This window comes from Paludisphaera rhizosphaerae (assembly GCF_011065895.1).
In the GTDB taxonomy this organism is placed as follows: domain Bacteria; phylum Planctomycetota; class Planctomycetia; order Isosphaerales; family Isosphaeraceae; genus Paludisphaera; species Paludisphaera rhizosphaerae.
The window spans coordinates 1-57,470 of record NZ_JAALCR010000004.1 but is presented as its reverse complement, the minus strand read 5'-3'; the positions used below and the strand labels follow the sequence as shown (position 1 = coordinate 57,470).

Below are 57,470 nucleotides of genomic sequence, written 5' to 3'. Positions count from 1 at the left end.
ACCCCCTTCGGCGTGACTCGGTAAATGCGGCCCGTATTCTGATCGGCGAAGGCGTGGCCGCCCACCCCAGCGTCGTACCAATCGGCGACGAAGATGGAGCCGTCGGGCGCCACCGTCACGTCGGAGGGCCGGAACCAGGGGTCGGCGCTGGCGAGTAGAACCTTGTACTCGGTCCGGTACGTCGAGCCGTGGCGAGTCAGCGGGAAGTAGTTGATCTGGCGGGTGCCGGCCTCAGCTTCCAGCAGCGAGCCGAAGAAGGCCGCGGGGAGGAGTTGGCCCTCGTACACGGCGACGCCGCAGGGGCTGCCGTTGCCGGTGCCGACGAGCTTGGGGACCATCCCCGGCACGTCCTCGCCCCAGTGTCGGGGGCTGCCGGGAGTCTTGTAGCCGAACCGACCGCCGTCCATCGTGTGGATGATCCGGCAGCCTCGGTTGCCGTCGTCGTCGTTGTCGCTGGTGAAGCCCTCGCCGAAGGCGTTGCGGCAGGTCTCATAGTTGTTGCGCTGGCCGTCGCAGACGACCTCGAACTGGGTGCCGTCGCGATTGACCCGCAGCGTGTTGGCGTAGTTGTCGGCCCGGACGCGACGGTGCGAGGCGTCCACGACGTCGAAGTTCTGATAGCGCTCGGAACGGTCTTCCTGCACCGAGCAGCAGCCGTCGCCGTGGGTGAAGTAGAGCTTGCCGTCCAGGCCCAGCGTCATGCCGTGGATGCCGTGGTCGGAGTCGATCCCGCCGAAGCCCGTCAGCAGGTTGAACCGCTTGTCGGCCTTGTCGTCGCCGTTGGTGTCTTCCAGAACCAGCAGGTTCGGGCTGTTGCCGATATAGACCCGGCACCCCGCGTACTTGCCGCTCGCGTCGTATCGTTCCTCGACGGCGAGGCCCATCGGGACGGGGAAGATTCGGTCGGCGAAGACTGTGACCTTATCGGCCTTGCCGTCGCCGTCGGTGTCTTCCAGAATCTTGATCTTGTCCGAGTCGTCGACCTTATCGAACCGTTGATTGCCGCGACGGGTGAGGCGGTAGTTGAGCCCCTCGGCGATCCAGACACGGCCCCGCGAGTCGACGTCCATGCTCGTCGGGTTGAAGAGCATGGGCTCGGCCGCCCACAGGGTCGCCTCCAGCCCCTCGGCCGGCTTGACCTTCTGCGCGGACTCCTCCGGGGACGATTGAGCCCGGAGGGCGACCGGCGCGACCGCGAGGGACGCGAGCGCGAGGGCGACCGCCGGTATGGCCCGGCGGCGGGGCGACGTTCGGTGAAGGTCCATCGGCGGCTCCGAGAGGTCGGGGGAGAGGCACGCTCGGTCGAATCGCGACGCTCCTCATTCTGGCCGAGCGGCCGGCGACGGTCCAGCCGCCGCCGGAGTCTCTCGGCGAGCCGACCGGGCCTGCGGTCACTTCTTCTCGGTCGCCTCCTTCGGCTTCTGCGGTCCGTAGAAGTCCATGAAGACGTTCTCCCGTTCCAGCGGAAGCTGGAAGCCGTCCGAGACGCGGGTCATGTAGAGTCCCCGGCAGAGCCACCAGAAGACGCCCATGGCCCCGTCCGGACCGAGGTCTTTCTCAAGCCGCTGGTAGTCGGCGGGGGTGACGGTCCACGGGGCCTTGGTCAGCTTGCGGGCGTAGGCGTAGGCTCGCTGTTCCTCGGGAGGGAAGGCCGACCAGTCGTCGGACGCGAGCTTCCGCGTCCGTTCGGCGATCTCCCCCTTGTCGAGCCCGGCGACCTCCATCAGCATTTCGCAGTGGCCCATGCAGTAGTTGCAGCGGATCGCCCGGGTCTGGACCCAGAAGAGGCTCTCCTCGAAGACGCGGTCGGCCTGGACTTCCGACCACATCGTCCGGGTGGCGCGGCTCCAGGGGACGGCCAGCTCGGGGACGTAGCCCATGCCGACGAGGTTCCAGACGATCCGCGTCGGCCGTGCGGCGAACTCCGGAGGCACGCCTTTCTTGACGTCTTCCCACTTCGGGACCGGCAGCCGAGGCGTACGCGACCGCTGCCCCTCCAGCCGCGACTGGAGGGCGTCATACGAGAGCGACGACCACTCCACGTCGCCGTCGACGACGGTCTCGCCGTCTTCCCGCAGGGGCTTGAGCGCGTGCTGAGCCGGGAGCACGGGCTGTGACTGGAACGCGCCGGGGGCGAAGACCACGTCGATCGGCGGCAGCGGGCCGGTCGGCTCCATCGGCAGATTGAGGCCCAGGACGACGCGGTCCTGGAAGTTGCCGTAAGCGCCCAGGAGGACCATCGCCGCCGCCTGCTTCTCGCCGTATTTCGCGACGAGCCGGGCGAACAACTCGTCGGGGATCGTGGGGGCGTCGACCGTGTGGAGCCGGGCGAACTCCAGGGCGTCGCGATAGTCCGCCGGCCAGGCCGAGGGATCGCCGGTCAGCGCCTTGATGGTCTCTTCATCCATCCCGGCGCGTCGGGCGTCGGCCAACGCGTAGGCTTCGGAGTACGCGCAGTGGTTGTTATGCGCGACGACCCAGCGCATGGCGGCGCGGAGCTTGGGGTCGAGCGGGCTTCGCGTGCGCTGGGCGAGGTCCACGTCGAGCATCGCGGCGGCCGTGCGGGGGAGCCGAACGGCCACGGCCCTGGTCCAGCTCGGCAGGGGGCCGCCGGCTCCCTGAGTCGTCGCCGGCATCTTGGCCCAGCAGGCCTGGTCGTCCAGCATCGGCACGGCCGTGGCTTTCTCGTCGGCCCGAGCCGAACGGCCTGATACGGCGGCCAGAGTCAGCAGGCCGATGCAGCAGAGCAGGTCCAGTCGATCAATCATCATGGTCGGGTTCCTCGGTTGCGGATGCGTTTGGTTTCAGTAGCTGTCGGCGCTGACGACTTCGCCGCCGGCCATCGTGCCGAGGGCCCGCCAGACGCTTCGCGAGATCGAGTCCTTCACAAAGCGGACGGTGCCGTCGCAGAGAAGCAGGTTGACGCCCCCCGAATGGGTGCTGGAGGCCGTGTTGAGGATCCGGCCCGGGGGGAACATGCACGAGCGGGTGTTGGGGGTGTCGCCGTGTCCTGCAACGCAGGACGTGCTCCCCGCCAGCCACGGCGAACCCTGGCTGGAGACGCCCTGTGAGCCCAGATTGGTCACGTCGACCGACCGGCAGTCGGCGATGGCTGCGTCGGCCGTGGACGGGAACGTCTTGGGTAGGAAGAGATCGGTCGCCGGCGTGGAGACGGCGTTGTTGAAGTCCCCTTTGCGCCGTTCGACCATCGCCGAGGTGTTGCTGGTTCCGTCGGTGATCGAGGCGATGCTGGTCCGGCTGACGCTGAAGAAGACGCCGTCCGGCGCGGGCATGCTGGCGTTGGCGCCGCTGCTGGCGTCGCTCGCGCCGTAGGTGAAGAGGATGCCGCTCCCCTCATTGAAGCGATAGCTGATGGGAGCCTCGCCGGCCGGCACGGTCTGCTGCGGGTCGGTCGGGCAGGAGAACGAGGCGACCGACGTCCCCTGCGAGGTCGTGTTCTCCGCCGCGTTGGGGAGAAGGATGAAATTGATGGTGTTGAAGATTTGCGTCTGCTCCATGTACGGCAGCAGTCGCGCGAAGCCGGAGAACGTCGCGGTCGCCGGGTAGTTCGGCGCAGGGGTGCTCAACCCCCGGCTGTGGGGGAAGCATCCCTGGACGTCGTGGTAATTGTGCAGGGCGATCCCGAACTGCTTGAGGTTGTTGACGCACTGGATCCGGCGAGCGGCCTCTCGGGCCGCCTGCACGGCGGGCAGCAGCAGGGCGATGAGCACGGCGATGATGGCGATGACCACCAGCAGCTCGATCAAGGTGAAACCCCGTCGACTCTTCATGGCTTGGATGTCCCGGAGATGATGACGAAGACCAAAGCGCAATGACGGACGCGCGGCGCGAAGCCGCATACGGTGTGCGTGGCGACCGCCGGCCGCGGCGCGCAGGGGCGTCGGGCCGGTCGAGTTTGCGACGAAAACAGGAGATCCCGTGATCGTCCGTCAGCGCGGAGGGTGGAACGGCGCCGGCCCACCGTGCACCGGGGATGCAACGGCGGCTGCGGGAGGCGTGAAGGCCTGCGGAGGCGATTGGAGAAGGAGATGAGCCGTCAGGCAGCCCCAACGCTCAAGACGCGAGGGGTCCATGAGATTCGGCGCCGGTGCTGGCGAAGGGTCGCTTGAGCACTTCAGGCCGTCGCACGGGGAAGGCCGAGGCGTCGGCGCGGCTGGCTCTTCAAGCTCGGCCAGAAGGTCCAGGCCCACGGCTTCAGGACGCGAGGGACGAGGGTGCAAGCATCCGGCCCGAGCGTCCGCGGTCCATACCGCGACAATCGCCAGGAGCGTCAGCAACGCTCCCACGTGCGACCGTGGCGGGATGAAGGTCGGCGTCGTCATGGCCGTGTTGCGGGCGTCGGCTGAAGGGACGTGTTTGGAAGTCGGAACACGCCGTCACCGGCGTTTGCAGACTTGTGAATGGTGCGAATCTAACGCCGGTCCGTTGGGGGAGCAAGGCCCGGCCGGCCTTTTCATCCCCCGGCTGCAACTTACAATAGGTTGAGGGATGTGGACTTCCGGTGGATTCCGAGGAGGGACTCGATGATGAGCGAAGGCAGGGCTTCGACGGCGACGACGGTACTCGGCCACCTGGTCACGGCCGGGCTGACGCTGGCCCTTGCGGTGCTGCTGCTGGGACGGCCCCATCCTCAGGGAAAGATCGCCGCCCAGCGCCCGCCCGCGCCTCCCCGACCCTCTTTTGAACTCGTCCAGGAGCCGACCGCTCCGGGGGGGGCGACCAGTGCTCCCACCGCGGCCGAGGCCCCGCCCGCTCCCGCCCTGGACGTCGAGGCCCTGAAGGATCTCGACCCCGAGGAGCGGAACAACGTCGTCGTCTACGCGTCGGTGAACAAGAGCGTGGTGAACATCACCACCGAATCCGAGGCCCAGGGCTTCTTCGGCGACGAGTCCTCCACCGGGACGGGGTCGGGCTTCGTCATCGACAAGAAGGGGAACCTGCTGACCAACTTCCACGTCGTCCAGGGGGCCGACGTGGTCCGCGTCACGCTCTTCGATGGAGCCTCCCACGAGGCGAAAGTCATCGGCGTCGACGCCTCCAACGACGTCGCCGTGCTGAAGGTCGACGCCGATCCCGCGAAGCTCTTCCCCGTGGTCATGGGAGACTCCTCGCGGGTGCTTGTGGGTCAGAAGATCATGGCGATCGGCAACCCCTTCGGCCTGGAACGCACCCTTACGACGGGGATCGTCAGCAGCCTGGACCGGTCGCTGAAGGCCAAGAACGGGCGGATGATCCGGGGGATCATCCAGACCGACGCCGCCATCAACCCGGGCAACTCCGGCGGCCCGTTGCTGAATTCGCACGGTCAGGTGATCGGCATGAACACGGCCATCGTCAGCAGCGTCGGCCAGTCCGCCGGGGTGAGCTTCGCGGTGCCGATCAATTCGATCTCCCGCATTCTCCGTCAACTCATCGAGGACGGCCGCGTGATTCGCGCTGACCTGGGCGTGGCTCGGGTCTACACGACGGAGGAGGGCCTGTTGGTCCTGGCGATCGCCGAGGGGGGCCCGGCTGAACGGGCCGGCATCCGGCCGATCCAGATGAAGCTCGAACGCCTTGGCCCGGGCTTCGTCCGGCGCTCGATCGATCCCGACTCGGCCGACCTGATCGTCGCCGTCGAGCACAAGCGGGTGAAGACGGTCGACGAACTGTTGACCGAGGTTGAGAAGCACCAGCCGGGAGACACGATCCGGATCACCGTCGTCCGCGACGGCAAGCCGACTGACGTCCCCGTGGAACTTGGCCGGTCGTCCTGAGCGTCAACCCTTCGCGGGGTTCGACTCGGCGGCCAGCCACCAGAGCAATCCCGCGACCACCAGCGCGTGGTCAATCTCGCCGCGACGGATCAATCCGAGGATCTCGCCGATCGGCACGCGCTCGACGGTGAGTTCCTCGGTGTGGTCGAGCTTCGGCTCGGCCACCTTGCGGGCGTTGCGGATCACGATCGTCGTGGTCCGCGACGTGACCAGCGACGGGTTCGACCAAAGCGTCCCGACCAGTTCGGGCGGGTCGCCGGCGTACCCGGTTTCCTCAAGCAACTCGCGAGGCCCGGCGACGAGCGGATCTTCCCCCGGATCGACGAGTCCACCGGGGATCTCCAGGCTGTCCCGCGCCGAGGCCGCCCGGAACTGGCGCACGAAGAGGACTTCGCCTTCGGTCGTGATCGCCACCGCGTGGACCGCGTCGGGCAGGTGGATCACGAAGAAGTCATGCGTCAGCCCCGACATCCGCGAAGTGAACCGCTCCTTCCGCAGCCTGAACAGCCAGTTCTCCTCGATCGTCCGATCGTGCTTTCCGTCGTCGACGCGGTTCCAGGAGGCGAGGGGGTGTTCCGGGCTCAAGGCGGCTGACTCCGTCGGGAGGGATCGAGCATCTCGGAGGACTGCGACCTTCGACCGACGTCCCTTCTCCCACGAGGGGATAAGGGACGTCGTCAACAGCGTTCGTCTATGTGAAACCAGTATAGATCGATGCCGGAGTTGTGGGATACCCGAACCGAAGTCACTTCGAATCCAACAACTCCAGCACCACCAGCAGGGGCCGGTGATCGGAGGCGACGGGCTCGTCGAGGACCTTCGTTTCGATCACCCTCCAGCGGGCTTTGGGGCGGACGAGGACGTAGTCGATCTGGCGGTCGGGCTTGTCGGCGGGGAAGGTGAGGAGGGGGGAGGAGTCGGTGCGGGCCCAGTTTTCCTCGAAGGCCTTGATGACGCGGCTGTCGGGCGTTGAGTTGAGGTCGCCGACGAGGATGGTGGGCATGTCGGGCTGCTCGCGGGCGACCTCTTCGAGCTTGCGGACGGAGTCCATCCGCTCGGCGTCGTCGGGGCGGTAATCGATGTGGGTGGCCATGAACCGGAACGGCGTTTTGGCGGCGTCGGGACCGGTCAGTTCGAGGACCAACGCCCCGCGCTGTTCGCCGACGTAGTGCGACGGGACGTGGACGTTCCGCCAGGTCGTGATTGGGAGTCGGCTCAGGACGGCGTTGCCGTAGTCGCCCCCCTGAAAAACGATGTTCCGCACGAAGACGGGCGTCATGCCGGTGAGCCGGCCAAGCTCGCCGGGTTCGTCCACGCCCTTGGTGCGCGATACTCCCTTATCGACCTCCTGCAAGGCAACGACGTCCGGATTCACGGACTTGATGACGCCGGCGAGCCGCTCGAGGTCGAGCTTGCCGTCCATCCCCTCGCCGTGGTGGATGTTGTAGCTCAGGATGCGGAGTCGGACAGGTTCGGCGGCGGTCGCGGAGGAGGGCAGAGTGAGGAGGCAGGCGGCGAGGACGAGGCGGCGGTTCATGGGGAGGGTTCCGGCGTGGGGCGGGCTGGGTCAGGACGAGGGCTTGGCCGGCGAGGCGGCCTTGAATTCGTCAGCGGTCATGGGGCGGATCGTGCGGTTGAGGAGCAGGACCGGCCCCCCCTTGGAAGGGACGTCCTTGCCATAGGCTAACACGTCCTCGTTCGGACTGCCGCCCGGTGCCTCGTTCGTGTCGGGAAGCGTCGCGTTGTAGTTGACGACGACCTCCCCGGAGGCGATCAGATCCGCCCCGCCGGACTCGCCGGGCGATGAAAGAAGGTCCTTCAACGACTTCGGCGCGCGCCCCTTGTTCAACTGGAAGTCGCGGAGCGTGGAGCCGACCTGTTGCAGCCGGATCTCATCGGCGCGGTCGGGCGTGGGGGCGCTGTTCTCCTGGCCGCAGCCGATCAACAGGGCGGGGGCGAGTACCACGAGGATCGTTCGAATGCGAGTCTTCATCGGCGGCCTCGAAACGAAGGCCCGCGCGGGGGCGCCGCGCGGGCCGGGGCGTGCTGGGGATGGGTGGTGCGATCGATCAATACGCGTCGGAGCTGACCACCTCGCCGGCGCCCTTCGTGCCGAGGGCCCGCCAGGTCACGGCGTTGATCGAATCCTTGATGAATCGGACCGAGCCGTCCGCGAACGAGACGTTCACGCCCCCCGAGTGCTTGCTGCGAGCCGCGATGTGGCCGCAGATGAAATCGGTGCTGTTGGCGCAGTCGAAGAACGTGGTGTTGGGCGTCAGGGTGTGCGTGAAGAAGGCCATCGGCGCGATGCCGCGGTAGTACTGCTGGCCGCGGTACTTGACCCGGGTGCCGGTCCGGCAGGTCGCCGAGGGGGGCGCGATGCTCGTGGTGAACGAGGCCGCCGGAACGCTGTAGACGTTCAGCAGGCTGTCCACCGGAACCTCGGCGTCGACGTTGGCGCTGGCGACCGAGCGGAGGGTCTCCGAGAACATCGCCGTGTTGCTCGTGCCGTCGGTGACCGAGGCGATCGTCGTGGCGCCGGTCACCTTCTGGTAGTCGGGGTTATTGGCGCCGTTGATCTGGGCGGCCGCGCCGTAGTCCAGCCGGACGTTGAACATGCCGGCCTGGCTGGTGTCGGTTTCGGTCTTGCCGGCGGCGTATCCTGAAGGTGCAGGTCCCAACTCAGGGCAGGCGGTTCCGCCGATCGACCCGAAGTAGTTGTTATAGCCGATCTTCCCCTGGAGCCGAACGTTCGAGGGGTCCGACGGGCAGACATACGCCGAGATGAGCATGGTCCCGGCCGTGATGTTCGGGTCGTTCCCCGTCGCGATGTTGTTGTAGATGCCGTTCAGATTGAACGAGAAGTTGTACGCATTGAAGAGGTTCGCCCCTTCCAGGTAGCCGAGCATCGTGACCAGGGGCGTCGGACGGGGATAGAGCGGAACGTTCACGGTCGGCGTCAGCCCGAAGCCCGGCGGAAAGGTCCCGTTGCTGGACTCAAAGTTGTGGGCGGCCAGGCTCAACTGCTTGAGGTTGTTGACGCACTGGGCGCGGCGGGCGGCCTCGCGCGCCGATTGAACAGCGGGCAGCAGCAGGGCGATGAGGACCGCGATGATGGCGATGACGACCAGCAGCTCGATCAGCGTGAAGCCGCGGCGCGGGTTCCTGCACATGAGACGTCTCCCTGGGAAGGCGGGCGAGAAGGGGGGGGCGCTTGAGGAATTGCCACCCCGCCGAGCTCGCCAGGCGCCGTCGCCCGGCGAGTCGGTTGAAGGGTATGAGCGTCGGAAGTTTAGCTTTGGGCCTGCGCCGGTTTCAACACAAGAAATGAAGAAATGTCACCGAAGTTATTCGGAGGACGCGAGGTTCCTCTTCAACCGGTCTCGCCAACTTATGGAAGGCGTGCGGGGCTCTCCGCGCCCACTTTGGGAATCATTACGTCCGACGACTTGAAATCGGGGACGCGGCCGCTTCCGTTGTCGCTCGGATTTTGGTAAGAATTTCTAATCCGAATCTCGAATTCCAACCAAACCTTGCATCGGTCGTGCAATCAGGCTCACTCTCGTTTCGCGGTCATCTCTCGAGGTGATCGCGGCATGCGAGTGGCGGTCTCCGTCCGTCTATTGATGGAACGGAGACGCCTGTCAGGTAGGGATTAACCACACAGCGCGTAAGCGCATTGCTCGCTCAGGTCGAGGTTCCGTTCGAGGGACTTCTCCGGTTCGAAGGTCCGTTGACGACGTCCTTATATCAATCGACGACGGGCGGTTCGAAGGTCGGCCTCGTGCGTGCAGCACTCATCCTTAACGAAAGGAGTTTTCCATGTTTCCACGTCTTCGTCGTTCCGGCCGCGGCTTCACGCTGATCGAGCTGCTGGTCGTCATCGCCATCATCGCGGTCCTCATCGCCCTGCTGCTGCCCGCTGTACAGGCGGCCCGTGAGGCCGCTCGCCGCGCCCAGTGCGTCAACAACCTCAAGCAGATCGGCCTGGGGCTGCACAACTACGAAAGCAGCGTCTCAGGATTTCCGACCTCGGAGCTGGAGCGATATCCCAATCTCGGTAACGTGTCTCCCTCGGCCCTGGCGATGATGCTCCCTTATATCGAGCAGGGCGCGCTTTATAACGCCATGAATTTCGGCGCCGGTGCCAGCAGCATCTGGAACTCCACCAGCCCGGTGAACTCGACGGTGCAGTACACGGCCCTCAACGTCTTCGTTTGCCCGTCGGACCAATCCCGACTCACGGCCGCTTATGGCACGAACAACTATCACGCCTGCACGGGCGCCGACGGCAACAACTTCAACAGCACGACGACCATCCGGACGGTGACCAGCGTTGTGTCGCTGTCGGGCCCCTTCAACGGACTGAGCGTGTCCAACAAGATCGGCGCGATCGTGGACGGCACCTCGAACACGGTCGGCTTCAGCGAGGTCGTTAAGGGGATCGGTCAGGTCAACACCTGGGACCCCCTCAAGCCGGGCGCCTACACCTCCAAGGTTACGGCGGCCGTCGCGAACGATCCTTTCACGGACAACGCCAACTGCAAGGTCGTCGATCGTTCGGTGGGCAACATCTCCGGCGGCTGGCCGTTCGGCGCCGCCTGGTGGTGGGGTCGTTCGGGACAGACGCGCTACAGCCACGTCATGCCGCCGAACAGCGTGAGCTGCGCCTTCGGCAGCTCCAACAGCGATAGCAACACCGAGGCCATCACCGCGTCCAGCCGGCACTCCGGCGGCGTGAACGCCCTGATGATGGACGGCTCGGTTCGTTTTATCAAGGACAGCATCAGCCCGTCGACCTGGTGGGCGCTGGCGACCAAGGCCGGCGGCGAAGTCGTCTCGTCCGACTCGTTCTGATCCGGATCGACGACTCGCGAGGTTGCTGAAAACGACAAGGGGGATGCCGCGTTGGATCACGCGGCATCCCCCTGTCGACTTCGAAGCCTTCCGGCGTCGATCAGAGGTCGATGTCGACCTTGTTCGATTCGCCGGCCTTCAGCTCCACGAACTTGGAGTTCGCGGCAAGGCCGGTGTCCTTGTCGATCGCCTTGGAGTGGACGCTCACCGAGTTGCCGCCGACCAGGGCCTTGATCTCGTATCCGCCGGCCTTCACCCTGGCGGTCTTGAGCGCCCCCTCCTTACGCTTGATGTTGCTGCCGTCGAAGATGATCTCGCCGTCCTCGAGCGGCTGGCCCTTAAGCTTGACGATCCCCGTGACCGAGACTTCCTCGTTCCCGCTCTCCACGGGGGGCGTGCCGTCGTCGCATCCGGCCACGATTCCCAGCAGGGCCGCAGCGGCCACCGCGGACGTCAGCATCTGGCGCATCATTCGAGTCATCACGTCGTTCCCCTTGCTGTAGGCCGATCCAGGAGGCCGAACGAGGTCTACCTGACCCGCCGGCTCATCCCGATGCGTTCATCATAATCACCCTCGATCATCGACGCACACTTCCTTCCCGAGCGTCGCGTGGAGGCGGCTCGGCCCAGGGATTCGTCGGAGGTCGCCCCATTCCGGACCGGCTCAGGACAGGATCCGATCGACCAGATCGGCGACGCCGTCGTCGGAGGCGGGAAGGACGAGGTCGGCGGCCGCGCGGACGTCCTCCGGCGCGTGGGGCATGACCGCGCCCAGGCCGGCGCCCAGGATCATCGGCAGGTCGTTGACGTCGTCGCCCACCGCGCAGATCTCCTCCGGCGCGACGCCCCAGCGCTCGGCGACGTGGAGCACGGCCGACCACTTGCTGGCGTCGCTGCGGATCACCTCGCACATCGTGCCGACGTACCGAGGGCTGCGCTGGACGAAGGTCCGGACGTGGTCGCCCAGCGCTTGCAGAACGTGCCGCTCGAAGGCCCGCATCTCCTCGACCGACCCCACGGCGCAGATGTGGAAGAACGGCCCGGCGGACCAGTCGTCGGTGATCTCCGCGTGCGAGAGGTTCTGGCCGACGTAGTCGTCGAAGTGCAGTCGACCCGTCGGGTGGCGGGAGATCCGGAAGTCGGGCTGGTCGTGGGGGCGGTCGTTGAACGCGACCACGTCCTGCTCGTGCTCTCGGAAGATGTCGAGCAGCGTCGCGGCGACGTCCGCCGGCAGGTCGGCCCGCCAGAGCGTACCGTCGTCGGCGGGCTCCTTCACGATCGACCCGGAGTTGCAGACGATGGGGGCGTCCAGCTCCAGCATCTCGGCGATCGGCCAGGCGCGACGATAGCGCCTGCCCGTGCAGACGACCGGCCGGATCCCGGCCGCCGCCGCTCGTGCGACGGCCGCCTTGGTGCGAGGGGGCAATTCGCCGTGGCGATTCAGCAGCGTGCCGTCGACGTCCAGCGCCAGGATCCGGTACTTCGGCCGGCTCATAAGACGGCGGCCTTCTTCCGTGCAGCGCGACGGCCCTGGACGCTGTGCGGGAAGAGCCCGACCTGATCGAGCCGGCCCTCGCCGTCGATCGGCATCGGGAGGTATTCGGTCTCGCGGGTGAGCGCCGGATGGGCGACGACGTCCGCCTCCATGGGCTGCGAGACCCACAGTTCGTCGGTCTCCAGCGTGTTGGGGATGACGACGATGCGGGCCTCGGCCGGGTCGATCCGCCAGCAGGTGTCGAGGGCCTTCTCGATCACCGCGCGGTCGGTCGGCAGGGTGATCGGGATGCGGGCCCGCTCCAGGCAGCAGGAGGTGAGGACGTTGATGCGGAAGGCCTCCTCGTCGATGTTGGCGACGAGGCGGTCAGTGGTCAGGTCGGCAAAGCCGACGCCCACGATGTTGCCGTGGCTCTCCTCCGAGGAGTCGAGCACCACCAGCCGGGTGACGACGGGCCGGACGAAGTCGTTCTGGGTCTCGATCATGAGCCGGCCGATGACGTTCGGGTCCATGCCGGCGCCCGAGTAGTTCTTGCCCAGCTCGCCGACCACCAGCAGGTCGATCTGGTCGAACGGCAGCCGGCCCATCATGTTCCGGGCCTTTTCCAGCAGGCCGGGCTCAAGCTCGAAGAGGTTCTCCGGCTCGAGCGGGACGATCTCAGCCGTCTCGTCGCGGCCGTTCTCCAGGATCGCCAGGCCGAGCGCGAACTTGGTGTTGGCGACCAAAAAACGGCCGACGGCGGGGAGGACTTCCTTCAGCCCGCGAAGGCCCAGCTTGTGAACCTGGGTGGCGCCTTCGCGCTTGCCAAGGCCGATGGTCATCATCTTGACGATGCCCGACTCGTAGGTCGCGTGGAAGTCGGAGTGGGGCTTGACCCGGTTCAGCAGGACGATGCCGTCGGCCCCGTAGGCGTTCTTGTCGAAGTAGATCGGCAGGCCCACGGGATTGGTGCCGAGGACCAGGGCGTCCATGTCGGTCTTGACCGGGACGCCCATCTTCTCGGTGGTGACGTCATAGCCGGCGAGCAGCTCGCGCTGGCCTTCCGGGGTGGCGCCGCCGTGGCTCCCCATGGCGGCGACGATGAACGGCTGGTAGCCCATCTCCTTGAGCGTGTCGACCGTCGTCCGCGCCATCAGGGCGATGTTCTTGATCCCCCGGCTGCCGACGCCCACGGCGATGGTCCCGCCGGCCGGCACACGTTCGCGCAGGCGGCTTTCAACGATTAGACGGCGGACCGTCCCCGCGATGTCCTCAACGCGGGGCTGGACGATATTCTGGCGGACGCGGGCGAGGGGCGGCAGATTCATGGTCACGGGGCTCATGCGGGCGAAAGGGTCGTCACCGTCCGGCAAGACGGTCGCCGACCATCCAGAGGCCGGCTGAAGGGGTTGGAATGAAGAAGTAGTCCTCGCCGTCCTCGGTCCGGTTCCATCCTTCTTTCGATTCCGAAGGGCGGTAACGGGCGATGGCGTCGGCCAGGTCTGTGTATCCGAAGTTCACGCCCTCGATCTCCTCTCGGGTGAGATGGCCGGGGGCGTACGTGATCCGGAACCGTCCCTCCGAGGAGCCGTGGAGCAGGTGGGCGGTCGCGTGGGCCAGGTCCTGCATCTCCGGGTCGTTCGGGTACTGAGCCATGACGCGAGGCGTGCCGACGTAGCCGACGCGCCGGATCAGGGCGTCCACGTCGGGCTGCTCGCCGAACCGCACGAGGCCGGGGGCGAGGATGATCAGCTCGCCGTCGTCGGCCAGGGCCATGCGCGTGCGATAGACGGCCTTGTTCGCGACCCAGGTGCTGGCGAACTCGTCCTCTTGCATGACGCAGACGATCTTCGAGACAGGCTTGTCGAAGACGGTGATGTTCTGTTCGCGCGATTGACGCGCGGCCGCGAGGTAGGTCTCCAGGTCGTCGCCGACGTGGATGCCCGTCGTCGTCAACTCGCCGTCTTCGCCACGCGCCATGACGATCTGAACGTAGAGGTCGGGAAGCCGGCCGAGCAGTTCGTCCTCGGCCTTGTTGAAGCAGGCCCGCAGGGGCGTGATCAACTGGCCCAGGTTGTTCTCGATCCCGCAGCTCGCCGCCATCATGTGCGAGGCGCAGATGAGGTCTTTCCCACCCAGGCCGATGAAGTAGTTCTTGTTGTGGTTGGCAAAGCCGAGGACCTCATGCGGCACCACGTGGCCGACGTTGATGATGAGGTCCCAGGGCTCCTCAATGAGAGTTTTGTTGAGCGAGACGGGGATCGCCCAGTCGGCGGCCCCGCCGCTGACCTCGCGGACGAAGTCGGCGGGGACCTCGCCGATCACGACGCAGCCGTCGCGCCAGTCGTGGACGAGGATATGCTCCTCGGGGATCGAGCCGAACATGAAGCGGTTCTGCTCGGGGGTGTGGGGGACGTGCTGGCCGAGGGTCGGGATGACCCGAACCTCGGCCTCCGGAGCGAAAGCCCGGTAGAGGATCTCCGTGAGCTTCCCCGCCCCCGAGTGCGCCCGGGTGATGTCCGGTGGGAGCAGCAACACCCGGCGGGGCTTCTCGCAGATCCGGCGGCGCGCTTCCGCGACCGTCTCAGCCATCAGTCCGGCCAGGCGGGCGTCGTCGATTCGGGGGGCTCTCTCGGAGATCCAGGGCATGATTGACGTGCTCGGCTTCGTGACCGTCAGGATCAGTACCCGACCTTCTTGTCGACGACGTTGACCAGGGCCTCGCCGGCGGCGAAGCGGCGGAGATTCTCGCGGAAGATCGCCTGGCGACGACGCTCGCCGCCGGGGGACTGGCCGGCGGTATGAGGCGTGATGATGACGTTCTTGGACCAGAGCGGGTGGTTGTCAGGCAGGGGCTCAGGGTCGGTCACGTCAAGTCCCGCGGCGGCGACCTTGCCGGAGTCGAGGGCCGCCATCAGGGCCTCGGTGTCGACGACCTTGCCGCGCGACACGTTGATGAAGACGACGCCCTGCTTCATCAGGCCGAACTCCTTCGCGCCGACCATCTTGGTCGACTCCTTCGTCAGGGGCACGGCGCTGGCGACGATGTCGGCCCGGGGGAGCAGTTCGTGGAACTTGTCGGGCTTGTGCAGCTCCTCGACGAACAGGGGGCGTTCCCAGACCTTGGGGTCGGTGGCGAGAACGCGGACGCCGCAGCCGTAGACGCGGCGGGCGATCTCGGTCCCGATGCCCCCCATGCCGATGATCAGCATCGTCTTGCCGGCCAACTCGTCGAGCACCACGCCCTGAGGACGCTTGTTCCACCGCTGGGCGGCCTGAGCTTCCAGGAACTTCGGGATGCTGCGGTTGAAGGCGAGCAGGTAAGCGAGCGCCTGATCGGCGATCTCCGGCGCGTAGGCCCGGGCCATGTTGGTCAGGACGATGGAGCTGTCGATCAGCTCCGGGATGTTCATCAGGTGCTCAACGCCCGCGCTGCCGTTCTGGACCCACTTCAGCGACTTCGCCCCGGCGCGAATGACCCGAGGGGAGACGAGGCCGTAAAGCCCCTGGGCCTCGGCGGCCTTGGCGACGGCCTCATCCTCGCCGTCGCAGGGGATCAGCTCAACTTCGGGGGCGATGGCTTGAAGCTCGGAAAGCTCCTCGCGCTTCATCCGGGGGACGATGACCTTGAGCCGGCCCTCAGGCGCGGCGGCGGCTGCCGCGCCCGGGGCGGCGGCGAGAGCGGGGGCGGCGGCGGACGCAGCGGCAAGGAACGAGCGGCGGTTCATAGCGCAGGCTCCGAAGGAGTGGGTCTCGTGGGGGCTGCCGTCCGCCGGCTCGCGGGGTTCCCGATCAGGTCAGCCGGGGGACCAGTCGTTCAACGATCGTCTTACCGATGTTAAGCGAGGCCGTCGCCGCGGGCGAGGGGGCGTTGTTGACGTTCACGACCTGGTCGGCCTCCTGGATCAGGAAGTCGTCCACCATCGAGCCGTCCGGCAGGACCGCCTGGGCGCGGATGCCCGAGGGCGCGGGCTCCAGGTGTTCCTCGCGGATGTCGGGGACCAGCCGCGAGAGGGCCTTCACGAAGGCCTTCTTGCTGGCCGACCGCCACATCTCTCCCAGGCCCGTCTTCCAGTACTTGAAGGCCAGCTTGCGGAAGCCGGAGTAACCCAGCGTCTCGAAGAAGTCGGAGGCGTTGAAGTCGGTCTTGCGATAGGCCTCTCGGCCGAAGGCGAGGACCGCGTTCGGCCCGCACTCGACGCCCCCCTCGATCATCCGGGTGAAGTGGACCCCCAGGAACGGGAAGGCGGGATCCGGCACCGGGTAGATCAGGTTGTTGCAGAGCCGTTCGGCCTCGGGCTTGAGCTTGAAGTACTCGCCGCGGAAGGGGACGATCTTGGCGTCCGGCTTCACGCCGCCCATCGCCGTGACGCGGTCGCACTGGAGCCCCGCGCAGTTCACGATCTGACGGGCCTCGACCTCCTGGCCGGACTCGGTCGTCAGCACGGCCTTGCCGCCGGCCCGGACGATCTTCGAGACCTTGGCGCTGGTGAGGACCTCGCCGCCGGCTTCGCGGATCCGCTGGGCGAGGCGTCGGCAGACTTCCTTGTAGTCGACGATGCCGGCCTCGGGGACATGGATCGCCTGGATGCCGGAGGCGTAGGGCTCCAGCTCGGCGAGGCGGGCCTTGTCGATCCTCTCGCAGACGACGCCGTTGGCCACGCCGCGCTCGTAGATCCGCTCCAGGGCGGGGAGGTCGGACTCTCCCACTGCCACGATGACCTTGCCGCAGATCTCGAAGGGGATGTTCTCGGAGGCGCAGAAGTCCTCCATGAGCCTCTTGCCCTCGCGGCAGTTCGTGGCCTTCAGCGATCCCGGCTTGTAATAGATGCCGGAGTGCAGGACGCCGGAGTTATGCCCGGTCTGGTGCTGGCCGACGTGGTCTTCCTTTTCGAGAACCACCACGCGGCAGTTGGGGAGGGTGCGGTTGAGCTGGTAGGCGGTCGCCAGGCCGACGATCCCCCCGCCGACGACGGCCACATCGGATGAAATCAACGTCTTCCTCGGTCTTCGAGATCCCGGCGCGCTCGATCCTTCAGGCCGCCTGGGCCTGGTCGACGGGGCCGGTGCGTGGCCTCCATCATCCGGAACGACCACGAAACGCACAAGACCCCGGCTCGGCGGGGTCCTGTCCAGAAGGGTCGTATCCACCTTCGCTCACTCGCCGTACAGGCCGACTCCCGGGCCGTAAGCCGGGGCGTAGACGCCCATCGGAGGCGGCGGAGCGATCTGGGCGGGCGTCAAACCGGTGCCGGCCGTGACGGGGAACGTCCGGTATGAATCCCTGCCCGTCGGGGCTCCGTAGACGTACCCCGGCGCGACGAACCCCGGCCTCCACAGTCCCACGCCATAGCGGCCCGGCATGTATCCCGAGGTCGGGTAGTTGCCGTAATACGGCGACCAGGGAGCGGCGGAGAAGGTCGTATAAGTCCGCGGCACCCCGTAGCTGGCGTAACCGTAGCTGGTGCCGTACATCCCCGGCGCGGCCCAGAAGTCGCTCACGCGATACGACCCCACGGCCGGTCCTCCCGGCGTCACTTGCGCGAAGGCCGACGAGGAAGTCCACAGGGAGAGGGCCGAGACCAGCAGGGCGAGACGTCGCATGGTGCGGAGCATCCCCGGAAGTTGACGGGACCGATCGGCGAGGGCAGGGGACCCTCCTTGTCATTCTACCGCACGACGGCCGGTCATGACGGACGAATCGCCCGGATTCCTCCCAGAAGGCCGGCGATCTCGCTATGATGAAGTCCGTCCCACCCGCCTTGCCGACCCGCCCGCCGCCCCCTGCCCGAGAGCCGCCATGAGATCGACCCGCCTTATCCGTCGAATCGCCGTCTGGTCGCTCGCCGCTTGCCTGAGTGCAGCCACCGTCCAGGGACAGGCCCTTGATCCTCGGCGTTCCGAGGAGCGGACCTCGTTCCAGACCCACGCCCCCTGGGACGCGGGCCTGCAGCTCCCCGCGGACGTGGCGATGGTCTACGGGATCGGCAAGGACATGCCCGATCGCATCCGCCAGTGGAAGGAGCGGGGATACGTCGTCCACCTGATGACGGGCGTCTCCTGGGGCGAATACCAGGACTACCTCTACGGCCGGTTCGATGGTCAGAACCACGTCGACGAGGCTCAGACGGACCGCACCGGCAAGGTGATCTCCCACGGCGGCGACGTTTACTACATGTGCCCCGGCCCGAACTTCGGCAAGTACCTGGCCCAGAACGTCCTCCGGGCGATCGACGCCGGGGCCGAGGCCATCCACCTGGAAGAACCCGAGTTCTGGGCCCGCGCCGGCTACTCCGAGGGCTTCAAGCGCGCCTGGCGCGAGCACTACAAGGAGGAGTGGGCGCCGCCCCATGAATCGGCCGACGCTCAGTACAAGGCCAGCCGGCTCAAGTACGTCCTCTATCGCGACGCCCTCAAGCAGGTCTTCGACGCCGTCAAGGAGCACAACGCGAAGACCGGCAAGAACGTGAAGTGCTACGTGCCGACCCACAGCCTGGTCAACTACGCCCTCTGGTGCATCGTCAGCCCCGAGTCGAGCCTGCTGACGGTCGGCGCCGACGGCTACATCGCCCAGGTCTGGACGGGCACCGCCAGGTCGAAGAACGTCTACGAGGGGAAGGTCGCCGAGCGGACGTTCCAATCGGCCTTCTTCGAGTACGGCTCGATGACGGCGGCCACTCGCGGCAGCCGGGGCCGACTCTGGTTCCTCCACGACCCCGTCGAGGACGACCCCAACCACGACTGGGGCGACTACAAGACGAACTGGGAATGCACGGTGGTCGCCTCGCTGTTCTGGCCGGAGACCTCGCGGTACGAGATCGCGCCGTGGCCCGAGCGGATCTTCCACGGCAAGTATCCCGCCCCCGGAACTCCGCCGCCTCCCCCGGGCCGTCGCCGACGCCGCGACGACAGCTCACGCGTCGCCATCCCCGCCGACTACGCGACCGAGCTGATGTCCGTGATGAACGCCCTCAACGACATGGAGCAATCGGAGATCGCCTGGGAGTCCGGCACGCGGGGGATCGGCCTGGTCGTCTCCGACGCCCTCATGTTCCAGCGCGAGGGGTACAAACCCTCCGATCCGCACCTCGGCAACTTCTTCGGCCTGGCTCTCCCCACGATCCATCGCGGCATCCCCGCCGAGCCCGTCCAGTTGGAGAACCTCCGGACGACGGCCGACCTGTCGCGGTACAAGGTCCTCATGATGACATACGAGGGCATGAAGCCCATGACGCCCGACGCCGACCGCGTTCTGGCCGACTGGGTCAAGGCGGGGGGCGTCCTCCTGTTCGTGGACGACGACAAGGACCCGTACAACCAGATCAAGTCCTGGTGGAACGCCCCCGGCGCACCCGGTTACACGACCCCTCGCCAGGCTCTTTTCGACACCCTCGGCGTCGGCCCCGATGCGAAGCCTGGCCTGCATGCCGTCGGCTCGGGCGCCCTGATCTGGGACGAGTCCAGCCCTGCCCGGTTGAGCCACGAGGCCGAGGGAGGCGCGAAGGTCCGTCGCCTGATCGAACAGGCCTGCGAGGCGGCGAAGCTCCCCTATCGGGAGGCCAACCACCTCGTCCTCCGCCGGGGTCCCTACGTGATCGCCGCCGGGCTCGATTCGACCTCGGGGGAGGCGGTTCACGAACTCAAGGGCCGGTTCGTCGACCTCTTCGACGCCAGCCTGAAAATCGAGACGACCGTCGCCCTCGATTCCTCGCGCCGGGCGTTTCTCGTCGATCTGGACCGACTCCCGTCGCACGGCCCCCGCGTCGTGGCGGCGGCCTGTCGGACGACCGATGAAAAGATCAATGGCAACGGCCTGAGCTTCCTGGCGACCGGGCCGAAGGACATCACCGCATCGGTCCGCGTCCGTCTGCCGAAGGCGCCTCGGTCGGTCGCGGTCGACGGCCGGGCGCTCGCCGCCGAGGCTCAGATCTGGGACGAGGGCTCGAAAACGCTCCTCGTCCGTTTCCCGAACTCGGCCGACGGCGTTCGGGTGGTCGTGGAATGACCCTCGATCACGCGGTCTGATCGCCCTGAGTTCGTTATGACCGGGCCGAAGCGGGCCGGCGGTCGCGGTCGACGCCGGTCTTCTCGCGCCACTCGGGGTCGTATTCCAGCGAGAAGATGAGCTGGATGGTCTCGGCGCGGTCGGGCTCGGGGCGGCGGAGGGCGTCGAGGGCCTGGCGGATCTGGCCGAGGCGGGCGTCGGGCGGGTCGCCGTGGTGGTGGTGGGCCGGTGCGCGGTCGAGCCGGTCGAGGCCGGCCGCGATCTCCAGGATCTTGGCACGGATTTCGAGGAAGTCGCGTTCGAGGATCTGTTGAACGTCTCGCGAGGCGGGCACGTCGAGCCTCCTCCCGGGCAAGAGGTCGGGCGTCTCGGCCCTGACAGCGGGCCGCGTCGACGTCCGTCATCATCGCACGCTCGACCCTCGATTGCAAATCCCGCCGCCGATCGGCCGGCCGACCGGCGGTGGTGGTCGGATTTCCGCTTATCAAGGCTCAGTGAGAGCGACGAACGGTCTTCCCCCGCGAGAGGGGGAAGTTCGTTGAAATGCGGTTCGTCGCTCCGTGAGACATTCAGTCAGAGAAGGTTGAGGACGGACTCCGCGAGCTTCTTGTCGCCCAGGACGACATTCAGCTTGCCGGAGGCGGCTACCTTTTCCAGGACTTCGAGTTCGCGGAGCCGCATGAGGGTTGGGTTCTCCGCGAGCAGCCGGGCGGTGTTGGCCTGACTGCGGATGGCGGCGGTTTCCTCGCGACGAGTGATGAGGTCGGCCTCGGCGGCCTTGCGGGCCTCCGTGACCTTGTTCATCAGCTCCTTCATGTCGCCGGGGAGGATCAGGTCGCGGACGGCCAGTGAGGCGACTTCGAGCCCCAGCGCCGAGGCGCGGGGGGCGAGCAGTTCGGCGGCCTCGGCGGCCACGGTCTGCTTGTCGGCCAGCAGGGCGTCCAGGTCCCGCCCGCCGACGACCGCCCGCAGCGCGAGCTGGGCTTCGCGGTAGAGGGCCTGCTTGAAGTCGTCCACGGCGCAGACGGCCTTGCGAGGGTCGATGACGCGGTACGTCGCCAGGGCGTTGATCCGGAGCGTGACCTTGTCCGCGCTCATGATCTCCTGGCCGGCGACGTCGAGCGTCGCTTCACGCAGGTCGACCTCGACCACGCGGACGTCGGCCGCGCCCCGCCAGAAGGCCCAGGGGCCCGGCTCCAGCGCGCCGGCGAACCGGCCGTCGAGGAAGAGCACGCCCACGCACCCCCGGCCGACCGACCCGGTCTCCAGGTAGGCCGCTGCCGTGGCGTTTCGCAGGATCGCCTTCGACTCGTCGTGCTCGAACCGAGGGTTGCGGACGTCGACCACTTCGACGGCGACCTTGCGAGGGTCCAGCCAGTAGGCGTGCAGCCCAGGAGGCAGGAACCCGGCGAACCGGCCGTCGACCCAGGCCAGCCCACGCTGGGAGTCCTGGAGGTCGACCACCTGTGCGTACCCCTTGAGCGCGCCCGAGCGTGCGATGACGTCGAGCTTCTCGTGCGTCAAGAAGGCGGTCCGGCGCGAGGCGACCTCGACCTTCAGCTTGCCGAAGGGGTCGAAGAACCAGTGATCGCCGGGCGTGAGCAAACCGCGGAATTCGCCGTCGCGGAAGTGGAGGCCCATTTCGAAGCTGCGGACCTTGAATCGCTTGATGAAGAACACGACGGGACCTCCTCCCGCGGGGATGTTGTCAGGAATCGTTCATAAGAAAGATTGGTTGAACGTGGAAGTGAAAAGGGCCTTCAGGAGACGGAACGACCGGCGGTCACGCATCGGTTCGCGGGGCCCCGGTTGAGTCCCGTCGAGCGACGATCCGGGCGGCGTTCCGGCTGGAGGCGTTCAACCGAGGCCGCAGCCCCGATCGCTCTCCTTCAACCCTCGCGCCGCCTTTGCCGACGCCCGTCCGGGACGGGATCCGCGAGGCCGCAGGGCGTCCCTCCGCGCCGCCCGCGACGGGCCTTTTCGGCGTCGTCGCGGGCCGACCGGTCGGCCGCCCGTCTCCCTCGGGCTTCATGGTAGAGACGTTTACAGCGTCCCTGGCGGATGGGCCGGATTGCTCCGGCTCGTCCCGTGTGGACAGGAGTCGAACCTGTGACCCTCAGATCTTAAGTCTGATGCTCTAACCAGTTGAGCTACCACTGCCACGACCTCGCCCACGTTCATGATCCCCCTCGCGGGACGCGCACCGCCGACCGCACCAAACGGGGCGTGCGCGCCGTGGGGCCGACGAGGCCGAAAGCTTGCCTGAAAGAGACGCCGGCGGGAGTCGAACCCGCTTCCACCGGTCTGCAACCGGTTGCCTGGCCGTCCGGCCCCAGCGTCGCCAGAAGAGACCCCGGCGGCCGCCCGGATGTTCGCGGAGAACCCGACCGAATTCGTGGCGGCTCGGCGATCGTCGCGGATAGAATGCGAGTCGAACGAGAACCGACGAGAGGACGCGCCGCGGTGAATCGAACGGACCTGCAACAACTCGCCGAGGAACGCGTCCGGGACGCGAAGGCCTTGCTCGACGCCGCGTGCTGGTCAGGAGCCTATTATCTGGTTGGGTACGCCGTCGAGTGCGCCTTGAAGGCGTGCATCGCTAAGCAGACGGATCAGCACGATTTCCCGGACAAGGCCCGGGTGAACGACTCGTACAGCCATGACCTCCGCAAACTCGTCAAGGTCGCCGGACTTGAGGCTCCCTTCGATCAGGACATTCTCAAAGTTCCCGCTTCACAGTTGGCCCTGAACTGGCAGACGGTGAAGGATTGGAGCGAGGCGGCTCGTTATGAAACAGCGTCGGAAGTGAAGGCTCGCGAGATGTACGAGGCGGTCGCAGACGGGAACGAGGGAGTTCTGGCATGGATTCGACGACACTGGTGAGCGACGAGTTGGAAGCCGGCGCGGACCTGGTCCATCGCTTCAACCAGGACTTCGAGGTCGACGTGGCCTTCTGGTTGAAGGAGTCCGACGAGGACCCCTGGTACCTCTACATCGCCTCCGACGCGATCACCGATGACAATCGCAGAGACGGCTATCGATCGGTCATGCGGGCGACTTCCGAGGCTCCCAGCGTCTACCTGGATCCCTTCCAGGTGAAGGTCGTCTCGGCTCATACGCCGCTCGCGGAAGCCGCCGCCGAGATCAATCGCAAGTATCCAGGTCGGATCGCGACGAGGGTCGGCCCCGCGCCGTTCGGCGGGCAGTACATCAAGGCGGCCTACATTTATCCCAGGCAAGTCGTCGGCCAGGCGGGTTGAAAGGCTCTCACGGAGTCCAGGATCAGGAACCGAGGAAGCAGCATGACGCTCAATATCAAGCAAGGAAGCCGTCTGTTCCTGTCCGCGGCGCTCATCGTCCCGGCCCTTGCCAGGGCTGATGACAAGGCCGTCGAGCCTGCGTTGGTTGTGCGGGCGGTCGGGCCGGATCGGCAGGCGGAGGCGGTGCTGAAGCTGTTCGAGGGCTCGAAGGCGCCGAGCCCGGCGGCAGCCATGGCGAACTGGCGGCGGGCGACGGGGAACCCGGACGGGCTGCCGAAGGCCGTGCAGGCCGTCGCGGCGATGTTCAACCCGGAGATGGTCGCCGAGTGGCGGGCCTTTCGCGACGTCGTGCTGGCCGTCCGCTTCGAGCCGAACGGGGCGATGCAGTGGTCGGCCGTGGCACCCCACGACGACGGGACGCTCGCCGCCATGGTGACGTCGATGCGGCTCTCGGGCGGAGGCGATGAACCCCCGTTGGCGGGGACGCCCGTCGAGCGCATGGGTGAGGAAGGTTCGGCCCTGGCGGCGGTCACTCCGCGCGGGACGGCTTTCGCGAGTCGTCGCGCGGAGCTGGCCGGGGCGCTGGATCGGCTGTCGAAGCAGGAGCCCGAGCCGTCTTTCGACCTGCTCGCGCTTACCCCCGAGGACTCCGGTTTTCGGTTCGTCCTGGACCCCTCCCGGCTGGTGGCCGATCCCGCGAGATCGGTGATCCCGTCTCAGGTTGTTGCAGGGCTCAAAGCGGCGGGTCTAAAGACGTCGGCCGGCTTCCTTAGCCTGCGAGGCGACCGTCTAGGCCTGGACCTGGCCTCGCGATTCGCCGCCGAGCGTCCCGCGATGCTGGATACGCCTGCCATCGATCCGACCTGGCTGTCATGGTTTCCGGTCGACTCGACGCTCGCCGCCGTCGCCCTGGCGACGGGGCGCGGGGCGGCGTTCTGGGATTCCCTGTTCGAGATCGCCGACCGCATTGACCGAGCCGACCCCGACCGGGCCCAACTCCAGCCCTTGCGCGTCCGCATCAACCTGATGGCCACTCTCCGGGGCGTTCGTCCCGAAGTCGACCTCTGGCCGCTGCTCCGGGGCGTCAGCGCGGGGGTGGTCTTGCTCGGAGACCCGAACATGCCTGTCGGCGTGGGCGTCGTCGTGGCCCTCCACGCCGAACGGCCGGAGGACGCGGAGCGGATCCATCGACGTGTCATCCAGCCGGCGCTCGCCGGCAGGGAGCGCTTCGCCGACCAACCCATCAAGTCGATCGTGCGCGGTGGTATGGTCCTCGTGGGCTGGGGCGAGGGGGCGATCGCAACGGCCCTGAAATCGGCCGAGGCGCCGGAGCAATCGGCGGCAACCCTCATCGGCCGGGATGACCATCCGATCAGCCGCGCAGGAGTCTTCCGACCGAGCGTGGTCGACGTCACACGCTTCGATGGAGCCGACCTAGCCCTGACGGTGATGCTCGCCCAGTCGGAGTTCATCGTCTGGAAAGGGGGCTGGGCGCGCGAGAAGGCCTGGGACGTGGTACGCTGGGGAGACCTCAAGCGCTCCGTCGCCCGGTTTCTGGAGATCGTCCCCCAGGCGCCGCCGGAGGCTCCCTGAACGTCCCGACGCGACCGGCGAGATGGCCATGCGATTGATCGACCTGCGGTGCGACTGGGCGCTCCAGTACGCCGCCGAGACCGTCCACTTCGACCCCAACGACTACGCCGAGATTCCCCCTCGCGTTCCTCGGCTGGACGGCTATTTCATGGGGACCTCTCTGGCCGTCCTCGTCTGTCGCCGCAAGCCGGCCGATTGGACCCGGCAGGCCGACCGCTGGCACGCCCTGGGTGAGATGATCGCCCGCCACGAGGCCGAATTCTCCGGCCGCCTGCTGCGTGGGCCCGAAGACGTCGCCCGATGGCTCGCCGAGCCCGCCGACGCCCTCAGTTGGGGCGTTCTGGCCGTGGACGGAATGGAGAACCTCATCCGCGAGCCGGCCGACCTCGACCGCATCCCCGCGCTGTTCGAGCGCGGCGTTCGCATCTTCGACGCCATCCCCGGCAACCTCGGCCGAGGTCTGCTCGACCGCCTCCTAGAACTGTCTCCCACCGGCGAAGGACCATGCCCGGCGGTCAATCTGGTCGGGGCGGAAGCCGCCGCCGTGCTCGACTGGTTCGAGTCCGACCCCACCCGCTCCGAACGGCTCCCGTTGCTGTTCACGGGGGATCTCGACACCCTCGGCCCGGCCGGCGTCCGCCGCTTGAGGGCGCTTGGCGCGACGATCGGCGTTCGTCCATCCCTTTCCGCCGAAGCCTTCCGCGAGGCCGTTGCGTTCCTCGCCGCGATCCCCTTCCGTGGTCGAGAAGGACACGAGGGAATCGCCGTCGCGACCGACTACCTGGACCTCGACGAGATCCCCTCCGAGCTGGCCGACGTGGACCGGCTCACGGGCTGGATCGAAGCGAACCTCCCGCCCGAGGTCGCCCCCCTTGTTGTCGCCGAGAACGCCCGACAGGCTCTCCTGGCTCTGGCCGGCGGTCTGCCAAAATGACATGGCGGTCGACTCGGCAGCCTCGTCCGGCAGGATGGCGAAAGGTGTCGAGGCGGCTTGGTTTGGACGCAAAGTAAGACTTGTTATCGACTTGCGGTGTGTATTTCGACTCGGCATGAGCCTTGCCTATGGGGTGGGCATGTCATGCTGTCGCGCGGGCCGCGCCGCGGGTTCTCGGATGGGCGGCGGGGCGGCGCGAGGTCGCGACCGGGTGGACGAAACGACTGAGGAGCGAGGGACAGATGAATCTGAAGCCGTTGGGTGATCGCGTCGTCGTCGAGCGGGAAGAGGCCAAGGGGACCACCGCCGGCGGGATCGTGCTGCCGGAGACCGCCAAGGACAAGCCCCAGAAGGGGAAGGTGCTGTCGGTGGGCGAGGGCCGCGTGACCAAGGACGGCAAGCGCCGGGAGCTTCAGGTCAAGGTCGGCGACGTCGTGATCTTCACCTCGTACGCGGGCGAGGAATTCAAGCTCGACGGCGACAAGAAGGTCCTCCTGATGCGCGAGGACGACATCCTGGCGGTCGTGAGCTGACCGTCCCCGGATTCCATCGATCAAGACGGGCCCGGCCCTCACACGAGACACTTTCCTTTAGTTGATGTGGAGATGAAGGCAACATGGCTGCCAAGATGATCGCGTTCGATCAGGAAGCGCGGCAGGCGATGCAGCGCGGGGTGGCGAAGCTCGCCCGCGCCGTCAAGGTGACGCTCGGCCCGCGCGGCCGCAACGTCATCATCCAGAAGTCGTTCGGCTCGCCCACGGTCACCAAGGACGGCGTGACCGTCGCCAAGGAGATCGAGCTGGAGGACAAGTACGAGGACATGGGGGCGAAGATGGTCAAGGAGGTCGCCAGCAAGACCTCCGACGTCGCCGGCGACGGCACGACCACGGCCACCGTCATGGCCGAAGCCATCTACAACGAAGGCCTCAAGGCGGTCGTCGCCGGGGTCAACCCGCTGCAGCTCAAGCGGGGCATGGACCGCGCCGTGGCCGACGTCGTCGACCAGCTCCACAAGCTGTCGACCAAGGTCACCGACAAGAAGGAGACCCAGCAGGTCGCCACCGTCGCCTCGAACTTCGACGTCGAGGTCGGCACGATGATCGCCGAGGCCACCGAGAAGGTGGGCAAGGACGGCGTGATCACGGTCGAGGAAGGCAAGACCCTCAAGACCGAGGTCGAGTGGGTCGAGGGCATGCAGTTCGACCGCGGCTACCTCAGCCCCTACTTCGTCACCAACCCGGCCAGCATGAGCGCCGTGCTGGAAGACGCCTACGTCCTGATCCACGAGAAGAAGATCTCGTCGGTCAAGGACCTGGTCCCGGTGCTTGAGAAGGTCGCCCAGACCGGCAAGCCGCTGCTGATCATCGCCGAGGACGTCGACGGCGAGGCCCTGGCCACCCTGGTCATCAACAAGCTCCGCGGCACCTTCCGCTGCGCCGCCGTCAAGGCCCCCGGCTACGGCGACCGTCGCAAGGCCATGCTGGAAGACATCGCCGTCCTGACCGGCGGCAAGCCGATCTTCGAGGCCCTCGGCGTCGAGCTGGAGAGCGTCGGCCTTGAGGATCTCGGCCAGGCCAAGAAGGTCGAGATCGACAAGGACAACACGACGGTCATCGAAGGCGCCGGCTCGTCCGACGCCATCAAGGGCCGGATCGAGGCCATCCGCCGCGAGATCGCCGACACCAAGAGCGACTACGACCGCGAGAAGCTGGAAGAGCGTCTCGCCAAGCTCGCCGGCGGCGTCGCCAAGATCAACGTCGGCGCGGCCACCGAGAGCGAGATGAAGGAGAAGAAGGCTCGCGTCGAGGACGCCCTGCACGCCACCCGCGCGGCCCTGGAGGAGGGCATCCTCCCCGGCGGCGGCGTCGCTCTGCTGCGGGCCGCCTCGTCCGTCAAGCCGACGGACCTGAGCCACGACGAGATCGTCGGCTACAACATCATCCTCCGCGCCGCGGCGGCCCCGCTGACCCAGATCGCCGAGAACGCCGGCCAGGACGGCGGCGTGGTCGTCAGCAAGGTCCGCGAGGGCAAGGGCAACTTCGGCTACGACGCCCTGAAGGACGAGTACGTCGACATGGTCAAGGCCGGCATCATCGACCCGACCAAGGTCACCCGCTCGGCCCTCCAGCACGCCGCCAGCGTCTCCACCCTGCTGCTGACCTCCGACGCCCTCATCGCCGACGCCCCCGCCGGCGACGAGAAGAAGGGCGGCGGTCACGGCGGTTACGAAGACATGTATTGATCGACCGACTCCGGGGCGACCCGGAGCGTTCTGATCCGAGACAACGCGAACGGGAGCCCCCTCGGGCTCCCGTTTTTCATGCGCCTGTCACTCGTCGAGGATCGGCCAGACCCAGCCGAGCCTCTTGACGGCTTTCTTGACGGCTGCGAGGTCGGCGTCGCGGACGACGACGAAGCGGTCGCCGGCTCGGAGGCATTTCCCCTTCAGGCTCCGTTCCGCGGCCAACTCGGCCGCGACGTTCTCATCCGCGCACGCGATCAGCCGGGCCGTCCCGGCGTTCTTCAGCCGGTCGACCTTGGAGCGCAGGTCGACCAGGAACTGCACCACGAGGGCGGGCAGATCGCCGTTGGACCGGGTCGTCAGGAACTGCTCCAATTCGTCGATGCTCCCGCCTTCCTCCACGGCGTCGAGAGCCTTCGATGCCGAGAGGGCCCACACGTTCTCAGAGGTTGGCTCGGCGAATCGCTCCAGAAGGAGTCGATCCGCCGCGGGGAGTTCTCGGGCGGCGACCACGTCCCGATTCGGCAGGACGCGAATCAGGTCGGTCCTCTTCGGAGCGGCCGGGCGATACTCCTCGGCCTTCCCAAGCAGCCAGGCTCCGAGCGAGTTGATCCGCACGTAAAGCAGCCCGTCGTAGCGGGACAGGCAGCTCAGGTCGTCCGCTCCCCATCGGCTCGCAAAATCATCTCGGATACCCTGGGGGGGCAGGTACGCCACGTCGACGACGCCGAGGGTGGCGGCATACTCGAACAGGAAGACCAGGATGAATCGCCCCTGCAACTGCTCCCAGGCGTGCTCGTCGCCATACCCGAGGTTCCCATAGTAGTGCTCGGCGATATACAGCTCGTAGACCTTCTGGGCGACCTCGAACGATCGTCCGGTCGCCCTCAGCAGTCGAAAGAAATCGTCAATCGAGAACCACTCGCCCACCGGGCATTCGCCCAGGGCTTGAACCACGACTTCCCTCCGGCCCGCCGTCCCGCTCATGTGGGCGCGGCTCTGGCCTTTGATCGCATCGACGCGGGAGAATTCGTCGAACGTCTTCGTCTTCAGCCAGGAGGCCCATAGTTTGTCGAGGACCTCCGCCGGCGGGTCGAGCAGGGCCTTCTTGCCGGCCGCCGTGAGTTTGAGCTTGTCCCCGACCTTCTGGGCGAGTCCGCCGGCCTGGAGCAGCATGGGCCAGGCGAACGAGCGGATCCCCAGGTCGACGGCCGGGTCGTACTTCCATTCCTCGGCTTCCTCCGGCCTGTAGAAGTCGCCTCCCGCGAGGATCGGCGCCAAGGCTTTTCGCGAAGCTTCGGTCGGGACGAAATTCTTGTCGGTCACCCGGACCTTGCCGGCCTCGACCAGCCTCAGTACGGCGAGGAGATCGGCCTGGGCTTCGGTCGCCGTCTCTCGCACGCGGACCGGTTCCTGCGATTCTTGCTGATCCTTGTCATCATTCGTCCAGCCGACCTTGGGCAGGGTGTGGGTGAGCGGAGGGGCGTCGAGCGTGGGGATCGAGAATCGCTTGGGCGCCGGAGCGAAGGAGCGGAGGATCGCTCGAACGTCTCTCGGCAGTTCCTTGAAGCGCGGGAAGAAAAGGCGAAGCAAGGTCGGCTTGATCTGCTTCCTCTCCTTGTAGTCGTAATCCCACTTGGATCGGTTGGGGTCGGCCGTATTGAAGCGAGGCTTCTCGCCAAACTGCGCCTGCAACTTCTCCAGGTCGAGCCGGCCGGCGGGGTCGAACGCGGCGATCCGCACGGCCCGTCGGGATGACTCGTCGAGCCCGTCGTACAACTCCTGGACCTTTGCCGGGTCGGTCATGACCTTCGCCAGCCAGGGGACGAGGTCGCTCTTCTTCTTGGGCGGATCCGACGCGATCAGCTCGGACAGCGGGCGCAGGTCCTCAAGGGTGAGCGTCTGGAACGCCTCGAGGGCGGTGAGAGGAGCGGTCGGTTGCGTCGTGTTCCAACCCATGTCGTCACCGTGTTTCGTTGCGAGGCATGGCTGCCGATCATGGCGGCCGATCGCCGGTCGAAATACGATGAGAGTAACACACTCGGTCTTCGATTCACCGCCGTCGAGGTATGGGCCATGGCGAAGCCTCGAAAGTCGCAGCGGCAATGGGTTTATACCCCGGGGAAAGACCCGGCGACAAAGCCGACTTCCGCGATCCGGGCCGAGGCCGATCGGAAAGCGAAGGAGTTGATCGACAGCACTCTTACGCCGAAATTCGTCAGGCCCGCTCCCGACGACCCGAATTTCAACTACGTGATCGGGCTCTCGACCAAATGGCGAGGCCGATTCTTCTACCTGACCGCCACCTATGCATCGCCGGGGCCGAACGCGATCTCGCCGACGTTCGAGTACAACTTCGCCCGGCTGGAACACACGGCCGACCATCGATTCAACCTCGCCTTCGTTCGACACACGGGCGAATGGCACAACCTGCTGACGGGAGCAACCCTCGACGAGTGTCTCGCCTCGGTTCGGGACGATCCGTGGTTCCAGCCTTGACGATCCCTGGCGTCAGCACGACCCGATCTTCAGCCCCTCCCGACGAGCCCATTCGACGAGCACGGCGTGCGAGGCCGCGTCGGGCTCGGCGTTGAACTTGGCATTCGCCTGTTCGATTTCACGGGTCTCCGGGTCAACCTCCACGGTGACGCGTCGACGCCTTCCTTCAGGGGTCTCCAGGGCGAGCGACCAGATCGTCGTAAGCCGCCTCGCGCATTTCCGCTTGTACGCCCCGACGCAGTGCCGCATCGCCTTGCCTTCCGCGTTCAACTCATCGCTGCCGAGCAGCTCCCGGATCGACCAGGCTCGGCCGTCGCTCGTCGTGTACTGCAAGCCTCCGATATCGGACGGGTCCCACCGGACGATCCGCCGCTTCTCCTCGCGAGCCTGTTCCGCCCTCCAGGCGGCGGTCTCCTTCAGGAGCGTCTCGATCGACCGCGTTCCGACCGTGAAGTCCGGCCGCACGGACCGCTGCGCGTGGAGGTACTCGACCAGGGACCACGTTTGAACCGTCATGAGCCGTGGTCCTCGCCTGGCGAGGCGGCGGAGGAAAGGGTCCCAGAACTCGGGGGCCTCGAACTCGTCTCCAAGTCGACTCCGGGCCAGTTGGCGTGCGAGCCGATCGTCGTTGGTGAAGGTGCGGACCTGAGCCCACCTCAGCGCGGCTTCGATCGAAAAGACCGTTGGGGCGTGCGCGAAGTGGTGCGCCGCCCGCTTCGTGAGAGCGAGCGGGAAGCCGGCCGTGCGCAGGCTTCCTCCCTGACCGACGTGGCGGAACCAGGCCTGGCATCGGCGGGTCGCGTCGTCACCCCGGAACCAGCATGAGAGCAGCACGGCCGGGACGGGGTAGCGGGCCAGCAGGTGATGCGCCAACGATGAGAAGGTCCCCACGGCCGTCCGGCCCGCGGCGCTCCACGAATCGAGAGGACGTAGCCAGTCGTCGCGATACACGGCGAGGGCGACGAGTCCCCGGACGATGTGGTCGGCGTCGACGGCGTCCTCGCGGCCGACGTAGCAGGCGGGGCACAACAGCGTGGAACGGCTCTGGACCTTCCAGATCAGCTCGGCGACCGCGGAGTCGCATGAGCTGAGAACCTTGCGGACGGCCGCGTCGATCGCCTTCTTGGCGAACTCGCGGCGCGCGGGATCGCTCGACATAACATGCCCTTTTCGAGTGACGGTCGGATGTGATTGCGACGACGGCGAAGTGCGCAGCCGATCACGGTCCGACGGCCTCGACAGGGCGACGGAATCCCCTTCAGGGAGTGGATCGGGCGATGCGGCAGGATCGCTTGGAGAGACAGGTGTTGAGATGAATCATGGCACGGCCTCCCATCAGTTGGAGATTCGACGACGGGGATGACACACGAGCCAGCCGATCGGTTCGCTCAACTCCGTCAGTGATCCGCGATCCGGCCTTCCAGGAGATCGCAGGCTGTGCCGACGCCGTCTTCACGACGCAGGGCCTGAGCGACCTCTGAGGCTCGATGCGTGAAGGAGGGATCGTCCAGGAGAGGATGCAGTTCAACCGCCGCCCGCGCCGCCGTGTATCGCTGCGCGACGACCACGCGGGCGATCCCCAATCGAGCGGCCCGCGCGGCGTTGTCATGCTGGTCGTGGGCGTGAGGGACGATCAGCGTCGGCCGCCCCGCACGCATCGCCAGGCCCGTCGTGCCGATGCCGCCGGAATGAACGACCGCAGCGGCTCGCGGGAACAGTTCCGAGAACGGCGCGTAGTCGACGGCGATCGCCGCTCCCGAGAGCGTCGGATGGATCGGCGAGTGGTGTTTGCCGACGACCAGGACGGCCCGTCGGCCCAGCCTTTTCGCGGCCGAGAGGCTGTCCTCGAAGAACGAGCCCGCGACCATCGCCGATGTGACTCCCAGCGTGAAGACGATCGGCGGCGGCCCGTCGTCAAGAAAGCGGGCTAGTTCCGGAGGAAGCCCCGCCTGGCCGTCCCGATCGTAGAACGGAAAGCCGGTGTGGACGACCTGCGGAGGCCAGTCGATCTGCTTCGGGGCGAAGAGTTGCGGGAAAAGGGCCAGTGCGAGGCCCGGGGAATGACCGTCGACCAGCGGATGGTCGCCTGAAGGAGGGAGCCCAATCTCAGCGCGGAGTTGCTCGATCGGCCGACCCCACGAAAGGCTCACTCGCCAGAGCAACCGGCTGAGCGGCGACCAGAACCACGGTCCAAGCCCGTGCAGCCGCGCGGCGAGACCGGGAAAACCAGGAACGACTGGCGGATCGACGGCCGAGAAGAACCCGACCGGCGAGACGTGCGACGAGACCCAGGGCAGCCCCCGTTGCTCCGCCACGATCCTCGTGGTGAATGCGAGCGGATGGGCGACCAGGAGATCCGCCCCCTCCGCCGCCGCGAGCGTATCCTCGTAGCTCTCGCGAATCGCGGGCAGGATCCAGTTCCGAAGCACCCGGAACGTCCCCCGACGGGAGTCCATGTAGCGGCGCATCGCGTTGGGGTCGGTCAACTCGTCCGAGTCCGGTCGCAACGGACGGAACTCCAACCCGAGCGCCTCGATCTTCCGCCGATAGGTCTCCCCCGTCGCCAGGACCGGCTCATGACCGCGAGCCCTGAGCCCCAGCGCGATGGCGATGTACGGATGCAGGTCTCCCAGCGAGCCGAGCGCGGTGAGGACGATGCGACGGGGCTGCGAGAACGACGGCTCTAGATCCGGGATCGTCACATCCCCCCTCCGTCTGTTCGCCTGCGTTTCGCCAGCGATGATTCGATCGCGTTCACCGGGGAAATCGCTTCACATCCGAGAGCGCCGCCCGTCCACCCAGACCAGCATGGTAGATTGCCTAAACTTGTAGCACAACTGATGAATGAGCTTTGAGCAGGCTTTCAGGCGAGTTGCAAAATTCATCAACGGCTGTCAAAATGTAAACTCGGATCGAGGATTGGTTTCGGTCGCCGGGCCGGCCGACCTCGGCCGCGGCGCACGGGCGCCGAGATCAGGCGCAAACCCCGGCGATCCGCGAGCGAGCCCTATGAGTTTTTATGCGACTCTCAGATCGACCGTGCGCCGCGTCATACCGGAAAATATCCGTCGAGCCGCAGACGACCCGAGCTCCAAGCTCCACAGCGTCCTCAGCCCTTTGAAGCGTCTCGTCCAGAAGCTCGAGACCCACGACTCCATCTACGATCGAAAGTATTACGAAGAGGCGATGGGAGTGTACGCACTCCGGTCGGCGCCGATTATCGCCAAATCGATCCACGAGGTCTTCCACCCTTCGAAGGTCGTCGACGTCGGCTGCGGCACCGGCCAGTTGCTGGCCGAGCTGAAGACTTATGGTATCCCCGGCGTCGGCTTTGAGTATTCGACGGCGGCTCTGGAGATCGCCCGCGAGAAGGGGGTGGAAGTCCACAGCCTGAATCTCAGGTTGCCGTTCTCCCAGCTCACGAAGGCCAGGGCGGACCTCGTCGCCTCCACCGAGGTCGCCGAGCACCTGCCGGAATCCTGCGCCGATAATTACGTCGACTACCTCTGTAGCATCGCCGATATCGTCCTGATGACCGCCGCCCCTCCGGGCCAGGGGGGGGAGGACCACATCAACGAGCAGCCGCGGTCTTACTGGATCGAGAAGTTCGCGGCCAGGGGCTTCGTCTACGACGACGAAATCAGCCGCAAACTCTGCGACGAGTGGCTCACCACCAATATCGATAAATTCTACGCCACGAACCTGATGATCTACCGCAAGGCTGCCCCGACCGCCTGAAGTCGGTCCGCGAAGCCCGCCACGGGGGCGGATCCCGTCGACGCCCTCCCGCGGCCCATCCGCGACGATCCGAGGCTGGTCGTGGAAGCGTCCACCGTTCGCTTTCCGGCGGCCAGCCTGGTATCCTTGAGCCGTGAAGAGCGGGCCTAGCGCCCTGCGTCGGTTCCTCACGCCCCCACCACACGTCGACCGTCCGACGGGCCCCGCCGCGATCCGATCGGCCGGAAGGAGACGCCCCTCGATGAACTACATCGACCCGCACATCCACATGGTCTCTCGCACCACCGACGACTACAAACGGATGGCGCTCGCGGGGTGCGTGATGGTCTCCGAGCCGGCCTTCTGGGCCGGGTTCGACCGCTCAGGTGTGCAAGGCTTTCGCGACTACTTCCGGCAGCTCGTGGACTTCGAGGCCCGTCGCGCCGCGGCGTATGGGATCGAGCACTACTGCTGGCTTTGCATCAACGCCAAGGAGGCGGAGAACGTCAGCCTGTCGCGCGAGGTCATCGCGATGATCCCCGAGTTCCTCGACCGCCCCGGCGTGCTGGGGATCGGCGAGATCGGGCTCAACAAGAACACCAAGAACGAGGCGACCGTCTTCCTGGACCACCTCGACCTGGCCGCTCGGACGGGCGAGTTGGTCCTCGTGCACACCCCCCACCTGGCCGACAAGTACCAGGGGACCCGGATGATCCTGGACATGGTCAAGGGGGACGGTCGGATCCCTCCCGAGCGGGTCTGCATCGACCATGTGGAGGAGCACACGATCCGCGCGGCGCTCGACGCCGGGCACTGGGTGGGAATGACCCTCTACCCGATCTCCAAATGCACCCCCGCCCGCGCCGCCGACATGGTCGAAGCGTACGGCGCGGAGCGGGTGATGGTCAACTCGGCCGGCGACTGGGGGCACAGCGATCCGCTCGCCGTCCCCGAGTTCATCTTTGAGATGAAGCGGCGGGGACACGACGAGGCGCTCATCCGGCGGCTCGTCTTTGAAAACCCCCGGAATTTCTTCGCCCAGAGCCGGCGCTTTTCTCCCGCGACTGCGACTATCTCCTAAGAGAGAGCAGCGCACCTGCCAGAGTGCTCTCTCGATTCAGCGCGGGTTATCTCCGACGCGTCTGGGTCGTCGATCGGGGTGCGCGATGGGGTGAGGCTCGCTCACCTCACCGCGCAATCGCTCCGCCACGCCCGGCCGATCTTTGACAATCGATTTTGAGGCGATTCCTCTCTGCGATCAGGCGGAATCACGCCGCCGGATCGTTGATCATCCCCATCGGGTTTTTCTTTTTGCGTCCCTTTGTTGCAGGCTCTCCGGGACCGCCTGCCGCGTCACCGGCGTTCTTCTCAGCCGGAAGGGTCGGGAACGTCGGGCCGTTGGGGTTGGATTCGCAACCAGCCAGCCCGATGCCGAGGGGCAAAGTCAGGGACAACAAAAGGACACGGCGGCGGCTGAGGTCGACCATGAGTGTCGGGATCCTGTCATGGTGAGCGGTGAGACGATTCAGGACGTCGCCTGGGGCGGTCGAACCAGACGGTTCGACCGCCCCAGGTCGCGCAACGAGAATTCAACGATCGTGAGGCGCTCGCGTTTCCGCGAGGCTCATCAATAAGCGTCGGCGGAGACCACTTCCCCGAGGTTCCGCGTGCCGAGAGCACGGAAGATGTCGTTGTTGATGGTTTCCTTGAGGAACTTGGCGCTGCCGTCGGCCAACAGCATGTTGGCGCCGCCCGGGTGCTGGCTGCGGAAGCCCCACTGGCCGTAGTCCCTGTAGGCCGGGCTCAGGGTCCAGTTCTTGTAGTCGGAGTCGTCGGTGGTGCCGGCGGGGAGCGAATCCGGCGGTCCGCCGAAGGCGCCGTCGCCGATCTTGGGCTGGGCGTTGATCTTCGGCACCTGGAAGGCCAGGCCCTGGGGACGCGTCGTGTTCGCGCCGATGCTCGACCCGAAGAAGGCGATCCGGCTCCACTGGTTGAACACGCGGTCCGGGTCGTTCTTGTAACGGGAAACCTCGCCGACCAGGATCGTGTTGCTGGTGCCGTCCGTGAAGGCGCCGATCTTGTAGCTGGTTCTCACGTCGAACGCGCCATTGCCTGGATACTGATCCCAGAGGTTCGGGCCGGCGTAGTAGGCGATGGTGTTCCAGGTCCCTCCGGAGGGGAAGTACGACGTCTGCGAGTACGGGTTGTTGCTTTCCGACTTGGTGTACGGCGTGATCGGGAAGTCGTCCGGGCAGATGTACGCCGAGACCACGGTGATCAGCCCGGTCCAGTTCGACAGCCCGCCGTTGATCCCGCTGAGGTCGCCCGCGGTTCGCAGGTTGAAATTCAGTGAGTTGCCGATGGTGCCCTGTTCCATGAACGGCAGCAGCATCGCGAGCGCCTGGACGTAGTGCTGAAGGCCGTCTGGGCCGTAAGTGAAGCCCCCCAACGGGAAGCAGCCGGCGGAGCTTTCATAGTTGTGCATCGCCAAACCAATCTGTTTTAGATTGTTGATGCACTGAGCTCGACGGGCGGCCTCGCGAGCGGCCTGCACGGCGGGCAAAAGCAAGGCGATGAGAACGGCGATGATCGCGATCACCACCAGCAGCTCGATCAAGGTGAAACCGCGGCTGGTCGCGCCGAGCCGGCGGCTTTGGGAACTGCGCATCAGTTGCGTCCTTCTCGAAGAGCCTAGATGCAGAACGAAAGATGACGATAATCACTCATAAACCGGCGGAACTCATCGACCCCGACCGGGGCGTCTTGGTTTTCACCCACTCCTATCGCTTCTTTTTGGAGGGTGCGGGACGTATCAACGAACAAGACGGCGCTCACCCGTGATCCCCAGCCGCGACGGCCCAATCGGAAGACGCAGGCGCGCCACGATCGTCCCACGCCCGAGAGAGCGGGGCCGGCAACCTCGTCGCAACGTGGTGCAGCCGCCACCTCAACGTCGGGATGGGCGGAGCGCGTCGAGCGAATCCGGGAATCTGGGTGAAACGACCAGCAAAAGGGACAAGGACAGCCGATTCGGTCTCAGTCGTCGTTTGCCTGGGTCTTGGACGTGGAGAGGGTTGGTCCGTCGGGCCCTGACCCGCTAGAGTCGGCGTTGGCCGGACTCTGAATCCGATCCATTTAGAGCCAGAGGTTGAACGCCTCCGACACAGACCCACAGGGAGAGATGAGTGGGTCCTTCTGGGGATTCATGATAGCGGTCTATTCCCAACGTACTCGGGAAGGATATCTCGCCGAACGGTCGCTTGACAAGACCTTGAAGGAAAAAAATGTGGATGTGTCCGACTAATCAATTCGTTGTAAACCTGATCAGGGGCGATTCGCGAACCAGGTCGTGCGATAAGTCATCGGAACGAGGTCCTTGTCGAGCAAGGCCGACGCTCAGTCGCGGAGCAGGGGGGCGAGGAACTCTCGGCTGCGGCGGAGGGCCTCGTCGCCCATATGGCTGTGGCGGCTGAGTTCGACGTGCAGGCCGCCGCGATAGCCGACCTCGCGAAGCGCCGCGATGATCGGCGGAAAGTCCATCGTCCCCTCGCCGAACATCAGGTGCTCGTGCACGCCTTCGACCATGTCCTCGATATGGACGTTGGCGATCCGGGGGCCCCACGAGTTGATGTGCTCGGCAACGGGCCCGCGCTCATTGCAATGGACGTGCCCGACGTCGACGGTCAGGTCGAACAGTGGGTGCGACACGCGCTCGTCAAGGCGGGCAAAGCGGTCGAACGTGTCGATGAACATGCCCGGCTCGGGCTCGAACGCGAGCCGGACTCCCTTCGCCTCGGCGTGCTCGATCACGGGCCGGAGCGCCGTGGCGAGCCGATCCATCGCCGCTTCCTCGGACGAGCCGTCGCGAAGGATTCCCGACCAGAACGAGACCGCGCCGGCGTCGAGGGCCGCGGCCAGGTCGATCGCCCGACGGAGGAAGTCGACCCGTAGGGCTCGTTTGACCGGGTCCGGGTCCATCAGGGTCGGGTCGTGCTTCATCCTGGGGTTGAGCAGGAACCTCGCGCCAGTCTCCACCACCCGCTCCAGCCCCAGGGAGTCGAGCAGGTCGCGGATCGCCGTCGTCTGGCGGGCGAGAGTCGCCGGCTCCTCATAAGGATCCAGCGCCGCGGCGTCGAGGGTGATCGCGGCGCTCTTGAACCCTTCGTCCGCCATGAGGCGGAGGGCGTCGGACAGCCGGTGATGGGCCAGGCCGTTGGTGTTGTATCCCAGGAGCATGGGGCGTCCTCGTCAGGTGGCGTACAGTCGACGCGCCAAGAGATAGGCCGGCGGCCAGATCGCCGCGACCGCCAGGGCGGCCGGCCCGCAGGCCGCGGCGACGAGCGCCACGTCCAGCCAGACCAGCGACAGCACGCCCGTCTTCACGGCCTGCTGGATCACCGCCGGGGACGCTTCGCGGATGGCGATCCGCCCCACCTGGACGACTTTGGCCAGCACCAGGACCAGCAGCAAAATCCCGACGACCGCGAACGGACCGACCGCTCCAAACGCCGCGGCGACGACGCCGAGAATCACCAGGGCGAGAACCTGGATCCCCAGGCCGATCACCAGGTTGCGCCGTTCGCCTCCCCAGGCCTCCGATCGGCTGATCCACGTCACGCCGGCCACGAACAGGGCGAACGCCCCCGCCGCGATCCAGGCCGCCGGAAATCCAGCCGACGACGCGGCGGCCATCCCCAGCAGCATGTTCAGCCCCCGGCAAGAGCCCATCGCCCAGGGGCCCAGGAACGTATGCTTCAGGCCGGAGTTATAGGCCAGGATCATCCCGGCGAGCGCGCAGGCCACGCCGAACGTCCGCTGGCCTCCCAGGGCCGCCAGCGCGATTCCCAGGGCCAACCCTCCCCAGCCGATCGCCGCGGCCAGACCGACGGGGACCCGGCCCGAGGGGAGGGGGCGGTTGGGCCGTTCCAGGCGGTCGACCTCCAGGTCGAACCAGTCATTCAGAGCCATCCCCGCGGCGTAGAGGCCCATCGAGGCCAGCGCCAGCGGCAGCCAGCGGGCCACGTCCCCCAGACTTCCACCGACGATCAGCCAGCCGGCGAGGCTGTCGGCGGCGGCGGTCAGGACGTTGGGGAGCCGGACGAGCTGGAGAGTGGATCGAAGGCGGCTCATCCGACGAGCGGCTTGAGGACCTCGAACGCCCGCTTCGCCGCGGCGTCGGGGTCGTCCTGGAACGGGTAGAGTTCCACGGTCAGCCAGCCGTCGTAGCAGGTTGACTTGATCGCGGCCACGACCTCGGCGAAGTCGATGACGCCGTCGCCGGGGATCATGTGGTGGTGGACCCGCGTCGCGGCGATGTCTTCCAGGTGGTAGTGTCGCGTCAGCGGCGCCAGGGCCTCGATCGCCCGGGGGAGGTCCTCGGACATGCAGAAGGCGTGGCCGACGTCAAAGTTCAGCCCCAGCGCGGGGGAGTTCACGCGCTCGTGGATCTCCACGTACTGGTCGGTCCGCTCCAGCAGAAGCTCGGGCTCGGGCTCGATGAGGAGCAGAATCCCCAGCTTCTCGGCGTGAGCGGCCAGCGGCTTGAGCGTCTCCACGAACAGGTCGACGGCCTGCGCCCGCGACATCCCCGGCGGGATCGGGCCGCCGGGCTCGGTCGTGATGTGTGGGGCGCCCAGTTCGGCGCAGAGATCGAGCGCCCGGCGGGTGTGGTCGATCCGGACCCGGCGATAGGCCTCGTCGGGCTCCAGGAACGACGGATGCCAGTACGGTTGGCGGTAGTCGGCCACCGCGTTCATCATGAACGAGTTGATGTTCGAGAACGCGAGCCCGTGGCGGCTCATGGCCTCGCGGATGGCCTTCTTGGGGCCCTCCAGCAGGCCGGCCGGCCAGGCGTGGGGAACGTCGGCCAGGAGTTCCAGGCCGTCGTAACCGGCGGCGGCGATCCGCGCCGCGGTCTCGTCGAAGGGGTGCTTCAAGTACGCGTTCGAGCTGAAGGCGAGTTTCACGGCGGCGTTCTCAAGGCGGCGGGGGGATCGGGAGGACGGCCTTCCCCGCTCGCGGGGGAAGGTGGCCCAAGGGCCGGATGAGGGGGCGATCGGTTCTGCGTTCAGGACGATCGTCGGATGTGCATCCGACGGCGGTCGTCCCCCTCATCCGACCCCTGCGGGGTCTGCCTTCCCCCGCGAGGGGGGAAGGCGTCGGAAAGCCCATTGTTCGACCTTCCACGACAGCCATTCAAGGCTAACGGGCCCCATCCGCCGCGTCCACGCCAAACCCCGCTGCGCTCGCTTCCGACGGCCGGGTCTCGGGCATCGCCAGCGCGAAGAAGACCGCCCCCACGGCGGCGATCGCGGCGAGCAGGACGAAGCCGGCGTCGAAGCCCGCTTCCTTGACGACGAATCCGGCGAGCACGTTGCTCAGCCCCGCACCCAGGCCGGTGGCCGTCGCGAGCGCCCCTTGAGTCAGGTTGAACCGACCCGTCCCCCTCGTCAGGTCGGCGATTACCAGCACGGAGACCACCCCGAAGATCCCCGCACCGATGCCGTCCAGCAACTGCACGGCGACGAGGTAGGCCGGGTTGACGCTCAGGCAATAAAGCAGGCCTCGCACCGGCAGGACGGCGAATCCCAGCAGGAAGACCGGCTTCCTCCCCCACGAGGCCGCCAACCGGCTCGCCGCCAGCGAGACCGGGACCATAACCATCTGCGCGACGATGATGCAGGCCGACATCACGACGGCCGCCCCTTCCTTGAGGCCGTCGCCCGACTTCTGCCCCACCAGCGGCAGCATCGCGGCGTTGGCGAAGTGGAAGAGCACCGCCGAGGCGATGAAGATCAGGATCCGCCGGTCTCGGAACAGCTCGCCGACGCCCAGCGCCTCGCCCCCTTCGTCCTCGCCGCGGGCCAGGTCGTGGTCGATGTCGTCCTCGCGAATCATCATCACGACGAAGGCGCTGGCGACCGCCATCCCGGCAACCAGGATGAACATCGCCCCGTAGCCGAAGAAGTACGCTCCGCCGCCGGCCAGAGCCGCGGCGACCACGTTGCCGGCGTGGTTGAACGCCTCGTTGCGGCCGGTCCGCCTGGGCATCAGGGCCCGGCCGACCAGCCCGAGCGACACCGCGGCGATCGCCGGCGGGAAGATCGTCGCCGCCGCCCCCATCAGCGTCTGCGAGGCGACGACGACCGGAAAGGTCGGAACCAGATACAGGAGGATGCAACACGCCGCGACTAGCACCGCGGCGACCGCGACGGCAAACCGCTTCGCCCGGGTGCGGTCAATGAGCGCCCCCGCCGGCGTCTGCGCCAGCAGCGTGCCGATCTGCGAGGCCGCCATGGCGATGCCGACCCGCCCCGGATCCCATTGATGGTCGGTCCGGAGGAACGTCCCCAGGAACGGCCCCATCCCGTCTCGGACGTCCGCGAGAAAGAAGTTCAGCCCGTCCATCGCCCGAAGGCTGGTGGACGAAGGGGCGTTCTTCTCCGATTCGACGGCTTTCTCGGCGACTGTATCGATCATGGTTCGTAGGTGTATTTCAATAGTGGACGAGCGAAAGCCAGGCGACGCCCACGAGGGTCGTCGCGATCGTTAGGGGGACGCCGACCTTGAGGTACTCGACGAACCCCAGATGCGTGCCGGCCCGACGGGCGTTCTCAACGACGATGAGGTTGGCGACCGACCCCAGCACCGTCAGGTTCCCCGCCAGCGTGCTCGACATCGCCAGGGCCAGCCACGCCGTTTCCTTCTGCGGCATGACCTCCATCAGCGGCTTGAACAGCAAGACCGCCGGGACGTTCGACACGAGGTTCGATAGCACGACCGACAGCCCGCTCACCATCACCACCGGCGACTGAAGCAGGGCGTGCCAGCGCTCCAGTCCCCAGGTGTGGACGACGGTGACCTCGAAGGCGTGCACGACCACGAATAGCCCCGCGAACATGACCAGCAGGGGCCAGTCCAGCGAGCCGTAGATCTTCTCAGGGCGGACCCGGTCGAGCATCAGCACCCCCGCAGCCGCCAGCGCCACGAGGGCGATCGGCTGGCCCAGGAAGAACAGCGCGACCGCGACGAGCGTCACGGAGACGCTCTTGGCCAGCAGGCCCGTGTGGACGCGTGGTCGGGTCGGCTCCTGCTCAATCGACCCGTCCTCGACCTTCTGGGCGAGCGTCCGGCGGTAGACCAGCGCCACCACGGCGAAGTTGATCGCCAGCCCGATCACCGCCACCGGCGCGAGCTTGGCCGCGAATCGCAGGTAGGGTATCTGAGACATCGAGCCGATGATGATGTTCTGGGGATTCCCCGTGATCGTTGCCACCGAGCCGATGTTTGAGGCCGTCGCCAGGCCGATCAGGTAGGGGATCGCCGGCCGCTTGAGCCGCTCGCAAAGGTGAAGAACGAGCGGGGTCATCGCCACGCAGACGACGTCGTTGACCAGGAACGCCGAGAGGACGCCCGACATGACGATCACGACCGCCAGCAGTGAATAGGCCCCCGAGAACCGCGCGGCGATGCCGTCGGTCGCCAGCGCGAAGAAGCCGGCGAGTCGGAGGTAGGAGACCACGATCATCATGCCGAAGAGCAGGACGATCGTCTCATAGTCCACGGCCCTGGCCGCCTCGTGCATGGAAAGCACGCCCGCGGCGAGCATCGCGGAGGCCCCCACCAGCGCGATCCCCGCCCGGTCGATCCGCAGGCCGGGGATCTTGCCGACGGCCAGCGCCAGATACGTTAGGCCGAAGATCGTCGAGACCAGGGGTATGGAAGCCGAACTCGTCGACACGGGGACAACTCCTACGAGGCGGTCAAGAAGCGGGAAGCCGCAGTATCATCGTCAAGGCACGGCCGAAAGATCAGACGTCGTGGCCATCGGATCGACCATCCCGCCTTCGCCGACTTCCCGATGACGAGAGAGGGTCTCGGGGACGAGGAAGATCACGACGGCCGTCGCGATCGCGCCAAGGGCCGCCAGCGCGGCGAACAGACCGCGATAGCCGAGCGGCCCGACGAGACAAGCGGCCGCCGCCGGGCCGAGCGCCGAGCCCAGCACCAGGCAGGAGCCGACGAGCACCTGGGCTTCGCCCGCACGGCGAGGGTCGGCCAGGCGGTCGGTCACCCAGGCGGCGGCCAGGACCGCGAACAGCCCGTTGCCGATGCCGTCGAGCGCCTGGTTCGCCACGGCCAGCCACGGCGAATGGATGACGGTGAGGAGGAGCAACCGCACGGCCATGATCGCCCAGCCGGCCACCAGCAACGGCTTGCGCCCCCAGCGGTCCGCCAGCCAGCCCGCCGGCCAGACCACCAGCGTCCAGGCGACCATGCTCACGATGAACGCGTACGCCAGCATCCGCTCCGGGGCGTGCAGGTCGCGCTTGAGGAAGAGCCCCAAATAGACGCCGCCCGGGGCGTTCGCCGCGTGGTAGAGGACCATCGCCGCGACGAACGTCCAGAGGGCTGGGTCTTTCGGCAGCCACTGGATGTTGTTCGGCCTGTCGCCGGCCTTCTCGGCGACGGGTTTCTTGTCGTGCGGTTCGTGGATCAGGAGGGCCGCGACGACAGCCAGCGTCTGGACGACCGCCAGCGGCCCGAGGATCGCGGCCACGCCGAAGCGTTCGGACATCCAACTCCCCAGCAGGGCCGTCAGCACGACGCCGACCGGCTTCCAGAGCCGAAGCGCCCCGAGCGCCGCACCGACTTCCCCCTGCCGTGCCAGCGCCGCGGCCTCGGCCCCGGAGAGGCTCTCGACCACCGCGCGGCCGATCCCGTTCTCCGCGAACAGCAGGACCAGGAAGCCGAGCCAGACCGTCCCTTCGGCCCCCCGCAGGAGCCACGTCGAGACGGCCACGGCGGCGAGCGCCGCGACGATGAAGGGCTTGCGCGAGCCCAGGCGGTCCGACCAGATCCCCACCGGGAACTGCGCCAGACTGGTGAGGGCTGCGAGCGTCGAGACGACCCCGATGGCCGAATCCGACAACCCCCGCTGCCCCAGGAAGAGCGGCAGATACGGCAGGGTGAAGCCAATGCCGGCCATCCCCAGGAAGTAGGAGCCGTAAAGCCCGATCCGATTCCGCATGTCCATGGTGCGTGGAGGCTCCGAGATAGCGGCTCAGGCTCGTGATGGAGCTGGAGTCTGGAGATCCAAAGAGGCGACCACAACGGCCTTCCCCCCCTGGAGGGGGAAGGTGGCCGAAGGGCCGGATGAGGGGGACGACAGGTGTGGAGTGTATGACCAACGAGGCGTTCTCAATCCCGCGCCGGTCATCCCTCCCCCTCATCTGACCGCTTCGCGGTCTGTCTTCCCCCTCCAGGGGGGAAGACGTTTTTTCGTGGTCACGGTCAGGGCAGAGGAGGAGGTAACGTGCGCTCGCCCCTGGCATCAGGCGCCGGGGCGAATTCATCGCGCGGGCCGGCCTTCTTCTTGGGGTCGCCCTTCTTCTTGGGTTCGGGATCGAATTCCTTGCCGGCCGGCCCGTCGTCGGGGTCGTCGACGGTGGCGTGGCTGAGGTGTTCGGGGACGTGCGTCATGGCCTCGGCGGCGCGGGCGAGTTCGCCGGCTCGTTCCTCGCGTCCGGCCTCCATGTCGCGGCGGGCGGCGTTGTAGAGGTCGCGGGCACCGTCGAGATAGAATTTCGCGTCGGCCTCGGGGCCGTATTCCGGGGCCGAGCGGATCCGCTCGTAGGCGCGGAAGAGGTCGCGGCGAGTGCGCTCGCCGACGTCTTCCGGACCGGCGCTTGCGGGCGGGGGCGGAAGGTCAGGATCCGGCCGATCCAGCCGAGCGGCGTTGCGGGCGTGGTCGACGGCCCGGGCCAGGTCGTGGGCCGCGACGCCGATCTCGCGGCCCCGACGCCGGTCGCCGTCCTCCGTCGCCTTGACGGCCTGCCGGTAAAGCTCGGTCGCCCGATCGGTCCAGTCCTTGATGCGTTCCTCGGTCCGGACTCCCCCCCCATCGGCGCGGACTTTTCGCAGCAGGTTGTACGACTTCCGCAGCTCGTCGCCGGCGGCCTTCTTTTTCGGGGGCGGGGGCGGCTCTTCTCCCGGAGGGCCCGGAGGACCCTGGTAAATCCCGGCCAGCCCGACTCCCAGCAAGCTCGACAGACCCAGCGCGATTGGTTTCAACATGACATCCCTCCCATGATCATGAACCTCCGAACAAACGCTGAGGGCCGATCGACTCGGCCGCGATCGACGAGCCAAAGCACGGGGGATGCCAAAGCCTAAAACGCCTTCATTTCCGGGTTTTGCCGGTGTTTTCGCCCGAGGTTGGGCGGAATCCCCCCACACCTATGCGGGGGGATTCCGCCCAAACAGGGCCTGTGAACCATCGATGAACAGCGAGTGGCCTGAATCTCGCCGACTGGTGGAGCAAGCGGGCTTCAGGCGCGACAATTGCCGGGGCCTGTTGGGTGCCGTCGAACAGTCGAGGAGAACCGTGGATGGACCGATCCCGATGGGTTTCGCCTTTGGCGGTCCAGATCGGCGTTGTGCTGGTCCTGTTCGCCGCTGCGCTCGGAACGCTCTGGTACACGAGCACGGCCGTCGTCGAGCGAGAGCAACGCCGGGCTCGGGCGAACGAGCGACTCAAGGAGGCCAGCGATCAACTCGACGTTCAGGGGAGGGACGCCCTGGCCGGCATCCGGCGCTTTCCCGATTTCATGGACGCCGACGACTGGACGGCCCTCGACCGCCGGCTTTCCCAGGAGGCCGAACGGATCCAGCATCGCTTCCCGGGCCTGGAGGCGGGCTATTACGTCCCCTCGCGTCCCGAACGGCCGTTCCTCCCCGCGCTCCCGAACGAGGTCCGCGAGGCCTCCGACTCCGGCGAGGCGGCGACCGCCCCGCGCAATCTCTACGACTACGTCGACACCCAGGTCGACGCCGCCTTTCGCAAGCGGCACGACCTTTCGGTCGTTGAAGACGTCCCGCCGTACACCATCGCCATCCGAACGGCCCCCGTCCGGGTGAACGACCGGGTCGTGGCCGCCACCTGGACCATGACCCGGCTCGTCGATCCGATCTACATCGACCAGTCGGCGCGGGGATACCGCTGGTTCGCCGGCCTGGCCCTGACCGGGATCCTCGGCTCGCTCGCTCTGACGGTCCGGCTGGCGCGCACGGTTCGTCGCCAGGGGGAGGAACGCGAACGACTCCGGACCGAGCTGCGCCGCAGCGAGCGGCTGGCGGCGCTCGGGAAGCTTCTCGCCGGGGTCGCCCACGAGGTCCGCAACCCCCTGGCGGGGATTCGGAGCATCACCCAACTCTGGCGGCGGGGGCTCGGCATGGGCGAGGAGGGATTCGACCACCTGATCGACGAGGTCGACCGCCTGGAGGGGATCGTCTCGCGCCTCTTGCAGTTCTCCCGGGCCGACGCTCAGGATCTAACGCCGGGGGACCTGAACTCGGTGGCCGTCGAAGCCGCCCGACTGGCCGAGGATCGGGCCCGCGAGCAGGGGGTTCACGTGGAACTCGACCTGGAGCCCGGCCTCCCCCCCGTCGACATGGCTCCCCCGGCGCTCGTGCAGGTGTTCCGCAATCTGACGACCAACGCCCTTCAGGTCATGCCGAAGGGGGGCCTCCTAAGGGTCGAGACCCGCCGCGATCTGGCGCGGGGGACCGTCGCGGCGACGGTCTCGGACGAGGGGCCGGGGCTCTCGACGGAGGCCCTGGCCCACCTGTTCGAGCCCTTCTTCACGACCAAGGCGGAAGGGACGGGGCTCGGCCTGGCCATCGCTCGGGAGATCGCCCTGGCGCACCGTGGCGACCTCTCGGCCGAGAACCGCCCGGCGGGGGGCGCGGCGTTCACGCTCACGCTTCCCATCGCCCCGAACGGGGCCTCGAAAGGAGACCGGGGATGAGCATGTCCTCGACGCCGAGCGCGAAGATTCTCATCGCCGAGGACGATCGGGCGATCCGGTTCAGCCTCTCCCATACCCTGAAGGCGGAAGGCTTCCAGGTCATTGAGGCTGGCGACGGCGACGAGGCCCTGGCCCTGATCGAGCAAGAGGGGCCGGACGCCGTCTTGCTCGATCTCAAGATGCCCAACCGCGACGGTCTGTCGGTCCTGGCCGAGTTGGGTTCGCGGCTGGCCGAGCTTCCGGTCATCGTCATCACGGCTTACGGCGGCTCGGCCGCGGCGATCGAGGCCATGCGCCGGGGAGCCTACGATTACCTCTCCAAGCCGTTCGACCTCGACGAGGTGCAGTTGACCCTGCAACGGGCCCTCCGCCAGCGGGCGTTGGCCTTCGAGGTGAAGGCCCTCCGCGCCCGGACCGAGACCAGCGACGAGCCGGCCGAAGACGACGCCGAGCCCGAGTTGGTGGGCCGCAGCGCCGCGATGCGCGAAGTGTTCAAGGCGATCGGTCTGGCCGCCGCGACCGACGCGCCGGTGCTGATCGTCGGCGAGAGCGGCACGGGGAAGGAACTCGTCGCCACGGCGCTGCACCGCCATTCCGACCGCGCGGCCGGCCCGTTCATTCGAGTCAACTGTGGGGCGCTGCCGGAAGGTCTGGTCGAGAGCGAGCTGTTCGGCCACGAGCGCGGCGCGTTCACCGGGGCCGACCGTCAGAAGCCCGGCCGATTCGAGCGGGCGGCGGGGGGCTCCATCTTTCTCGACGAGGTGGGCGAGTTGCCGCTGTCGGCCCAGGCCAAGATCCTCCGCGTGCTCCAGCAGCGGGAGTTCGAGCGCGTCGGCGGGACGGAGACCCTGCGGAGCGACGCCCGGGTGATCTCGGCCACGCACCGCGACCTGGCGAAGGAGGTCGCCGCCGGTCGGTTTCGCGAGGATCTCTTCTATCGACTGAACGTCGCCCGGATCGTCATCCCGCCGCTTCGCGACCGTCCCGAGGACGTTCCTCCTCTCGCCGAGGCCATCCTCCGACGGGTGGAACGTCGGCACGGCTGGGGCGAGCTTTCGCTTTCGCCGGAAGCCCTGGCGGCGATCCGCGAGCGTCCCTGGCCAGGGAACGTCCGGCAGTTGGAAAACGCCCTGGCGCGTGCGGCGATCGCGGCGCGTGGCCGGACGATCCTGCCGGAACACCTCGACGCCGAAGAACCCCTCGACCCGGCGATCCCGGCCGTCGCCGAGGCGTCCGAATCGCTGCCGCTCCGCGCGCTGCTGGCCGAAGTGGAGCGGCGGGCCATCCAGCAAGCTCTGACGGCCTGCAACGGCAACCGGACCCGGACGGCCGAGCGCCTGGGCATCAGCCGTCGGCAGCTATTCGACAAGATCCGCGAGTACGACCTTAACCCTTAGGGAAAGAGAAGGCGTCTCGAAGGAGAAAGCGAGGGGGGGAGGGTGGCTGACGGGATTCGAACCCGCGATATCCAGATCCACAATCTGGTGCCTTAACCGCTAGGCCACAGCCACCATCGTACGGGAGAAAGACACGATAATCCCGGGGTAGGGTTCGCGTCAAGGCGAGCGAATCGGAAAGTCGTCGTGAAGGGAAGTGGGAAACGCGTTGCGCAGCGGGTCGCGCGGGGGTCGAGAAAATCGCTACAAGGTCTTGACTCGCACCGATAAACTCATGACGCTGTCCGATCGAATGGGCAGCTGTGGAGGGGGATGTTTCGGGGGCGTTTCGGGGCGACGAGAGACATGGCGAATTCCTTGCTGCGGATCGGGGTCGCCGGGTGCGGCCAGGCCGCGCGGATCCACGTCGAACGGCTCCTGAAGGAGTCCGACGTCCAGATCGTCGGCTGCGCCGACGCGGTGAAGGAGTCGGCCGAATCCCTGGCCGAGGCCATCGCCGCCGCCGGCGGGTCGAAGCCGGCGACCTTCGTCGAGTTTCGCGGGCTGCTGGACCAGCGGCCGGACGCGGTGGCGATCTTCACGCCCCACCTGTTGCACTATCGCCAGGCGATGGACGCACTCCAGGCCGGCGTGCACGTCTTCATTGAAAAACCACTCTCGACCAACGCCCAGGAAGCTCACGACGTCGTGAGCCTGGCGCGCGGGCGACGCCTGAAGGTGGCCGTCGGCCACCAGTTCCGGCTCCGCCCCAGTCTGGCCGAGGCCCGCAAGCGGCTGGCGGCCGGCGCCGTCGGCCCCCTCCGCCTGGTCACCGCGACGCTCGCCCAGCCCTGGCTGGCCCGCCAGCAGGAGCGGGGGAGTGAAAGCTCCTGGCGGTTCGACCCCAAGATGGCCGGCGGCGGTCTCCTGGCCGACGCGGGCGACCACCTGGTCGACGCCCTCCTCTGGACGACCGGCCGAACGGCCCTGGAGGTCTTCGCCGTTCAGAGCCGGCTGGACTCCGGTCTGGACGTCGTCACCGCGGCGACGATCCGGCTGCAAGGGGACGTGCCGGCCACCCTGGCGCTCTCGGGCGTCTCCCAGGGGACCCTCTTCGAGTTGAACTTCTTCGGCGAGCAGGGGCGCATCCACGCCACCGATTCCCTGCTGGAGATCGACCCCGGCGACGGCTCGCCTCCGCGTCGAGTCGATTTGCCGGACGAGGCTCCGTCGATCGACGCCGATTTCGTGGCGGCGCTCCGCGGACTGGGCCCGCTGTCGTGCTCCGCGGAAGACGCGCTGGAAACCGTCCGTCTCAGCGAGGCCGTCGCTCGATCGGCCGCCACTGGGCAGGTCGTCCCCCTGGTATGAAGGCAGGGCGGCCGGGTCGTAGGGAATTTCCGGAGGGTCGCTTGAACCGGCCGGCTCATCCGCCTACCACTCTCTTCAAGGCGTCGACGAGGTCATGCCGAACAATCGGGAGTAAGCGCCCCGCCGCAGCGGCCGCCTCCGACCGCCGCGACGACGAGGCCCAAGACAACCAGCCAAGTTTCCCCACACTGATCGACCTGCGGAATGGATCGACGCGCCGAGACCCGAACGTCCGTCGCGCCGGCCTTTCCGGGACTTCCCTGGCCTGAGGAACGGATCCATGTTCGACCCTGAGACGACGTCCACCGCCCTCCTGGACCCCCTCGCGGCTCCTGAAGAGCCGCGCTTCGGCTGGTCCACGCTGGTCTCCTCACTCGACGCCCGCCACCCCGGCGACGAGGACGAGGACGAGATCGACGAGGACATCGAAGGCGATGACGAGGAGGACGACGACTTCGACGATGAAGACCTCGACGACGAAGACGAGGAGGACATCGACGACGACTTCGACGAGGATGACGAGGACGACATCGACGCCGAGCTGGACGAGGAACTCGACGACATCGACGTCGACGAGGACGAAGAGGACTTCGACGACGACGAGGACGACGACGACGAGTTCGACGACCTCGACGACGAAGATGAGGACATCGACTGACCCTCGTCGCATCTTTTTCGCCAGAAGCGAAACAAAGGCGGGCCTCCGGGCCCGCCTTTCGGCGTTACGGGCCGGACCCGCGAGAGGAACCGATCGTCGCACCGGCGCGAATCCCCATCCCACGAGGGATGCGCCTTGCCGCAAGCCGTTCCTTGAGGCTATTCTAGAAGGGATCGCCGGCCCGACCGCTCTCTCTCGGCGCAGCGGGGGGCGTGATCGTCCATGACGGGGGATCGGCAAGAAGGGGGATGCTGTGATGGGCGGATCGAACGACTGGATGGGTGATCCCAACGGAGATCGACCGGCTCGCGAGACTTCGACCCGGCGCGTCCGCGAGCAATCCCAGCGCGACTTCGAGATCGAGTTCCTCGGCGGCGTCCTGGAGCGCGATCCGTACTTCGTCGAGGCGATCCGCGTTCACGCTAACAACCTGTCGGCCAAGGGGTTGTATTCGCGAGCCAACCAGCTTGACCGGCGGCTCGTCCGGCTGATCCCGGAAGATTGCGTCGCCTGGTACAACCTGGCCTGCAGCTACGCGATGCTGGGGATGATCGACCCCGCCTTCTCCGCCCTCCAGAGGTCGCTTGAGTTGGGCTATCGCTGTCAGGAGCGACTGCGGCATGACCGCGACCTGAAGTCGCTCCGCAACGACCCCCGCTTCCACCGCCTGATCCGCCGCTTCGAATTCATTCTTTGAAGACGGAACCCTCGCGGTCCCGTCCCACGATGAAAAGGCGGGCGCGGGCCGCCGACCACCAGCCGGTCGGCGGCCCGCGCCCGCCTTTTTGCGAATCTCTCCCGAGGATGCCCGAGCCGATGACCCATCACGACTGGGAGCACGTCCAGCAAGCCGCCGAGGTCGTCCGCTCGGCCTGGTCTGGAAGCCCGAAGATCGGCCTGGTCCTGGGGACCGGCCTGGGAGCCCTGGCCCGAGAAATCGAATCCCCGGTCGCCATCCCGTACCCGGAGATCCCCCACTTCCCGCGCTCGACGGTCAAGAGCCACGCCGGCCAGCTCGTCTGTGGCACGCTCTGCGGCCATCAGGTCATGGCGATGGAAGGGCGGTTCCACCTGTACGAGGGTTACACGGCCGCCCAGGTGACGTTCCCGATCCGCGTGATGAAGGAACTCGGCTGTGAGCTGTTGATCGTCTCCAACGCGTGCGGCGGGCTGAACCCGCAGTATCGCAAGGGCGACCTGATGGTCATCGAAGACCACATCAACCTGCTCGGGGCCAACCCGCTGATCGGCCCCAACGACGACCGCCTCGGCCCCCGCTTCCCGGACCTGATCGAGCCCTACGACAGCGAGCTTCAGGATCTGGCCCTCCGCGTGGCGCTTGAGGCGAACATCGTCGCCCAGCGCGGCGTCTACGTGGCGGTGACTGGTCCTAACCTGGAAACCCGGGCCGAATACCGGTTCCTCCGCGCCATCGGCGCCGATGTCGTCGGCATGTCCACGATCCCCGAGATCCTGGTGGCCGTGCACGCCGGGATCAAGGTGCTGGGGTTCTCGATCATCACCGACATGTGCCTTCCCGACGCGCTGGAGCCGGTGGACATCGACAAGATCCTCGCCGTCGCCAACGCCGCCGAGGCCAAGCTCCGCACCATCGTCCGGGGCGTCTTGGAACGCCGGCCCGTCTGATTTGATTTGATCGACTGGGCCCGTCCGCCCCGCATCGCCCGAACCGATTCGATCCCAACGAACCGCGAAGCCGACATCATGTCCACGAACGCGAAGCCGTACAAAGAGACCCTGAACCTGCCCGTCACCGAGTTCGCCATGAAGGCGAACCTCCCGACCCGCGAGCCCCAGATTCAGGCGAACTGGCGCGAGCAGGACCTCTACGGCCAGCTCCGCACAGCCCGCAAGGGCTCCCCCGTCCGCGTCCTCCACGACGGCCCGCCGTACGCCAACGGCGACATCCACATGGGGACCGCGCTCAACAAGATGCTCAAGGACTTCGTCGTCCGCTCGCTCAGCATGCGAGGGTTCGACAGCCCCTACGTCCCGGGCTGGGACACCCACGGCCTGCCGATCGAGCACAAGGTCATGAAGGACCTGGGCTCCAAGGCCGCGACCCTCGGCCGCCCCGAAGTCCGTGAGATGTGCCGCGTCGAGGCCATGAAGTGGGTGGACGTCCAGCGCGACCAGTTCCGCCGCCTCGGCGTGATGGGCGACTGGGAAGACCCGTACCTGACCCTCGACCCCCGCTACGAGGCCGGCATCGTCGACGTCCTGGCCGACCTCCTCGACGGCGGCTTCGTCTTCCGCCAGCTCAAGCCGATCCACTGGTGCACCTCCGACCAGACGGCTCTGGCCGAGGCTGAGCTGGAGTACCACGACGAGACCTTGCCGAGCATCTACGTCAACTTCCCGATGGTCGCCGGCGTTCCCGCCGACTGGCTTGCGTTCGACGGCGGATCGAAGCCCGAAGACTGGCGGGCGATGATCTGGACGACGACCCCCTGGACGTTGCCGGCCAACGTGGCCATCGCCGCCCACCCCGACCTGACCTACGCCGGCGTCCGCTACACCGACCCCGACACCGGCGCGACCGTCCGCACCATCCTCGCCGCGGACCTCGTCGAGAAGGTGATGGGCCTGCGCAAGATCGCCGATCACGTCGAGGTCGGCCGCTGCAAGGGCCGCGAGCTGGAGCACGCCGAATACCATCACCCGTTCCTCGAACGGGTCTCGCCGATCGTCCTGGCGAACTACGTGAGCGCCGAGGACGGCACCGGGTTCGTCCACACCGCCCCCGGCCACGGCGGCGAGGACTACCAGACCGGCAAGGCCTACCAACTCCCGGTCCTCAGCCCCGTCGACCCGGCCGGCCGGTTCACGGCCGAGGCCCCCGAGTGGCTCGTCGGCCAGTACGTCTTCGCGGCCAACCCGAAGGTCGTCGCCAACCTGAAGGAGTCGGGCGCGCTCTACCTGGAAGCGCCCCTGACGCACAGCTACCCGCACTGCTGGCGGTGCAAGAAGCCGGTCATCTTCCGGGCGACCGAGCAGTGGTTCGTCGGCGTCGACCGCAACGACCTCCGCGGCCGGACGCTGGAGCAGATCCGAGACGCCGTGAAGTGGTACCCCGAATGGGGACAGGCCCGGATCGAGGCCATGGTCTCGCTCCGTCCCGACTGGTGCATCAGCCGGCAGCGGTCGTGGGGCGTGCCGATCCCCGCGCTCGGCTGCACCTCGTGCAATGCGCAGCTTCTGACGGCCGAGACCGCCCGCCACTTCCGCGACCTCTTCCGCAAGGAAGGGGCCGACGCCTGGTTCAACAAGCCCGTTGAGGAGATCCTGCCGCCGGGGGCGAAGTGCTCGAGCTGCGGTGGGACGAGCTTCCGCAAGGAAGGGGACATCCTCGACGTTTGGTTCGAGTCCGGTTCCAGCCATCGCGCGGTGCTGGCGGGGGGCTTCAACCTGGGCTTCCCCGCGCACATGTACCTGGAAGGATCCGACCAGCACCGCGGCTGGTTCCAGTCGTCGATCCTCACGGCCGTCGGCACGACCGGCAAGGCCCCGTTCGAGAGCATCCTGACCCACGGGTTCGTCGTCGACGACAAGGGCCAGAAGATGTCGAAGTCGCTGGGCAACGTGGTCTCGGCCGTGAAGGCGACCGAGCAGCACGGGGCCGACGTCCTCCGGCTGATGGTCTCCAGCATGGACTACGCCGACGACGTCCGCATCAGCGAACGCTCGATCAAGGAGGCGTCCGAGGCCTACCGCAAGATCCGCAACACGTTCCGCTACCTGCTGGGGAACCTGGAAGATTACGCCCACCTGGATCCGGCGACCGTCGACCTGGCGACGCTCCACGAGATCGACCGCTGGGCGCTGGGGCAGCTCAACCAGGTGATCCGCGACGCCGTCTCGGCCTACGAGCGGTTCGAGTTCTACCGGGTCTATTCGCGGATCTACCAGTTCTTCTCGGTCGAGCTGTCGAGCTTCTACCTCGACGTCCTCAAGGACCGACTCTACGCCGAGGCCCCTCGCGGCCCCGAGCGTCGCGCCGCGCAGTACGTTTTGTTCCGGCTCCACGAGGCCCTGACGCGGCTGCTGGCCCCGATCCTCCCCCACACGGCCGAGGAATCGTGGGGCTACATGCCGCACGGCCAGGGCTTCCCGGCGAGCGTCCACCTGGCGACGTTCCCCCAGCCCGACCCGCGCTGGGACGACCCCCAACGCGACGCCCGCTGGGCCGTACTCGCCGACGCCCGCAACGCGATCCTCAAGGCCCTGGAAGGGCTGCGCAAGGACAAGACGATCGGCAGCGCCCAGGAGGCGTCGGTGACGATCGCCGCGCCGGCCGCCGACCTGGCGATCCTCCAGGCCGACCGCGACCTGCTGGCGACGATCTGCCTGGTCTCGACGATCGACGTCCGCGAGGGGGGCTCGGCGACGCCGGGGCCCGGCGAGGAGCGGTTCCAGGTGACGGCCGCGAAGTCGACGTTCGGCAAGTGCGAGCGTTGCTGGAACTATCGTGAGGATGTCGGCGGCAACGCCCAGCATCCGACCCTCTGCGGGCGCTGCGTCCGCGTGGTGTCGGCGACCGCCGGAGGCGTTTCCTGATGGCCGCCCCCGTTCGGCTGGCCGTCTGCGTCTCGGGCGGCGGGACGACCCTGCAGAACCTGCTCGATCGGATCGACGCCGGGACGCTCAACGCCCGGGTCGTTCAGGTCGTGGCCAGCCGTCCGGGGATCGCGGCGATCGCCAAGGCGGAGAAGGCCGGCCTCCCCGTCGCAGTAGCCGACGTCTCGAAGCGGCGGACGGACCTCGACGCCTTCAGCGCCTCGGTCTTCGACCCGGTCCGCGAGACCGGCGCCGACCTCGTGCTGCTGGCCGGATTCCTGGCCCTGGTGAAGATCCCGGCCGATTTCCGCGGCCGGGTCATCAACATCCACCCCGGCCTGATCCCCTCGTTCTGCGGCAAGGGCTATTACGGCGAGCGCGTCCATCAGGCGGCGCTCGACTACGGGGTGAAGATCAGCGGCTGCACGGTCCACTTCGCCAGCGACGAGTACGACGAGGGCCCGATCATCCTCCAGAAGGTCGTCCCTGTCCTCGAGGACGACGACGCCCACGCCCTGGCCGCCCGCGTCTTCGCCGCCGAGTGCGAGGCCCTCCCCGAAGCCGTCTCCCTCTTCGCCGCCGGCCGCCTCAAGATCGAGGGCCGCCGCGTCCGCATCCTTCCGGCCGACTGAGCAATCGGGGAACCGTCACATGAGCCGCGAGCCCATCATCTCCGTGTCGCCCAAAGGCCGGACCATCGGTGTCGTCGGCGACGTCTATCGCTTCCTGGCCACGGGGGCCGAGACCAACGGGAAGTACACCCTGTTCGACGCCATCATCGGCCCCGGCGGCGGGCCTCCGCCGCACGTCCACAGCCGGGAGGAAGAGGGCTTCTACGTCCTCGAAGGCGAGGTCACGTTCACCATCAATGGCGAACGGATCGTCGCCAAGCCCGGGACGTTCGCCAACGTCCCCGTCGGCACGCTGCACAGCTTCAAAAACGAGAACGACACGCCGGCCCGGATGCTGATCTCGGCCGCCCCCGCGGGCATCGAAGGGATGTTCTTCGAGATCGGCGTCCCCCTGCCCGAAGGATCGACAGACGCCCCGCCGCCGAGCCACGAGGACGTGGAAAAGCTCCTGGCCATCGCGCCGAGATACGGGATCGAGATCCGCATCCCCGGCGCATGACTCTCCGGCGTTAGTTCGTGGTTCATTACGGATTGAACGTCGCGAACCGCGGCTGCACTATCCGCGCAATCAGATTCTTTCGCCGTTGAGGCGTCGCAAAAGTCTCGATAATCGGAATCGTCTCGCTCGTCGTGCGGATCGTCCCTCCCAGGTGACATTCCCGCCGCGACGATCGAGGAGACTCCGCCATGGCCGCCACCGAGGCTCAGATCCGCGCCAATCGCGCGAACGCGCAGAAATCGACCGGGCCGAAGTCCGACGCCGGCAAGGCGCGGGCTCGGATGAACGCTTTGAAGCATGGGATGCGGTCGAAGAACGGGCCGGTCTTGCCGCACGAGGACCCCGCCGAGTTGGAGGCTCGCGTCAATCTCTGGGTCGAGGATTGGGAGCCGCAGAACGCGATCGAGCGGGAGCTGGTCGAGAGGGCGGCGAAGGCTTCGTGGGCGCTGGAGCGAGCGGAGCGGCATGAGGCGGCGCTGCTGGCGAAGCGGGTGCGGCGGGCGATGCTGACCTCGCGGGCGAAGGGGGCGGCGAAGGTCGCCGCGCTGGGGCGGAGGCTGTTCGCGATCGTCGGCAGCTTCGCTTCCGGCAAGGCGGCCCCGCCGCCGGGGGACGAGCCGGCGGCGATCGTCGCGGCGCTGGAGGACTCGCCCGAGGGCGTGCGCTGGATGCTCGACCGCTGGGGTGAGATCCGCTCATTGATCGACGGCGAACATGTGTTCACATATTGCGATAAGTACAGGTTCGTCCGGCTGCTGGGGAAGCAGGCGGGCGACTCCGCCGAGGATCCGGCCCTGAACGCGATCTTCCTGGCCTGGGATGCGCTGGAGGAGGACGGCGGCGTCGGGTTTTGGAAGCGGTTGCGGCGGGACTCGCCGTTCCACGACCCGACCTACAGCCAGTGGCAGCATTGGCGCGAGCTGGCCCCTCCGCCGGCCGACGAGGACGAGGCGCGGGCGACGTTGCGGGCGGTCGTCGACGGCGAAACCGAGCGACTGAGCGAACGTTTGGCCGAGTTGGAGGAGGTCGAAGGGGACGACGCTCTAGAGCGAGCGGAAGCGGCCTCGTTCCTGCCCGGCGTCGAGGGTGAGCGGCTGCGGCGATACCAGTCGGCGCGGGCGCGCGAGCTGTTCCGGGCGGTGCAGACGCTGACGAAGATGCGGAAGGACGCGGCCTCCGATCGAGACCA

General features: G+C 67.2%; 48 protein-coding genes, 3 tRNA genes and 2 pseudogenes (1 of these 53 running past the window's edge). 22 read left to right on the top strand and 31 right to left on the bottom strand.

The window, feature by feature from the left end:
• From G5C50_RS06385 to G5C50_RS06375, 3 genes and pseudogenes are all read right to left on the bottom strand, one after another.
• On the bottom strand, positions 1-1,265 hold the 5' end (the start) of the coding sequence (locus tag G5C50_RS06385; protein WP_165066653.1) for a PVC-type heme-binding CxxCH protein. The gene continues 2,452 nt to the left of window position 1, outside the view; 1,265 of the gene's 3,717 nt are visible here — the first part of the coding sequence; the start codon lies at positions 1,263-1,265; the stop codon falls past the left edge of the window.
• A 126-nt stretch (positions 1,266-1,391) separates the two neighbouring features.
• Positions 1,392-2,702: pseudogene (locus tag G5C50_RS06380) on the bottom strand (carboxymuconolactone decarboxylase family protein); the annotation flags it as partial.
• A 102-nt stretch (positions 2,703-2,804) separates the two neighbouring features.
• Positions 2,805-3,791, bottom strand: coding sequence for a DUF1559 domain-containing protein (locus G5C50_RS06375; protein ID WP_206107601.1), 987 nt, complete (start codon positions 3,789-3,791; stop codon positions 2,805-2,807).
• 756 nt (positions 3,792-4,547) lie between these two features.
• Here G5C50_RS06375 and G5C50_RS06370 point away from each other — a divergent pair.
• On the top strand, positions 4,548-5,777 hold the full coding sequence (locus G5C50_RS06370) for a S1C family serine protease (RefSeq protein ID WP_165066645.1): 1,230 nt from the start codon (positions 4,548-4,550) through the stop codon (positions 5,775-5,777).
• Positions 5,778-5,780: 3 nt separating this feature from the next.
• Here G5C50_RS06370 and G5C50_RS06365 read toward each other — a convergent pair whose 3' ends face one another.
• The 4 genes from G5C50_RS06365 to G5C50_RS06350 form a co-directional block, all read right to left on the bottom strand.
• On the bottom strand, positions 5,781-6,362 hold the full coding sequence (locus G5C50_RS06365; RefSeq protein WP_165066642.1) for an NUDIX hydrolase: 582 nt from the start codon (positions 6,360-6,362) through the stop codon (positions 5,781-5,783).
• A gap of 160 nt (positions 6,363-6,522) precedes the next feature.
• Complete coding sequence (locus G5C50_RS06360; protein WP_165066640.1) at positions 6,523-7,314, bottom strand: endonuclease/exonuclease/phosphatase family protein; 792 nt, start codon at positions 7,312-7,314, stop codon at positions 6,523-6,525.
• Positions 7,315-7,344: 30 nt separating this feature from the next.
• On the bottom strand, positions 7,345-7,770 hold the full coding sequence (locus G5C50_RS06355; RefSeq protein WP_165066637.1) for a hypothetical protein: 426 nt from the start codon (positions 7,768-7,770) through the stop codon (positions 7,345-7,347).
• Between the two features lie 76 nt (positions 7,771-7,846).
• Positions 7,847-8,950 (bottom strand): DUF1559 domain-containing protein, encoded by a 1,104-nt coding sequence (locus tag G5C50_RS06350; RefSeq protein WP_165066635.1) that lies wholly within the window; start codon positions 8,948-8,950, stop codon positions 7,847-7,849.
• 649 nt (positions 8,951-9,599) lie between these two features.
• Between G5C50_RS06350 and G5C50_RS06345 the strand changes: the two genes are divergently transcribed.
• Positions 9,600-10,634, top strand: coding sequence for a DUF1559 family PulG-like putative transporter (locus tag G5C50_RS06345; protein ID WP_165066632.1), 1,035 nt, complete (start codon positions 9,600-9,602; stop codon positions 10,632-10,634).
• Between the two features lie 100 nt (positions 10,635-10,734).
• Here the strand turns inward: G5C50_RS06345 and G5C50_RS06340 are convergent, their stop codons facing one another.
• The 7 genes from G5C50_RS06340 to G5C50_RS06310 form a co-directional block, all read right to left on the bottom strand.
• Entirely contained in the window at positions 10,735-11,115 is a 381-nt protein-coding gene (locus G5C50_RS06340; protein WP_165066630.1) for a hypothetical protein, read from the bottom strand.
• 183 nt (positions 11,116-11,298) lie between these two features.
• A complete protein-coding gene (locus tag G5C50_RS06335; RefSeq protein WP_165066627.1) occupies positions 11,299-12,129 on the bottom strand; it encodes an HAD family hydrolase in 831 nt (276 codons plus the stop codon).
• On the bottom strand, positions 12,126-13,436 hold the full coding sequence (locus tag G5C50_RS06330) for a nickel pincer cofactor-dependent isomerase, group 22 (protein WP_165066625.1): 1,311 nt from the start codon (positions 13,434-13,436) through the stop codon (positions 12,126-12,128). The genes G5C50_RS06335 and G5C50_RS06330 overlap by 4 nt, the downstream gene beginning before the upstream one ends.
• Before the next feature lie 31 nt (positions 13,437-13,467).
• Complete coding sequence (locus G5C50_RS06325) at positions 13,468-14,757, bottom strand: lactate racemase domain-containing protein (protein WP_165066623.1); 1,290 nt, start codon at positions 14,755-14,757, stop codon at positions 13,468-13,470.
• Between the two features lie 32 nt (positions 14,758-14,789).
• On the bottom strand, positions 14,790-15,836 hold the full coding sequence (locus G5C50_RS06320; protein ID WP_165066620.1) for a D-2-hydroxyacid dehydrogenase: 1,047 nt from the start codon (positions 15,834-15,836) through the stop codon (positions 14,790-14,792).
• Between the two features lie 64 nt (positions 15,837-15,900).
• Positions 15,901-17,103 (bottom strand): L-2-hydroxyglutarate oxidase, encoded by a 1,203-nt coding sequence (gene lhgO, locus G5C50_RS06315; RefSeq protein ID WP_165066618.1) that lies wholly within the window; start codon positions 17,101-17,103, stop codon positions 15,901-15,903.
• A 162-nt stretch (positions 17,104-17,265) separates the two neighbouring features.
• Positions 17,266-17,712: a hypothetical protein gene (locus G5C50_RS06310; RefSeq protein WP_165066616.1), complete on the bottom strand. Its 447-nt coding sequence runs from the start codon at positions 17,710-17,712 to the stop codon at positions 17,266-17,268.
• 196 nt (positions 17,713-17,908) lie between these two features.
• On the opposite strand from G5C50_RS06310, the gene G5C50_RS06305 reads away from it, so the two are divergent.
• Positions 17,909-20,113, top strand: coding sequence for a type 1 glutamine amidotransferase family protein (locus G5C50_RS06305; protein ID WP_165066614.1), 2,205 nt, complete (start codon positions 17,909-17,911; stop codon positions 20,111-20,113).
• A 34-nt stretch (positions 20,114-20,147) separates the two neighbouring features.
• On the opposite strand, the gene G5C50_RS06300 is transcribed toward G5C50_RS06305, so the two are convergent.
• The 4 genes from G5C50_RS06300 to G5C50_RS06285 form a co-directional block, all read right to left on the bottom strand.
• Entirely contained in the window at positions 20,148-20,447 is a 300-nt protein-coding gene (locus G5C50_RS06300) for a hypothetical protein (RefSeq protein ID WP_165066611.1), read from the bottom strand.
• Between the two features lie 239 nt (positions 20,448-20,686).
• Positions 20,687-21,793 carry a slipin family protein gene (locus G5C50_RS06295; protein ID WP_165066608.1) on the bottom strand — a complete coding sequence of 369 codons (1,107 nt, stop codon included), beginning with the start codon at positions 21,791-21,793 and terminating at the stop codon, positions 20,687-20,689.
• 406 nt (positions 21,794-22,199) lie between these two features.
• Positions 22,200-22,277: transfer RNA gene (locus G5C50_RS06290), tRNA-Leu, on the bottom strand.
• Positions 22,278-22,382: 105 nt separating this feature from the next.
• Positions 22,383-22,453, bottom strand: a tRNA-Cys gene (locus G5C50_RS06285).
• A 123-nt stretch (positions 22,454-22,576) separates the two neighbouring features.
• On the opposite strand from G5C50_RS06285, the gene G5C50_RS06280 reads away from it, so the two are divergent.
• The 6 genes from G5C50_RS06280 (at position 22,577) to groL (ending at position 28,142) form a co-directional block, all read left to right on the top strand.
• Positions 22,577-22,996: a HEPN domain-containing protein gene (locus G5C50_RS06280; RefSeq protein ID WP_165066605.1), complete on the top strand. Its 420-nt coding sequence runs from the start codon at positions 22,577-22,579 to the stop codon at positions 22,994-22,996.
• On the top strand, positions 22,975-23,373 hold the full coding sequence (locus G5C50_RS06275; RefSeq protein ID WP_165066602.1) for a hypothetical protein: 399 nt from the start codon (positions 22,975-22,977) through the stop codon (positions 23,371-23,373). The genes G5C50_RS06280 and G5C50_RS06275 overlap by 22 nt, the downstream gene beginning before the upstream one ends.
• Before the next feature lie 42 nt (positions 23,374-23,415).
• Complete coding sequence (locus G5C50_RS06270) at positions 23,416-24,966, top strand: hypothetical protein (protein WP_165066599.1); 1,551 nt, start codon at positions 23,416-23,418, stop codon at positions 24,964-24,966.
• 28 nt (positions 24,967-24,994) lie between these two features.
• Positions 24,995-25,900 carry a hypothetical protein gene (locus G5C50_RS06265; protein WP_165066596.1) on the top strand — a complete coding sequence of 302 codons (906 nt, stop codon included), beginning with the start codon at positions 24,995-24,997 and terminating at the stop codon, positions 25,898-25,900.
• A gap of 242 nt (positions 25,901-26,142) precedes the next feature.
• A complete protein-coding gene (groES, locus tag G5C50_RS06260) occupies positions 26,143-26,433 on the top strand; it encodes a co-chaperone GroES (protein WP_165066593.1) in 291 nt (96 codons plus the stop codon).
• An 83-nt stretch (positions 26,434-26,516) separates the two neighbouring features.
• Positions 26,517-28,142, top strand: coding sequence for a chaperonin GroEL (groL, locus tag G5C50_RS06255; protein WP_165066591.1), 1,626 nt, complete (start codon positions 26,517-26,519; stop codon positions 28,140-28,142).
• Between the two features lie 87 nt (positions 28,143-28,229).
• On the opposite strand, the gene G5C50_RS06250 is transcribed toward groL, so the two are convergent.
• Positions 28,230-30,101, bottom strand: coding sequence for a hypothetical protein (locus G5C50_RS06250; protein ID WP_165066588.1), 1,872 nt, complete (start codon positions 30,099-30,101; stop codon positions 28,230-28,232).
• 117 nt (positions 30,102-30,218) lie between these two features.
• Here G5C50_RS06250 and G5C50_RS06245 point away from each other — a divergent pair, with 117 nt between their 5' ends.
• Complete coding sequence (locus G5C50_RS06245) at positions 30,219-30,641, top strand: DUF3024 domain-containing protein (protein WP_165066585.1); 423 nt, start codon at positions 30,219-30,221, stop codon at positions 30,639-30,641.
• A gap of 12 nt (positions 30,642-30,653) precedes the next feature.
• Here G5C50_RS06245 and G5C50_RS06240 read toward each other — a convergent pair whose 3' ends face one another.
• Together G5C50_RS06240 and G5C50_RS06235 are read right to left on the bottom strand one after the other, a co-directional pair.
• Positions 30,654-31,799, bottom strand: a complete 1,146-nt coding sequence (locus G5C50_RS06240) for a PcfJ domain-containing protein (RefSeq protein ID WP_165066582.1) — start codon at positions 31,797-31,799, stop codon at positions 30,654-30,656.
• A 239-nt stretch (positions 31,800-32,038) separates the two neighbouring features.
• On the bottom strand, positions 32,039-33,343 hold the full coding sequence (locus tag G5C50_RS06235; RefSeq protein WP_206107600.1) for a glycosyltransferase: 1,305 nt from the start codon (positions 33,341-33,343) through the stop codon (positions 32,039-32,041).
• A 307-nt stretch (positions 33,344-33,650) separates the two neighbouring features.
• Here G5C50_RS06235 and G5C50_RS06230 point away from each other — a divergent pair, with 307 nt between their 5' ends.
• Together G5C50_RS06230 and G5C50_RS06225 are read left to right on the top strand one after the other, a co-directional pair.
• Complete coding sequence (locus G5C50_RS06230) at positions 33,651-34,379, top strand: class I SAM-dependent methyltransferase (RefSeq protein ID WP_165066579.1); 729 nt, start codon at positions 33,651-33,653, stop codon at positions 34,377-34,379.
• Between the two features lie 241 nt (positions 34,380-34,620).
• On the top strand, positions 34,621-35,439 hold the full coding sequence (locus G5C50_RS06225) for a TatD family hydrolase (protein WP_165066577.1): 819 nt from the start codon (positions 34,621-34,623) through the stop codon (positions 35,437-35,439).
• A 187-nt stretch (positions 35,440-35,626) separates the two neighbouring features.
• On the opposite strand, the gene G5C50_RS06220 is transcribed toward G5C50_RS06225, so the two are convergent.
• The 9 genes from G5C50_RS06220 to G5C50_RS06180 all read right to left on the bottom strand — a co-directional run bounded on the left by G5C50_RS06220 (position 35,627) and on the right by G5C50_RS06180 (position 45,434).
• The gene (locus G5C50_RS06220; RefSeq protein WP_165066574.1) at positions 35,627-35,845 is read right to left on the bottom strand and encodes a hypothetical protein; all 219 of its coding nucleotides are present in this window, start codon (positions 35,843-35,845) and stop codon (positions 35,627-35,629) included.
• Positions 35,846-35,985: 140 nt separating this feature from the next.
• On the bottom strand, positions 35,986-37,026 hold the full coding sequence (locus G5C50_RS06215; protein ID WP_165066571.1) for a DUF1559 domain-containing protein: 1,041 nt from the start codon (positions 37,024-37,026) through the stop codon (positions 35,986-35,988).
• Positions 37,027-37,754: 728 nt separating this feature from the next.
• The gene (locus G5C50_RS06210) at positions 37,755-38,594 is read right to left on the bottom strand and encodes a sugar phosphate isomerase/epimerase family protein (RefSeq protein WP_165066568.1); all 840 of its coding nucleotides are present in this window, start codon (positions 38,592-38,594) and stop codon (positions 37,755-37,757) included.
• 12 nt (positions 38,595-38,606) lie between these two features.
• Positions 38,607-39,488, bottom strand: a complete 882-nt coding sequence (locus G5C50_RS06205; RefSeq protein WP_165066565.1) for a UbiA family prenyltransferase — start codon at positions 39,486-39,488, stop codon at positions 38,607-38,609.
• Positions 39,485-40,324, bottom strand: a complete 840-nt coding sequence (locus G5C50_RS06200; protein ID WP_165066562.1) for a sugar phosphate isomerase/epimerase family protein — start codon at positions 40,322-40,324, stop codon at positions 39,485-39,487. The genes G5C50_RS06205 and G5C50_RS06200 overlap by 4 nt, the downstream gene beginning before the upstream one ends.
• 235 nt (positions 40,325-40,559) lie before the next feature.
• Positions 40,560-41,765 (bottom strand): MFS transporter, encoded by a 1,206-nt coding sequence (locus G5C50_RS06195; RefSeq protein ID WP_407673496.1) that lies wholly within the window; start codon positions 41,763-41,765, stop codon positions 40,560-40,562.
• Between the two features lie 88 nt (positions 41,766-41,853).
• A complete protein-coding gene (locus G5C50_RS06190) occupies positions 41,854-43,098 on the bottom strand; it encodes an anion transporter (RefSeq protein ID WP_165066556.1) in 1,245 nt (414 codons plus the stop codon).
• Positions 43,099-43,149: 51 nt separating this feature from the next.
• Positions 43,150-44,394: an MFS transporter gene (locus tag G5C50_RS06185; protein WP_165066553.1), complete on the bottom strand. Its 1,245-nt coding sequence runs from the start codon at positions 44,392-44,394 to the stop codon at positions 43,150-43,152.
• Positions 44,395-44,651: 257 nt separating this feature from the next.
• Complete coding sequence (locus G5C50_RS06180; protein ID WP_165066550.1) at positions 44,652-45,434, bottom strand: hypothetical protein; 783 nt, start codon at positions 45,432-45,434, stop codon at positions 44,652-44,654.
• A 314-nt stretch (positions 45,435-45,748) separates the two neighbouring features.
• On the opposite strand from G5C50_RS06180, the gene G5C50_RS06175 reads away from it, so the two are divergent.
• Positions 45,749-47,167, top strand: a complete 1,419-nt coding sequence (locus tag G5C50_RS06175; RefSeq protein ID WP_165066548.1) for a sensor histidine kinase — start codon at positions 45,749-45,751, stop codon at positions 47,165-47,167.
• Positions 47,164-48,564 (top strand): sigma-54-dependent transcriptional regulator, encoded by a 1,401-nt coding sequence (locus G5C50_RS06170; protein WP_240906985.1) that lies wholly within the window; start codon positions 47,164-47,166, stop codon positions 48,562-48,564. The genes G5C50_RS06175 and G5C50_RS06170 overlap by 4 nt, the downstream gene beginning before the upstream one ends.
• A 41-nt stretch (positions 48,565-48,605) precedes the next feature.
• On the opposite strand, the gene G5C50_RS06165 is transcribed toward G5C50_RS06170, so the two are convergent.
• Positions 48,606-48,678 (bottom strand) — tRNA-His (locus tag G5C50_RS06165).
• Positions 48,679-48,909: 231 nt separating this feature from the next.
• On the opposite strand from G5C50_RS06165, the gene G5C50_RS06160 reads away from it, so the two are divergent.
• The 8 genes and pseudogenes from G5C50_RS06160 to G5C50_RS06125 form a co-directional block, all read left to right on the top strand.
• Entirely contained in the window at positions 48,910-49,914 is a 1,005-nt protein-coding gene (locus tag G5C50_RS06160; RefSeq protein WP_165066545.1) for a Gfo/Idh/MocA family protein, read from the top strand.
• A 280-nt stretch (positions 49,915-50,194) separates the two neighbouring features.
• The gene (locus G5C50_RS32225) at positions 50,195-50,572 is read left to right on the top strand and encodes a hypothetical protein (protein WP_206107599.1); all 378 of its coding nucleotides are present in this window, start codon (positions 50,195-50,197) and stop codon (positions 50,570-50,572) included.
• A gap of 256 nt (positions 50,573-50,828) precedes the next feature.
• Positions 50,829-51,269 (top strand): TPR end-of-group domain-containing protein, encoded by a 441-nt coding sequence (locus G5C50_RS06150; RefSeq protein WP_165066542.1) that lies wholly within the window; start codon positions 50,829-50,831, stop codon positions 51,267-51,269.
• A 119-nt stretch (positions 51,270-51,388) separates the two neighbouring features.
• Entirely contained in the window at positions 51,389-52,219 is an 831-nt protein-coding gene (locus tag G5C50_RS06145) for a purine-nucleoside phosphorylase (RefSeq protein ID WP_165066539.1), read from the top strand.
• 78 nt (positions 52,220-52,297) lie between these two features.
• Complete coding sequence (gene ileS / locus G5C50_RS06140; protein ID WP_165066536.1) at positions 52,298-55,150, top strand: isoleucine--tRNA ligase; 2,853 nt, start codon at positions 52,298-52,300, stop codon at positions 55,148-55,150.
• Positions 55,150-55,782, top strand: a complete 633-nt coding sequence (purN, locus tag G5C50_RS06135) for a phosphoribosylglycinamide formyltransferase (protein WP_165066533.1) — start codon at positions 55,150-55,152, stop codon at positions 55,780-55,782. The genes ileS and purN overlap by 1 nt, the downstream gene beginning before the upstream one ends.
• Before the next feature lie 19 nt (positions 55,783-55,801).
• Positions 55,802-56,281: a cupin domain-containing protein gene (locus tag G5C50_RS06130; protein WP_165066530.1), complete on the top strand. Its 480-nt coding sequence runs from the start codon at positions 55,802-55,804 to the stop codon at positions 56,279-56,281.
• Positions 56,282-56,469: 188 nt separating this feature from the next.
• A pseudogene (locus G5C50_RS06125) lies at positions 56,470-57,470 on the top strand (hypothetical protein); the annotation flags it as partial.

Bases quoted from the DNA above. Each gene is read 5' to 3' on its own strand.
- G5C50_RS06375 (WP_206107601.1), bottom strand. From the start codon at position 3,791: ATGAAGAGTCGACGGGGTTTCACCTTGATCGAGCTGCTGGTGGTCATC.
- G5C50_RS06370 (WP_165066645.1), top strand. From the start codon at position 4,548: ATGAGCGAAGGCAGGGCTTCGACGGCGACGACGGTACTCGGCCACCTG.
- G5C50_RS06360 (WP_165066640.1), bottom strand. From the start codon at position 7,314: ATGAACCGCCGCCTCGTCCTCGCCGCCTGCCTCCTCACTCTGCCCTCC.
- G5C50_RS06355 (WP_165066637.1), bottom strand. From the start codon at position 7,770: ATGAAGACTCGCATTCGAACGATCCTCGTGGTACTCGCCCCCGCCCTG.
- G5C50_RS06350 (WP_165066635.1), bottom strand. From the start codon at position 8,950: ATGTGCAGGAACCCGCGCCGCGGCTTCACGCTGATCGAGCTGCTGGTC.
- G5C50_RS06345 (WP_165066632.1), top strand. From the start codon at position 9,600: ATGTTTCCACGTCTTCGTCGTTCCGGCCGCGGCTTCACGCTGATCGAG.
- G5C50_RS06340 (WP_165066630.1), bottom strand. From the start codon at position 11,115: ATGACTCGAATGATGCGCCAGATGCTGACGTCCGCGGTGGCCGCTGCG.
- G5C50_RS06335 (WP_165066627.1), bottom strand. From the start codon at position 12,129: ATGAGCCGGCCGAAGTACCGGATCCTGGCGCTGGACGTCGACGGCACG.
- G5C50_RS06330 (WP_165066625.1), bottom strand. From the start codon at position 13,436: ATGAATCTGCCGCCCCTCGCCCGCGTCCGCCAGAATATCGTCCAGCCC.
- G5C50_RS06325 (WP_165066623.1), bottom strand. From the start codon at position 14,757: ATGCCCTGGATCTCCGAGAGAGCCCCCCGAATCGACGACGCCCGCCTG.
- G5C50_RS06320 (WP_165066620.1), bottom strand. From the start codon at position 15,836: ATGAACCGCCGCTCGTTCCTTGCCGCTGCGTCCGCCGCCGCCCCCGCT.
- G5C50_RS06310 (WP_165066616.1), bottom strand. From the start codon at position 17,712: ATGCGACGTCTCGCCCTGCTGGTCTCGGCCCTCTCCCTGTGGACTTCC.
- G5C50_RS06305 (WP_165066614.1), top strand. From the start codon at position 17,909: ATGAGATCGACCCGCCTTATCCGTCGAATCGCCGTCTGGTCGCTCGCC.
- G5C50_RS06275 (WP_165066602.1), top strand. From the start codon at position 22,975: ATGGATTCGACGACACTGGTGAGCGACGAGTTGGAAGCCGGCGCGGAC.
- G5C50_RS06270 (WP_165066599.1), top strand. From the start codon at position 23,416: ATGACGCTCAATATCAAGCAAGGAAGCCGTCTGTTCCTGTCCGCGGCG.
- G5C50_RS06265 (WP_165066596.1), top strand. From the start codon at position 24,995: ATGCGATTGATCGACCTGCGGTGCGACTGGGCGCTCCAGTACGCCGCC.
- groES (WP_165066593.1), top strand. From the start codon at position 26,143: ATGAATCTGAAGCCGTTGGGTGATCGCGTCGTCGTCGAGCGGGAAGAG.
- groL (WP_165066591.1), top strand. From the start codon at position 26,517: ATGGCTGCCAAGATGATCGCGTTCGATCAGGAAGCGCGGCAGGCGATG.
- G5C50_RS06250 (WP_165066588.1), bottom strand. From the start codon at position 30,101: ATGGGTTGGAACACGACGCAACCGACCGCTCCTCTCACCGCCCTCGAG.
- G5C50_RS06245 (WP_165066585.1), top strand. From the start codon at position 30,219: ATGGCGAAGCCTCGAAAGTCGCAGCGGCAATGGGTTTATACCCCGGGG.
- G5C50_RS06240 (WP_165066582.1), bottom strand. From the start codon at position 31,799: ATGTCGAGCGATCCCGCGCGCCGCGAGTTCGCCAAGAAGGCGATCGAC.
- G5C50_RS06230 (WP_165066579.1), top strand. From the start codon at position 33,651: ATGAGTTTTTATGCGACTCTCAGATCGACCGTGCGCCGCGTCATACCG.
- G5C50_RS06225 (WP_165066577.1), top strand. From the start codon at position 34,621: ATGAACTACATCGACCCGCACATCCACATGGTCTCTCGCACCACCGAC.
- G5C50_RS06220 (WP_165066574.1), bottom strand. From the start codon at position 35,845: ATGGTCGACCTCAGCCGCCGCCGTGTCCTTTTGTTGTCCCTGACTTTG.
- G5C50_RS06215 (WP_165066571.1), bottom strand. From the start codon at position 37,026: ATGCGCAGTTCCCAAAGCCGCCGGCTCGGCGCGACCAGCCGCGGTTTC.
- G5C50_RS06210 (WP_165066568.1), bottom strand. From the start codon at position 38,594: ATGCTCCTGGGATACAACACCAACGGCCTGGCCCATCACCGGCTGTCC.
- G5C50_RS06205 (WP_165066565.1), bottom strand. From the start codon at position 39,488: ATGAGCCGCCTTCGATCCACTCTCCAGCTCGTCCGGCTCCCCAACGTC.
- G5C50_RS06195 (WP_407673496.1), bottom strand. From the start codon at position 41,765: ATGGACGGGCTGAACTTCTTTCTCGCGGACGTCCGAGACGGGATGGGG.
- G5C50_RS06185 (WP_165066553.1), bottom strand. From the start codon at position 44,394: ATGGACATGCGGAATCGGATCGGGCTTTACGGCTCCTACTTCCTGGGG.
- G5C50_RS06180 (WP_165066550.1), bottom strand. From the start codon at position 45,434: ATGTTGAAACCAATCGCGCTGGGTCTGTCGAGCTTGCTGGGAGTCGGG.
- G5C50_RS06175 (WP_165066548.1), top strand. From the start codon at position 45,749: ATGGACCGATCCCGATGGGTTTCGCCTTTGGCGGTCCAGATCGGCGTT.
- G5C50_RS06170 (WP_240906985.1), top strand. From the start codon at position 47,164: ATGAGCATGTCCTCGACGCCGAGCGCGAAGATTCTCATCGCCGAGGAC.
- G5C50_RS06160 (WP_165066545.1), top strand. From the start codon at position 48,910: ATGGCGAATTCCTTGCTGCGGATCGGGGTCGCCGGGTGCGGCCAGGCC.
- G5C50_RS32225 (WP_206107599.1), top strand. From the start codon at position 50,195: ATGTTCGACCCTGAGACGACGTCCACCGCCCTCCTGGACCCCCTCGCG.
- G5C50_RS06150 (WP_165066542.1), top strand. From the start codon at position 50,829: ATGGGCGGATCGAACGACTGGATGGGTGATCCCAACGGAGATCGACCG.
- G5C50_RS06145 (WP_165066539.1), top strand. From the start codon at position 51,389: ATGACCCATCACGACTGGGAGCACGTCCAGCAAGCCGCCGAGGTCGTC.
- ileS (WP_165066536.1), top strand. From the start codon at position 52,298: ATGTCCACGAACGCGAAGCCGTACAAAGAGACCCTGAACCTGCCCGTC.
- purN (WP_165066533.1), top strand. From the start codon at position 55,150: ATGGCCGCCCCCGTTCGGCTGGCCGTCTGCGTCTCGGGCGGCGGGACG.
- G5C50_RS06130 (WP_165066530.1), top strand. From the start codon at position 55,802: ATGAGCCGCGAGCCCATCATCTCCGTGTCGCCCAAAGGCCGGACCATC.